This window comes from Kiloniella sp., assembly GCF_048259265.1.
Classification (GTDB): domain Bacteria; phylum Pseudomonadota; class Alphaproteobacteria; order Kiloniellales; family Kiloniellaceae; genus Kiloniella.
In genome coordinates this window covers 1-56,295 of sequence record NZ_JBLXHT010000016.1, presented here as the reverse complement: position 1 = coordinate 56,295, position 56,295 = coordinate 1, and the positions used below count along the sequence as shown (strand labels likewise).

The 56,295-nt window shown below is 45.6% G+C and carries 58 protein-coding genes; 24 read left to right on the top strand and 34 right to left on the bottom strand.

All coding sequences use genetic code 11. From position 1 onward, the window contains the following. The first annotated feature begins 159 nt into the window (after positions 1-159). Together ACN0QW_RS18680 and ACN0QW_RS18675 are read left to right on the top strand one after the other, a co-directional pair. On the top strand, positions 160-1,212 hold the full coding sequence (locus ACN0QW_RS18680) for a DMT family transporter (protein ID WP_417433685.1): 1,053 nt from the start codon (positions 160-162) through the stop codon (positions 1,210-1,212). Positions 1,213-1,251: 39 nt separating this feature from the next. Next, the gene (locus ACN0QW_RS18675; protein WP_417433683.1) at positions 1,252-2,271 is read left to right on the top strand and encodes a DMT family transporter; all 1,020 of its coding nucleotides are present in this window, start codon (positions 1,252-1,254) and stop codon (positions 2,269-2,271) included. A 33-nt stretch (positions 2,272-2,304) separates the two neighbouring features. On the opposite strand, the gene ACN0QW_RS18670 is transcribed toward ACN0QW_RS18675, so the two are convergent. Continuing rightward, a complete protein-coding gene (locus tag ACN0QW_RS18670; RefSeq protein WP_417433681.1) occupies positions 2,305-2,520 on the bottom strand; it encodes a hypothetical protein in 216 nt (71 codons plus the stop codon). 308 nt (positions 2,521-2,828) lie between these two features. On the opposite strand from ACN0QW_RS18670, the gene ACN0QW_RS18665 reads away from it, so the two are divergent. Genes ACN0QW_RS18665 through ACN0QW_RS18655 form a run of 3 tightly spaced genes read left to right on the top strand, consistent with a single transcriptional unit; the run spans position 2,829 to position 7,788 of the window. Continuing rightward, on the top strand, positions 2,829-4,487 hold the full coding sequence (locus tag ACN0QW_RS18665) for a hypothetical protein (RefSeq protein WP_417433679.1): 1,659 nt from the start codon (positions 2,829-2,831) through the stop codon (positions 4,485-4,487). Positions 4,488-4,535: 48 nt separating this feature from the next. Then, on the top strand, positions 4,536-5,657 hold the full coding sequence (locus ACN0QW_RS18660) for a phosphatase PAP2 family protein (protein ID WP_417433677.1): 1,122 nt from the start codon (positions 4,536-4,538) through the stop codon (positions 5,655-5,657). Then, complete coding sequence (locus ACN0QW_RS18655; protein ID WP_417433675.1) at positions 5,650-7,788, top strand: S8 family serine peptidase; 2,139 nt, start codon at positions 5,650-5,652, stop codon at positions 7,786-7,788. Before ACN0QW_RS18660 ends, ACN0QW_RS18655 begins: the two co-directional genes overlap by 8 nt. Before the next feature lie 149 nt (positions 7,789-7,937). On the opposite strand, the gene ACN0QW_RS18650 is transcribed toward ACN0QW_RS18655, so the two are convergent. The 4 genes from ACN0QW_RS18650 to ACN0QW_RS18635 form a co-directional block, all read right to left on the bottom strand. Further along, positions 7,938-9,467, bottom strand: a complete 1,530-nt coding sequence (locus ACN0QW_RS18650) for a methyl-accepting chemotaxis protein (protein WP_417433673.1) — start codon at positions 9,465-9,467, stop codon at positions 7,938-7,940. 352 nt (positions 9,468-9,819) lie between these two features. Further along, a complete protein-coding gene (locus ACN0QW_RS18645; protein ID WP_417433671.1) occupies positions 9,820-11,355 on the bottom strand; it encodes a methyl-accepting chemotaxis protein in 1,536 nt (511 codons plus the stop codon). Between the two features lie 565 nt (positions 11,356-11,920). Continuing rightward, positions 11,921-13,135: a multidrug effflux MFS transporter gene (locus ACN0QW_RS18640; RefSeq protein ID WP_417433669.1), complete on the bottom strand. Its 1,215-nt coding sequence runs from the start codon at positions 13,133-13,135 to the stop codon at positions 11,921-11,923. 78 nt (positions 13,136-13,213) lie between these two features. Further along, positions 13,214-13,882, bottom strand: coding sequence for a glutathione S-transferase family protein (locus ACN0QW_RS18635; protein WP_417433668.1), 669 nt, complete (start codon positions 13,880-13,882; stop codon positions 13,214-13,216). 733 nt (positions 13,883-14,615) lie between these two features. On the opposite strand from ACN0QW_RS18635, the gene ACN0QW_RS18630 reads away from it, so the two are divergent. Both ACN0QW_RS18630 and ACN0QW_RS18625 read left to right on the top strand, forming a co-directional pair. After that, complete coding sequence (locus ACN0QW_RS18630) at positions 14,616-15,173, top strand: PAS domain-containing protein (protein WP_417433666.1); 558 nt, start codon at positions 14,616-14,618, stop codon at positions 15,171-15,173. A 172-nt stretch (positions 15,174-15,345) separates the two neighbouring features. Next, on the top strand, positions 15,346-15,987 hold the full coding sequence (locus ACN0QW_RS18625) for a trimeric intracellular cation channel family protein (protein ID WP_299375267.1): 642 nt from the start codon (positions 15,346-15,348) through the stop codon (positions 15,985-15,987). 37 nt (positions 15,988-16,024) lie between these two features. Here ACN0QW_RS18625 and ACN0QW_RS18620 read toward each other — a convergent pair whose 3' ends face one another. Next, entirely contained in the window at positions 16,025-16,747 is a 723-nt protein-coding gene (locus ACN0QW_RS18620; protein ID WP_417433664.1) for a VIT1/CCC1 transporter family protein, read from the bottom strand. 207 nt (positions 16,748-16,954) lie between these two features. On the opposite strand from ACN0QW_RS18620, the gene ACN0QW_RS18615 reads away from it, so the two are divergent. Both ACN0QW_RS18615 and ACN0QW_RS18610 read left to right on the top strand, forming a co-directional pair. Beyond that, on the top strand, positions 16,955-17,551 hold the full coding sequence (locus ACN0QW_RS18615) for a TetR/AcrR family transcriptional regulator (RefSeq protein ID WP_417433662.1): 597 nt from the start codon (positions 16,955-16,957) through the stop codon (positions 17,549-17,551). 1 nt (position 17,552) lies between these two features. Next, on the top strand, positions 17,553-18,431 hold the full coding sequence (locus tag ACN0QW_RS18610) for a sterol desaturase family protein (RefSeq protein WP_417433660.1): 879 nt from the start codon (positions 17,553-17,555) through the stop codon (positions 18,429-18,431). A gap of 75 nt (positions 18,432-18,506) precedes the next feature. On the opposite strand, the gene ACN0QW_RS18605 is transcribed toward ACN0QW_RS18610, so the two are convergent. Further along, positions 18,507-18,725, bottom strand: a complete 219-nt coding sequence (locus tag ACN0QW_RS18605) for a DUF6500 family protein (RefSeq protein ID WP_417433658.1) — start codon at positions 18,723-18,725, stop codon at positions 18,507-18,509. A gap of 312 nt (positions 18,726-19,037) precedes the next feature. Here ACN0QW_RS18605 and ACN0QW_RS18600 point away from each other — a divergent pair, with 312 nt between their 5' ends. Both ACN0QW_RS18600 and ACN0QW_RS18595 read left to right on the top strand, forming a co-directional pair. Beyond that, on the top strand, positions 19,038-19,601 hold the full coding sequence (locus tag ACN0QW_RS18600; protein ID WP_417433657.1) for a PAS domain-containing protein: 564 nt from the start codon (positions 19,038-19,040) through the stop codon (positions 19,599-19,601). 332 nt (positions 19,602-19,933) lie between these two features. Beyond that, entirely contained in the window at positions 19,934-20,494 is a 561-nt protein-coding gene (locus tag ACN0QW_RS18595) for a PAS domain-containing protein (RefSeq protein ID WP_417433655.1), read from the top strand. A gap of 76 nt (positions 20,495-20,570) precedes the next feature. Here the strand turns inward: ACN0QW_RS18595 and ACN0QW_RS18590 are convergent, their stop codons facing one another. Together ACN0QW_RS18590 and ACN0QW_RS18585 are read right to left on the bottom strand one after the other, a co-directional pair. Beyond that, the gene (locus ACN0QW_RS18590; RefSeq protein ID WP_417433653.1) at positions 20,571-21,566 is read right to left on the bottom strand and encodes a homocysteine S-methyltransferase family protein; all 996 of its coding nucleotides are present in this window, start codon (positions 21,564-21,566) and stop codon (positions 20,571-20,573) included. Positions 21,567-21,797: 231 nt separating this feature from the next. After that, complete coding sequence (locus ACN0QW_RS18585; protein WP_417433651.1) at positions 21,798-22,529, bottom strand: LysE family translocator; 732 nt, start codon at positions 22,527-22,529, stop codon at positions 21,798-21,800. A 162-nt stretch (positions 22,530-22,691) separates the two neighbouring features. On the opposite strand from ACN0QW_RS18585, the gene ACN0QW_RS18580 reads away from it, so the two are divergent. Together ACN0QW_RS18580 and ACN0QW_RS18575 are read left to right on the top strand one after the other, a co-directional pair. Then, positions 22,692-23,552, top strand: a complete 861-nt coding sequence (locus tag ACN0QW_RS18580; protein WP_417433649.1) for a LysR family transcriptional regulator — start codon at positions 22,692-22,694, stop codon at positions 23,550-23,552. 294 nt (positions 23,553-23,846) lie between these two features. After that, positions 23,847-24,398, top strand: a complete 552-nt coding sequence (locus tag ACN0QW_RS18575) for a GNAT family N-acetyltransferase (protein WP_417433647.1) — start codon at positions 23,847-23,849, stop codon at positions 24,396-24,398. 236 nt (positions 24,399-24,634) lie between these two features. Here the strand turns inward: ACN0QW_RS18575 and ACN0QW_RS18570 are convergent, their stop codons facing one another. Then, complete coding sequence (locus ACN0QW_RS18570) at positions 24,635-25,171, bottom strand: peroxiredoxin-like family protein (protein ID WP_417433645.1); 537 nt, start codon at positions 25,169-25,171, stop codon at positions 24,635-24,637. 175 nt (positions 25,172-25,346) lie between these two features. Between ACN0QW_RS18570 and ACN0QW_RS18565 the strand changes: the two genes are divergently transcribed. Continuing rightward, positions 25,347-26,438, top strand: coding sequence for a helix-turn-helix domain-containing protein (locus ACN0QW_RS18565; RefSeq protein WP_417433643.1), 1,092 nt, complete (start codon positions 25,347-25,349; stop codon positions 26,436-26,438). 13 nt (positions 26,439-26,451) lie between these two features. Here the strand turns inward: ACN0QW_RS18565 and ACN0QW_RS18560 are convergent, their stop codons facing one another. The 5 genes from ACN0QW_RS18560 to ACN0QW_RS18540 form a co-directional block, all read right to left on the bottom strand. Continuing rightward, positions 26,452-26,841 (bottom strand): VOC family protein, encoded by a 390-nt coding sequence (locus tag ACN0QW_RS18560; protein ID WP_417433641.1) that lies wholly within the window; start codon positions 26,839-26,841, stop codon positions 26,452-26,454. A gap of 50 nt (positions 26,842-26,891) precedes the next feature. Continuing rightward, complete coding sequence (locus ACN0QW_RS18555) at positions 26,892-27,590, bottom strand: CatA-like O-acetyltransferase (RefSeq protein WP_417433639.1); 699 nt, start codon at positions 27,588-27,590, stop codon at positions 26,892-26,894. Between the two features lie 370 nt (positions 27,591-27,960). Continuing rightward, on the bottom strand, positions 27,961-28,149 hold the full coding sequence (locus ACN0QW_RS18550; protein WP_417433638.1) for a hypothetical protein: 189 nt from the start codon (positions 28,147-28,149) through the stop codon (positions 27,961-27,963). Between the two features lie 158 nt (positions 28,150-28,307). Further along, positions 28,308-28,838 (bottom strand): PAS domain-containing protein, encoded by a 531-nt coding sequence (locus tag ACN0QW_RS18545; protein ID WP_417433636.1) that lies wholly within the window; start codon positions 28,836-28,838, stop codon positions 28,308-28,310. A 234-nt stretch (positions 28,839-29,072) separates the two neighbouring features. Continuing rightward, positions 29,073-30,254 (bottom strand): aminotransferase class V-fold PLP-dependent enzyme, encoded by a 1,182-nt coding sequence (locus ACN0QW_RS18540; protein ID WP_417433634.1) that lies wholly within the window; start codon positions 30,252-30,254, stop codon positions 29,073-29,075. A gap of 239 nt (positions 30,255-30,493) precedes the next feature. Here ACN0QW_RS18540 and ACN0QW_RS18535 point away from each other — a divergent pair, with 239 nt between their 5' ends. Then, positions 30,494-31,444 (top strand): LysR substrate-binding domain-containing protein, encoded by a 951-nt coding sequence (locus ACN0QW_RS18535; RefSeq protein WP_417433632.1) that lies wholly within the window; start codon positions 30,494-30,496, stop codon positions 31,442-31,444. 167 nt (positions 31,445-31,611) lie between these two features. Here the strand turns inward: ACN0QW_RS18535 and ACN0QW_RS18530 are convergent, their stop codons facing one another. Further along, on the bottom strand, positions 31,612-32,163 hold the full coding sequence (locus ACN0QW_RS18530) for a histidine phosphatase family protein (protein WP_417433630.1): 552 nt from the start codon (positions 32,161-32,163) through the stop codon (positions 31,612-31,614). 338 nt (positions 32,164-32,501) lie between these two features. Between ACN0QW_RS18530 and ACN0QW_RS18525 the strand changes: the two genes are divergently transcribed. Further along, positions 32,502-33,038, top strand: coding sequence for a PAS domain-containing protein (locus ACN0QW_RS18525; protein ID WP_417433711.1), 537 nt, complete (start codon positions 32,502-32,504; stop codon positions 33,036-33,038). Between the two features lie 76 nt (positions 33,039-33,114). Here the strand turns inward: ACN0QW_RS18525 and ACN0QW_RS18520 are convergent, their stop codons facing one another. The 10 genes from ACN0QW_RS18520 to ACN0QW_RS18475 form a co-directional block, all read right to left on the bottom strand. After that, positions 33,115-33,867: an SDR family NAD(P)-dependent oxidoreductase gene (locus ACN0QW_RS18520; protein ID WP_417433628.1), complete on the bottom strand. Its 753-nt coding sequence runs from the start codon at positions 33,865-33,867 to the stop codon at positions 33,115-33,117. Continuing rightward, positions 33,864-34,361, bottom strand: coding sequence for a DUF3833 domain-containing protein (locus tag ACN0QW_RS18515; protein ID WP_417433626.1), 498 nt, complete (start codon positions 34,359-34,361; stop codon positions 33,864-33,866). The genes ACN0QW_RS18520 and ACN0QW_RS18515 overlap by 4 nt, the downstream gene beginning before the upstream one ends. Then, the gene (locus tag ACN0QW_RS18510) at positions 34,351-35,667 is read right to left on the bottom strand and encodes an MFS transporter (RefSeq protein WP_417433624.1); all 1,317 of its coding nucleotides are present in this window, start codon (positions 35,665-35,667) and stop codon (positions 34,351-34,353) included. Before ACN0QW_RS18510 ends, ACN0QW_RS18515 begins: the two co-directional genes overlap by 11 nt. Beyond that, the gene (locus ACN0QW_RS18505) at positions 35,664-36,236 is read right to left on the bottom strand and encodes a chalcone isomerase family protein (protein ID WP_417433622.1); all 573 of its coding nucleotides are present in this window, start codon (positions 36,234-36,236) and stop codon (positions 35,664-35,666) included. The genes ACN0QW_RS18510 and ACN0QW_RS18505 overlap by 4 nt, the downstream gene beginning before the upstream one ends. Beyond that, a complete protein-coding gene (locus ACN0QW_RS18500; protein ID WP_417433620.1) occupies positions 36,229-37,389 on the bottom strand; it encodes a class I SAM-dependent methyltransferase in 1,161 nt (386 codons plus the stop codon). Before ACN0QW_RS18500 ends, ACN0QW_RS18505 begins: the two co-directional genes overlap by 8 nt. Positions 37,390-37,503: 114 nt before the next feature. Next, complete coding sequence (locus ACN0QW_RS18495; RefSeq protein ID WP_417433619.1) at positions 37,504-38,346, bottom strand: DUF1365 domain-containing protein; 843 nt, start codon at positions 38,344-38,346, stop codon at positions 37,504-37,506. Beyond that, entirely contained in the window at positions 38,337-39,584 is a 1,248-nt protein-coding gene (locus ACN0QW_RS18490; protein ID WP_417433617.1) for an NAD(P)/FAD-dependent oxidoreductase, read from the bottom strand. Before ACN0QW_RS18490 ends, ACN0QW_RS18495 begins: the two co-directional genes overlap by 10 nt. A gap of 151 nt (positions 39,585-39,735) precedes the next feature. Beyond that, positions 39,736-41,061 carry a sensor histidine kinase gene (locus tag ACN0QW_RS18485; RefSeq protein WP_417433615.1) on the bottom strand — a complete coding sequence of 442 codons (1,326 nt, stop codon included), beginning with the start codon at positions 41,059-41,061 and terminating at the stop codon, positions 39,736-39,738. A gap of 28 nt (positions 41,062-41,089) precedes the next feature. Beyond that, a complete protein-coding gene (locus tag ACN0QW_RS18480; protein ID WP_417433613.1) occupies positions 41,090-41,773 on the bottom strand; it encodes a winged helix-turn-helix domain-containing protein in 684 nt (227 codons plus the stop codon). Positions 41,774-41,903: 130 nt separating this feature from the next. Further along, entirely contained in the window at positions 41,904-42,854 is a 951-nt protein-coding gene (locus tag ACN0QW_RS18475; protein WP_417433611.1) for a sterol desaturase family protein, read from the bottom strand. Between the two features lie 628 nt (positions 42,855-43,482). On the opposite strand from ACN0QW_RS18475, the gene ACN0QW_RS18470 reads away from it, so the two are divergent. Next, a complete protein-coding gene (locus tag ACN0QW_RS18470; protein ID WP_299375948.1) occupies positions 43,483-43,668 on the top strand; it encodes a hypothetical protein in 186 nt (61 codons plus the stop codon). 172 nt (positions 43,669-43,840) lie between these two features. On the opposite strand, the gene ACN0QW_RS18465 is transcribed toward ACN0QW_RS18470, so the two are convergent. The 3 genes from ACN0QW_RS18465 to ACN0QW_RS18455 form a co-directional block, all read right to left on the bottom strand. After that, on the bottom strand, positions 43,841-44,617 hold the full coding sequence (locus ACN0QW_RS18465) for a hypothetical protein (RefSeq protein WP_417433609.1): 777 nt from the start codon (positions 44,615-44,617) through the stop codon (positions 43,841-43,843). 30 nt (positions 44,618-44,647) lie between these two features. Continuing rightward, the gene (locus ACN0QW_RS18460) at positions 44,648-45,583 is read right to left on the bottom strand and encodes a class I SAM-dependent methyltransferase (protein ID WP_417433707.1); all 936 of its coding nucleotides are present in this window, start codon (positions 45,581-45,583) and stop codon (positions 44,648-44,650) included. An 89-nt stretch (positions 45,584-45,672) separates the two neighbouring features. After that, complete coding sequence (locus ACN0QW_RS18455; protein WP_299374322.1) at positions 45,673-45,936, bottom strand: hypothetical protein; 264 nt, start codon at positions 45,934-45,936, stop codon at positions 45,673-45,675. 113 nt (positions 45,937-46,049) lie between these two features. Here ACN0QW_RS18455 and ACN0QW_RS18450 point away from each other — a divergent pair, with 113 nt between their 5' ends. Beyond that, complete coding sequence (locus ACN0QW_RS18450; RefSeq protein ID WP_417433607.1) at positions 46,050-46,904, top strand: tetratricopeptide repeat protein; 855 nt, start codon at positions 46,050-46,052, stop codon at positions 46,902-46,904. A 58-nt stretch (positions 46,905-46,962) separates the two neighbouring features. On the opposite strand, the gene ACN0QW_RS18445 is transcribed toward ACN0QW_RS18450, so the two are convergent. Continuing rightward, on the bottom strand, positions 46,963-47,664 hold the full coding sequence (locus ACN0QW_RS18445; protein ID WP_299374325.1) for a TetR/AcrR family transcriptional regulator: 702 nt from the start codon (positions 47,662-47,664) through the stop codon (positions 46,963-46,965). Positions 47,665-48,055: 391 nt separating this feature from the next. Here ACN0QW_RS18445 and ACN0QW_RS18440 point away from each other — a divergent pair, with 391 nt between their 5' ends. Continuing rightward, positions 48,056-48,934, top strand: a complete 879-nt coding sequence (locus tag ACN0QW_RS18440) for a transporter substrate-binding domain-containing protein (RefSeq protein ID WP_417433605.1) — start codon at positions 48,056-48,058, stop codon at positions 48,932-48,934. A 117-nt stretch (positions 48,935-49,051) separates the two neighbouring features. Further along, on the top strand, positions 49,052-49,948 hold the full coding sequence (locus ACN0QW_RS18435; protein WP_299374330.1) for an amino acid ABC transporter permease: 897 nt from the start codon (positions 49,052-49,054) through the stop codon (positions 49,946-49,948). A 244-nt stretch (positions 49,949-50,192) separates the two neighbouring features. Here ACN0QW_RS18435 and ACN0QW_RS18430 read toward each other — a convergent pair whose 3' ends face one another. Further along, positions 50,193-50,645, bottom strand: coding sequence for a hypothetical protein (locus ACN0QW_RS18430; RefSeq protein WP_417433603.1), 453 nt, complete (start codon positions 50,643-50,645; stop codon positions 50,193-50,195). Between the two features lie 584 nt (positions 50,646-51,229). Between ACN0QW_RS18430 and ACN0QW_RS18425 the strand changes: the two genes are divergently transcribed. Further along, positions 51,230-52,006, top strand: coding sequence for a substrate-binding periplasmic protein (locus ACN0QW_RS18425; RefSeq protein WP_417433601.1), 777 nt, complete (start codon positions 51,230-51,232; stop codon positions 52,004-52,006). 131 nt (positions 52,007-52,137) lie between these two features. Continuing rightward, on the top strand, positions 52,138-52,299 hold the full coding sequence (locus tag ACN0QW_RS18420; RefSeq protein WP_299374339.1) for a DUF1737 domain-containing protein: 162 nt from the start codon (positions 52,138-52,140) through the stop codon (positions 52,297-52,299). 97 nt (positions 52,300-52,396) lie between these two features. Here ACN0QW_RS18420 and ACN0QW_RS18415 read toward each other — a convergent pair whose 3' ends face one another. From ACN0QW_RS18415 to ACN0QW_RS18405, 3 genes are all read right to left on the bottom strand, one after another. Further along, on the bottom strand, positions 52,397-53,404 hold the full coding sequence (locus ACN0QW_RS18415; protein ID WP_417433599.1) for an NAD(P)H-dependent flavin oxidoreductase: 1,008 nt from the start codon (positions 53,402-53,404) through the stop codon (positions 52,397-52,399). 251 nt (positions 53,405-53,655) lie between these two features. Further along, positions 53,656-54,276 carry a YceI family protein gene (locus ACN0QW_RS18410; protein WP_417433597.1) on the bottom strand — a complete coding sequence of 207 codons (621 nt, stop codon included), beginning with the start codon at positions 54,274-54,276 and terminating at the stop codon, positions 53,656-53,658. A 30-nt stretch (positions 54,277-54,306) separates the two neighbouring features. Next, positions 54,307-54,876 carry a cytochrome b gene (locus ACN0QW_RS18405; protein WP_417433595.1) on the bottom strand — a complete coding sequence of 190 codons (570 nt, stop codon included), beginning with the start codon at positions 54,874-54,876 and terminating at the stop codon, positions 54,307-54,309. 176 nt (positions 54,877-55,052) lie between these two features. On the opposite strand from ACN0QW_RS18405, the gene ACN0QW_RS18400 reads away from it, so the two are divergent. Next, on the top strand, positions 55,053-55,949 hold the full coding sequence (locus tag ACN0QW_RS18400; protein WP_417433593.1) for a LysR family transcriptional regulator: 897 nt from the start codon (positions 55,053-55,055) through the stop codon (positions 55,947-55,949). A 163-nt stretch (positions 55,950-56,112) separates the two neighbouring features. Then, on the top strand, positions 56,113-56,295 hold a 183-nt coding region (locus tag ACN0QW_RS18395; protein WP_417433591.1), incomplete at its 3' end, for a hypothetical protein.

Below are 56,295 nucleotides of genomic sequence, written 5' to 3'. Positions count from 1 at the left end.
TGGCCCTTTCCATGTCCCTGACATATATATGAAATCACGAGGGGCCTCTTTCAAGAATGGCCTCATTTTTATAAAATGAATATTTTCTACAATCTTGCTTGCAATTAAAATCTAAACCTTGCTCTATGGTTTGATACTTATCAAAACTGGAACAAGCCTATGGCCCCAAAGAATCACATTTCCGGGAGTAGTGGTCCGTCTGCAAACATTGAAAATGCAGGGGTTGACCCGCGAGAGAACTTTAAGGGTGCGGCCTTTATGGTGGTCAGTCAGGCGGCGTTTGTTTTCAATGATGCTTTGATGAAGCTGGCTTCGGCTGATCTGTCTTTGTTTCAGACAATTTTTCTGCGTGGACTTTTTACGACGTTGTTTCTGGGGCTTATTGCCTGGCGAACCAAGGCACTGTTTCATTCGGTTTCAATTGCGGACAGAAAAGTTCTGGCCTTTCGAATTTTTGGTGAAGTCGGGGCCACGCTCTGTTATTTGACGGCTTTGTTTAACATGCCGATTGCCAACTCAACGGCAATTCTACAGGCCCTGCCATTGGCTGTTACTTTGGGGGCGGCACTCTTTTTGGGTGAAACCGTGGGGTGGCGGCGTTATTCCGCGATTGCGGTTGGCTTTATTGGTGTTTTGATCATTGTTCGACCGGGGGCAGAGGGTTTTAACGCTTATTCCTTCTGGGCCTTGGCTGCGGTGGTTTTCATTGTCATGCGTGACCTTGCGACCAAGAAGGTCTCTAACGCGGTTCCTTCTATCTACGTTGCCTTGTTGACCTCTATCTTTTTAACCCTGACGGCTGGGGTTTTGCTCCCCACTTCGGGATGGCAGCCCGTTCAGGCAATATCCTTGGGATACCTGACCGGGGCGGGCTGTTTTGTCATGGTTGGTTATCTGAGTGTTATTATCGCCATGCGCCGGGGCGAGACCGCTTTTGTATCCCCCTTCCGCTATACAATTTTGCTTTGGGCGATCTTGCTCGGGATCGTTGTTTTTGGGGATATACCCGATTTCTGGACAATTGTCGGTAGTATTATTCTGGTCATTACGGGTGTCTATACCTTCTATCGTGAAAACAAGCTGAAAAAGCGGGCTGAAGCCCAAGGTGGGCAAGACACAAAATCGCCCCAAAATGATGATGATGCGGAGCAAACCATCTGGCCGGAAAAGATAAAGGATCTGGAAAAGGCCGAAGAGTTGATTAATCGATAGGCGTAACCGATAAATTACTGGGGTGAGGGGAAAGTTTAATTGAGCGGACCAAGCAAGAAAGCAGATCAGACAAGCTGTAAAACATCAGGTGATGAGAACGAACCTGATAAAGCTGTTGGGAAGAATATTGTTGCCGAGACAATTGCGCTTGATGCTGCAATAGCTGAAACCACGGACCAAGGTGATCGCGGCGCTAAGGGAAACCTGCGCGGGGCTTTGTTGATGTCTCTTGGGATGGCAGCCTTTATTGGTAACGTGACGCTGATGAAGCTTGTGTCTTTTGACCTGACCTTGTTTCAGGCGATTTTCCTTCGTGGGTGTTGTGCGGCGCTGGTTTTAGGAGGCTTTGCCTGGTACCGAAAAGAACTGTTTGTTTCTTTAAGCGGGCAGGATGCCAAGGTGTTGATCATCCGCGTGATCGGTGAAATTGGTGCATCCCTTTGTTACTTTATGGCCCTTTTCAATATGCCCGTTGCCAATGTAACGGCGATTTTACAGGCATTACCCCTAGTGATCACTTTGGGGGCAGCGGTCTTTTTGGGCGAAACGGTGGGGTGGCGACGCTATGGCGGCATTGCACTGGGCTTTGTTGGCGTTCTGATTATTGTTCAACCGGGAACCGATGGCTTTAGCGTCTATTCGCTGTGGGCGCTTGCGTCGATGTTATCGGTCGCGATACGGGATCTGGCGACGCGAAAGATATCGTCGGGCCTACCATCCCTGTTCGTGGCCTTTGTAACAATGGTATCGGTTACGCTTGTTTGTGCTTTGTTATTGCCGACCATGGAATGGAAAGAAGTCACGGGCGATACAATCGGACTTTTGATGGGGGCGGCTTTTTTCATCATGCTGGTTCATATCACCCTGATCCGGGCAATGCGCGTGGGCGAAGTCGCCTTTGTTGCCCCTTTTCGCTATACCGTGATGGTCTGGGCGCTGTTGGTCGGCTATTTTGTCTTTGATGAACCTCCGGATACTGAAACCGTCGTTGGTTGTAGCCTGTTGATTATCACTGGCCTTTATTCTTTCTGGCGCGAACGCAGAATTAAAGGTCTTTGATCTCAGTATTTCAAAGAGTGTTTCTTTAGAGAATTAAAAATCTTCGGTGTGGCATACTTTATCGGCAAGGATGGTCAGCCAGGAAATGACTTCGCGGCTTTCTGGTGAAAGCTTGGCGGCGTCAAGTTGATCGTCGCTTGCGTGTATCTTCAGGTCATTCCACTTCTGGCAAAAATCACTGAGGTCTCTTGGCTTGAGAGTATCCTGATCGGGTACTATTTGTGGGGTCGGTTTATGACGTCCGGTCACACTTTTATTTCCTATTCTGTTTTATTAAGTATTTGCTTTATATAGCCTATGTTTGCCTCTCGGTGAGGCTTTGATCGCAAAGGTTATAATGAGCTTTGATCAAGTTTTAATCCGCCAATCTAGAATTGAATTTTTTATATAGTGTATTATGAAGCAGTTATGAGGTCAGGTAGCGTCCAAAAAGCGTGAAAAAAACGTAAAAGGTTTTTTAACTTTCTCTACAAGTGGTAATCTCTGTGAACTTAAAAGGGTAATTTAGAGGCATCGGTCTGATGCTTCTGATATAGGGATAGGGTCTGGGTATAAAAATGCAAAATAACCCGGCAGCAAAAACACTTAAACTGCGGCTTTACGGCACCTTTAGTGCTGAATGGTCCGATGGTAGCAAGCTCAATGTACGTAGTGCAAAACTACGGGCAATGATTGCGCTATTGGCAATGGCGCCAGATATGACCCGAACACGTTCGTGGCTACAGGATAAACTGTGGTCGTTATCGGGGGTGGAATTGGGTCGCGCAAGTTTGCGCCGGGGATTGAGCGATTTGAAACGGGCGATTGGCCCCGACTTTGACAGCCTGTTTGTTGTTTCCCATGATAATATTGGTCTTAATCACGATCTGGTTGAGCTGATTGGCACATCCGCCGAAGGTGAGTTTCTGGAAGGCTTGGAAATCACCGAAGGTGGTTTTACATCATGGGTAAATGAACAACGAAGTAACCGCCCTCAACTAATCTCTGCGTTAGAGTTTTTTAATCCGTCGGATAAAACCGGCATTTTACCGGCTGTCGCTGTTCTTCCCTTTTTGCAAAGTTTCAAACGGGATGGTGAGAATGTGCTGGGGGATATGCTGGCCGAAGAAGTTTCACGCGCCCTTTCAAGATCGCAGTTGATCGACGTTATTTCCCATCTGTCTTGCCGTAACCTGAATATGCGCCTTTTGAATCTAGCGGATGTCCGACGTGCCTTGAATGTAGAATACATTATCCACGGCAGTTACCGGTTGTCAGGGGATAGCTTTCATCTGGATGCTGATTTTCTGGATGCAGATAGTGGTCGTATTATCTGGTCGCGGCAGTTTTCTGCAAAGATGTCGGACTTTCTTAATGGCGGGCAGGAAATTGTCGCTGATATCTCTCGCCAGATTGGGCAGTCCATTCTATCGACGTCTATTGAGTTGGCGACGAGCAAGCCGCTACCAGAAGTGGCGAGCCACGCATTACTGGTTTCAGGCGTTGCGTTGATGCATAGGTTAAAACTCGCAAGTTTTGCCAAGGCCAGACCGTTAATTGAAGAGATTATCCGCAAATCACCCAATCATGCGTCTCTCTACGCTTGGTTGGGTAAGTGGTATGTTCTGTCTGTCCAGCAGGGATGGAGCAGTGATCTTAAAAAAGATAGTCAGATTGCAAGTGATTGTACGGCTAAAGCCTTGGATTTAGATCCAGATAGTTCGTTTTCATTGGCCGTTGATGGATTGGTCCAAAATAATCTTCTCAAGCAGTTTGATACAGCCTTTAGTCGTTTTGATCGGGCAGTTGAGCTTAATCCAAATGATGCATTGGCCTGGCTTCTAAAAGGGACACTTCATGCTTTCATGGATGAGGGAAAAAAGGCTGTTTCTTTTACAGATCGCGCGCGATCTCTATCACCATTAGATCCGCATCGATATTTTTATGATTCATTATCTGCAACAGCAATGATCGCAGATAAACAATATCAAAAAGCTTTGGAATTAGCAGAAAGATCCTTACTGGCAAACCACCGACATAGCTCAACTTTACGTGTCAAAACGGCTGCTCTGTTTTATTTAGGGCGTGAGAGCGAAGCAACGTTGTCAGCGAAGGAATTAATGGCTGCAGAGCCAAATTTAACGATTTCGGGATGGTTGAAAACGCATCCAGCGGCATCGTTCTCTACGGGGAAAGATTGGGCGCGCGCTTTAATTGCTGCAGGTGTGCCACAGTAATCTTACACCTTTATTTTAAATAATATTTTCAAGATATAGGAGGGTAATATGTCGACCAACTCTACCCAAGCTGGAATGGCTGGAATGGCTGGAATGGCCGGAATGGCCGGAATGGCCGGAATGGGAGGAGGGGCTGCTGTTGCTGCTCTTCTTACTTCCTCGGAAGCAACTCGCGATCCTTGGAATTTACCAGCATCAGGAGTTGAGCCAAATCATATTCCTGCTGATAAAAGCGATAATCTTTCAAAATGGTCACCAGTTGTTCGAGAAGCAACGCTGTTAACAGATTTGCTTTCACGATTTTCTTTTAAAGCAGATGCAACTGAGGGGGCAGTCTCGATCTGGTTCCAGCATGATCACCCTCATGGTGGATTAGATCACGCCCCTCATCCAGCTTATTCAAAGTTAATTAAACTATCTCGCCCTAGTGAAGAAGTTTTTCGCTCGCAACTAGAATACGTTAGAAACTACGCCGATCAACGTGCTGAACGAGCTCCTGAAATCTATGCACAGATAGGGTATCCTACTGAGTTTTTTACATCTGTTGTGCAATTAAATCCAGCTTTACATAGCCATACACTTCAGCTCATTAGCCTTGTACAGAAACTTGCATCACATGTTGTGCTTAGAACCAAGCACAGCTTGGCGTGTCGGCGTCCGGATATCTATTCGGCACAAATTCAGCCGATTATTCCAACACCGGGGCATGGGACGTTACCAAGCGGTCATTCCACCGAAGCATTCACCGTGGCGACTGTCTTTGGCGCGTTGATGGATGATACGATTATGTCTTTTCAACAAAGCCCTTCGATCAAGGAACTGTTGTTATCCGTTGCCGAGCGCATTGCCGTTAACCGGACTGTCGCGGGGGTGCATTTCCCGGCGGATAGTACGGCCGGGGCGGCGTTGGGGACGACGCTTGGGCATTATTTGTTGCAGCTTGCCAGCGGAGAAAACGGTAATATTGATGCCGTCGCATTTATTGGGAACAACGCCACAGGTGATTTTGATAAGTCTGTGATTGCCCTGGGCGATGGAGATAGCGATCCGGTGGTGAAGTGGGGCACATCCGCGGTTCATGGCGAGCCGGATAACCTGTTCCGTTGGTTGTGGCTCAAAGCCAAAAGCGAGTGGGAGGAAGCACCCGCTGCGGGAGGCAGCAATGGCTGATACCTATCGGTGGCAAGACGACGGTATCAAGGCTGTTGATCCCTATGAAGACTGGTTGCTTGATACGGGGGCGGGCTATGGCTTTCCCTTTGGCCCGCCAAATGAAGCGCACTGTTATACCGGAACGGAAGCGTCGGAAAACTTTGTTGCGGGCGATGAAAATCCGGATGCGATTTACCCCACACTCTACCGTCCGGGTGGGGAACAACCCAGCTTTCGCCCCTTTGTTCTAAGGGAAAGTACTGTTGGTCGACAACGTTCTTCTGGCCGTGCTTTTGTACATTCAACTGCGCGAACCACAGAAATCAAACGCCGTATAGGCGTTCCGTTGCGAGCAGCTAGTGTTAATCAGAGCTATGCGCCTGATCAATCTCCTGATCCATCCTCGACCTCGGGGCAATCTTCTGTATGTACGGATGGTACTTCTGGGGCAAAGGTTGTGATTGGCGTTATCGATGATGGTATTGCGATCGCCAATCGTCGGTTTCAGTCAGAACTTGGCAGCACACGAATTGATTTCGCGTGGGTACAGGATGGTGATGCGGAATCTAGTTCTGGGGTTGGCTCTGGCTTGGGCCTTGCTTTTGGCCGGGAATATACCAAGGCTGATATCGACAGTGCTCTTGCCCAACACACAGATGCATTGGGCGCAACCAATGAAGCCGCGCTTTATCGGGCGCTGGGGTTGGTGGATAGCGACAAGGTAATGCCAAATTCACTGGATGGTAAAGCAGCACACGGCACACATGTACTCGATCTGGCTGCTGGGGGCGATTATGAAAGTACATCATCAGATGCCTTAGACGAAGATCGGATTATAACGGTACAGGTGCCCGCCGCTGTGACTTGGGACACGTCGGGCATGGGGCTGGACAGTTTCATTCTGGCGGGGGTGCATTACATCCTTGATCGTGCTGATCGTATTGCCCCAAACCTGCCCGTGGTGATTAATTTCAGCTATGGGATTTTTGGCGGGCCGCATGATGGGACGTCAATACTGGAAAAGGCGATTGATGAAATTGTTACTGCCAGAAACGTCCGTGTTGCGCCGACGTCTGTGGTGTTGCCTTCGGGAAATCATCATTTGGAACGATCCCATGCGGTGATTACAGATGATGATTTTAAGGTTGGCGATTGTGCTGATGATACAGCCTCAACCCCAGCCACAGCGTATTGCGATCTACCGTGGCGGGTACAGCCTAATGACCGAACATCCAGCTATCTGGAAATCTGGATGCCAAAGTCGGGCTATGACGACGGAGATATCGAGGTCGAGGTTATCCCGCCGATAACAGAGGAAATTCCCTCGCAAAAGCTAACAGGTGTTGTGAATAACGCCGTTGTTCTGACGCGGGGGGCAAAGGCCATTGCGCGGTTGTCGTATGACAGGCACACGCCGTTGTCGGAAGATGATGAACGTGGACGCTTTATGCTAACCCTTGCGCCAACAGAAGTACGCTCAAAAGAAGGTGTGGGAAACGCTGGGCTAAAAGCTGCGCCGAATGGTCTGTGGACAGTGCGGGTGATCAAGCGGTCGGGTAAGGACCTATCTGCACCACTTCACGCCCGCATTCAACGTGACGCTTCGCCTTTTGGGTATCCTGCATTGGGTCGGCAATCCTATTTCGATGATGGGGCCTATAGGGTCTACGATCGCGAAGGGAAGCTAGAGGTACAGGATAATCAATCCATCGTGAAACGTGCTGGGGCTTCTAATGGTCTTGCGACGGGTGAGGTGCCCGTTGTTGTGGGTGGTCATGTCGAGGCTACGGGGCGGGCGGCGCTTTACAGTGGTTACCAAACCACGAACGCCAGTCTGCTGGAACAATCCACCAGTCCTTTTGTTTCTGCGGAAAGTGATCGCAGTCCTGTCTTTAAGGGCGTACGGGCATCAGGTGTCAATTCTGGTGTGTCCGTTGCGTTAGATGGTACATCGGTTGCCGCGCCGACAATCACCCGTGCGATTTCAAATGCCTATAAAACGGGTGTTGCAACCGACCCGGTTGATGAGCTTCAGGCACAGGCAATTGCCATCGAAGCAACCCGACAGGCCAAGGGATACTTTACGCCACTTGATCCCGATCGACAGGGCGTCGGGCGTTTCCCCCGTGGTGAAATTTACAGCAGTTAGATGTTTGTTTTGTCCGGGATACAAACAGCAAGGGCCAAAGATATAAACAGAGAAAAGGCTTAATTAGAAGAGCGTGTAAAACGGACGACGTAAAAGGGCCGGGGAATTTCCCGGCCCTTACGATTTGAATTGGGTGTGATTTAAACGGTTTATTTTTTCAGGCTTCGGTACAGGTCGGTACCTTCGCGGGCAAAGTTATTGGCATTGTCAACGGCACTGGTGATTGACATCAAATTTTCGTTGACCTCACTGACCGCGGTTGCGGCTGATTGCATGCTTGATGCAATTTCACTGGATGCAGAGGTTTGCTGCTCTACCGCACCGGATACGGCCGTGACACTACCTTCGACGGATACCACGGCATTGCGGATACTGTTCAGGTTTTCAACCACGTTATCGCAGACGGATTGCATGCCAATAATTTCTGATGAAATTTGCTCGGTAGCTGTGCCTACCTGATTGGCCAGTGCCTTGACCTCGGATGCCACAACGGCAAATCCTTTTCCTGCTTCTCCTGCACGGGCGGATTCAATGGTTGCGTTTAGGGCCAACAGGTTAATCTGCCCGGCAATGTCCTGAATAACACTGACGACACTGTTCATAGACAGGGCCTGTTCAGTTAGTTTTTGGGTGAGCTGATCGGCGTTTGTTGCTTCATCAATCGCTTTTTTTACATCGTTGCGTGATGTGTTCATGCTGCGGGCAATTTCACTGGCTGATGCTTGAAATTCTTCGGATGCAGACGCAACTGATTGAACAGTTTGCAAGGTGTCGGTCGAAGCAGAGCTTGCCGCGGATGATTTTTGGTTTGCGTCTCCTACGGCTTCGAGTATTTTTCCCAGATTATCATCAACAAGCTTGCCGACCCTAGCTGCTTCTTGTCGATCTGCAATCTGTTGAGTGATATCGGTGGCAAACTTGACGACTTTGAACGGATTGCCATCGGGATCAAAAATTGGATTGTAGGATGCCTGTATCCAAATCTCTTTACCACCTTTGCCAATACGTTTGTATTCAGCAGTCTGGAATTCACCCCGGCGCAAAGAAGCCCAAAATTGTTCATACTCTTTAGAGTTTTTGTACTCTTCTTCGACAAATAAGCGGTGGTGTTGGCCTTGAATTTCACGCAGTTCATAGCCTACGGTTTTGAGGAAATTTTCGTTGGCATCAATGATGGTGCCATCCAGATTAAAGGCAATAACTGCCTGTGATTTATTCACGGCATTGATCTGACCTTTATAATCGGAATTTTGCAGCGTTTGTTCAGTAATGTCGGTGGCGTATTTAATAACCTTGGTGACTTTTCCTGATGCATCGATTATGGGGTTGTAAGATGCTTGGATCCAGATTGGCTTACCGCTTTTTGTGATCCGCTTGTATTCAGCAGCCTGAAACTCTCCCTTTTTAAGATTTGCCCAAAACTGTTTGTATTCGGCAGAGTTTTTATAAGCTGGATCGACAAAGGTACTGTGATGTTTGCCTTTTATCTCGTCTAGGGTATAGCCCATAGCACCAAGAAAGTTACGATTTGCCGTGATAATTGTGCCATCGACTTCAAATTGAATAACAGCCTGAGATTTATTCAGGGCATTCAAGATCAACGTCATTTCAATTTTGTTTAACTTATAACTTTTGGGTTGATCCGCCGTTAACCGGGAGTTTTTGCCAAACGAAAACATACGCGTTATTCCTTTCTAACTCTCTGAATGAAATCTTAGAGAGCAGTCTTATTTACAATGAAAAATATCAATGCGAGATAATATTTTTAACCAGGTTATTCGGCTTGTTGATAGTTAGTGTTTAAAGGTTAAATTTTACTAAATTTTTTTGACCAGAAAGCCTGTTCGCAGCCTTGGGCTTATGTCAGGTTCTGATCAAGGTACTTACCGTTGAAATTTCGGGTATGATTTATTGTTGGTCCGTCCTGCTTAAAGCCAAGTATTTTGCAGTGGCATCTTTTATACCTCGTATTTATTTCTTTGGTGAAAGTTTTAGGGTTTTAAAAGAACATAAAAGTGACCTCTATATCATTCATTGGGCGGCGGTCTGTTCGCCGACAGCCTGCGACACTGCGGTTACACGACCTTCAACCGATGCTACGGCGTTGCTGATACTGTCCAGATTAGTGTTAACTTCATTAACGGCCATTGCAGCTGTTTGAATATTTGATGCAATTTCACTCGATGCAGCAGTTTGCTCTTCTACGGCACCAGATACAGACGTTACACTGCCTTCGACGGATTCAACGGCACCTCTGATACTGGTTAAATTTTCCACCACGCTGCTGCAAATTGATTGCATGCCGCTAATTTCAGATGAAATTTTTTCTGTCGCGCTTCCAACCTGATTGGCTAGTGCTTTGACTTCGGATGCGACGACGGCAAAGCCTTTTCCGGCTTCTCCGGCGCGTGCGGATTCAATAGTGGCATTTAAGGCAAGTAGATTGATTTGCCCGGCAATATCCTGAATAACACTGACAACACTATCCATCGACAGGGCTTGTTCGGTGAGCTTTTGGGTGAGGTCATCTGCTGTACGGGCTTCTTCGATTGCCTTTCTGACGTCATCTTGTGAAGCTGTCATGCTTCTGGCTATTTCCGTTACAGAGGCTTGGAATTCTTCAGATGCCGCGGCAACTGATTCGACCATTTGCAGTGTTTCCGTTGATGCTTGGGCAGCTGAAGATGACTGGTTATTTACGGCAACGACGGTTTCCAGTATTTTCCCCAAATTTTCATCGACGATTTGGCTGACCTTGGTTGCCTTTTCCCGATTGATAACCTGCTGAGTGATGTCGGTAGCAAATTTGACGACTTTAAAGGGTTTTCCATTCGGATCAAAAATTGGGTTGTAGGACGCCTGTATCCAGATTTCCTTGCCACCTTTGCCTATTCGTTTGTATTCGGCTGTTTGAAATTCTCCGCGCCGCAGACTTTCCCAAAACTGGATATATTCATCTGATTGCTTATCTTTTGGATCAACAAACATACTATGATGTTGGCCCTGAATGTCTTCGAGATTGTAACCAACTGCGTTTAAGAAGTTATCATTTGCATCAATGATGGTTCCGTCCAATTCAAACGAGATAACGGCTTGTGATTTCCCGATCGCGCTGATTTGACCTTTGTAATCTGCATTTTGCAATGTCTGCTGGGTAATATCGGTTGCATATTTGACGACTTTAACGACTTTTCCCGATGAATTCATGATCGGGTTATAGGATGCCTGTATCCAGATTTCCTTGCCCCCTTTGCCGATGCGCTTGTATTCAGCGGACTGGAATTTTCCTTCGTTTAAGTCTGCCCAGAACTGTTTGTATTCGGGCGAATTTTTATATGATTCCTCTACAAAAATGCTGTGATGCTGGCCTTTGACTTCTTCTAGCGTGTACCCCATGGCCGTGAGGAAATTTTTATTGGCTGTAATGATTGTACCATCTGTTTGAAACTGAATAACAGCCTGAGATTGGTTTAAAGCTGATAGAATAAAGTCCATTTCTGCTTTGTTAAACTTACAGTTTTTGGGGCGATGATCGACAGGGCGAGACTTTTTACCAAGTTTGAGCATATCGTTTTGTCCTTTGCAGCCTTTGTCCTTTTTGGGGAAAGGTTACGTTTAAAGGTATCACGTACAAGGCAACACAAACTGCTGATACCTAATGAGAATTGTACCAAACACAAAAATAGTAAGAGTCTAAGATTAATATTTATTAAACCTATGCGAGTTTTGATTTCTGATGGGGGTCCTTATGCGTGTGTATGCCGAAATGTGCCAAGGTGGTGGGGCACTGGCAGGGATTAAAGTCTGTGTCAGGATATCTTAACAATTGGGACAGTTATTTTTGCAACGTTGTATAAAAAGCCCAGAAGGAGAATTTGAGGCTGATTTCTTTTGACAAAGGAAAGCAGAGAAAGCCGATATTCTTATAGAATTAAAAGGTAGGTAGAATTAAAGAATGCGGCAAAAAGTGGGGCCCATCATTAAGGGGGATATGATGGGCCCCGTTAAGTAGGGCCAGAATAATGCGAGCCCATACTTAATTAGATGATTTAGCCCTTCGTATCCTCTTTGCAGAACGAGGGAAAGCTAAATTATTACTTATTTTCGTCATATAAGTCTGAAATATGGAATATCAAGCGGGAAGTAAAATTCCGGCCTTACTACGCTTTGCCAGAATCACTAAAATCAAGGCAGTTACACTACAGAAACATAGGGCAAAGACCATGTGCATCACAGTTCCGTCATAGAGCCGTCCCGCTGATATTGAAACGGCCACGGCAACCAGGCTAGAGATAGAGGCAATGACCGATGCGCCCAATCCAGCCATTTTTCCAAGGGACTGCATCGCCATGGCATTGATGTTGCCAAAGAGAATGCCAACCCAAAGGAAAATAAAGAAGCCATTGATCATAAAGACTGCAAAGGGCGGGATTCCATCATAAGGTAAGGCAAAGAAAAACAATGTTGCTGTAAAGAAAATTAGAGCACTGAGAGCAAAAACCACCATCCTGTGCATGCCAAAGCGCATGACCAGTTGTGAGTTAATCAAAGAAGATAGAGCAACAGAAGAGGCCAAAACAGCAAAGTAGAGCGGGAAGTTATCGACCACGCCATATAAGTCTTCGAAGATCGACTGGGATGTACTGACATAGACCAGCAAGGCCCCGAAAATCATACCGCCAGAAACAGAATAACACATGACTTTACCATGCTTTAGAATGCGACCGGTGGATTGCATTAATTTTTTTGGCGAAAGTGGTATCCGGTTTTCTTTCAACAGGGTTTCAGGCTGACGAATGATCAACCAAAATCCAGTCGAAACCGAAAGAACAAGGAACGAAAAGAAGATATACCGCCATTCGGCAATGGCCAGAACCATCTGACCAAAAGCAGGGGCAATCATCGGGATCATAATGAAAATCACCATAATAAAAGACATGATCCTTGCCATGGCTTCGCCTTCGTATTGATCCCGGATCAGGGCACGGGTTGCTATTTTCGGACCTGATGCCCCAATACCCTGAATAATACGACCAAGGATCAATACCTCGAAGGAAGAGGCCGTCATTGCGACAAGTGTGCCGCCAACATAAACCCCGACACCTAGCAAAATTGCCCCTTTACGGCCGATGGCATCAGATACTGGACCGATAAAAAGTTCACCAAAAACCATCCCGAAAATAAAAAGAGAGATAATTAGTTGACTATCAAGTGGATCGGAAATGGCAAGATCTGCACTAATTTGTGGCAGGGCAGGCAGCATTGCATCAATGCTTAGCGCTGTAATAGAGGTGAGCAAGGCAAAAAGAATGACAAACTCGGGTAATTTTAAAGGACTTTTATTCATAATAATACGTTCTGATCTTTATGGTTTAAGGCCTGAAATGCCAAATGGGTTGATGGCATCTTCAGGTCCGAGCCGAGGCTAATGCCGCAGGGCTCGTTGTACAGCGGGACGGTCTTCCATACGTTTGAAATGCGCATTGACGCGTGGAAAGGCAGTGATATCAACACCGTCACCTTCCAGCCAACGCGCGATTGTATAGAGATAGGCGTCACAAATGCTGTACTGGTCGCCCAGCACCCATGGCTGGCTGAGATATGTTTCTTCAATCATCGTAAAAAGAGCAGACATGTTTTCAGGTACTTTGGCACGCATGTCATCCTGTGAACTTTGGTTATTTGCCCAGCGTGCCCCGCGAAATTTGTGGGCATGGGCAACATGAACGGTTGAACAGAGAAAGCTGTTGAACGACTGCATCTGGGCGAGGGCAAAATGATCGGCAAGCGGGGCCAGATTTGCTTCTGGATACTGTTGTGCCAGATAAAAAAGGATCGCAGGCGTTTCCGTTATGACACCGTTGTTGCCTTTAAAGTTTGCGGGTACATTTTGTTTTCCAGCAATAAGATCTGGTTCTTTTTCAACAATGAGAGCTGGCACACGTCCTTTGGGGTTAAGCCGCAGGTAATCCGCTTTATGCTGTTCACCATCCGCAAAGGATACTGTTTTGATTTCGAACTCTGCATCTGTTTCTTCCAGTGCGATGCAAGAGGCCAAAGAACAAGCACCCGGTGCGTGAAATAGTGTCAACATACGAACTCTCCATTTTGTCACTCTGTGTGTCAGAGTAATTTTCTTTAGGCTGCTCTTTTGCCTGATTGCAATGCAAGGGCAGTGACTTGGTTTAAAACTGGGCAACAGCATACAGTTGCCCGGTTTTGACCCGGATTAAGCACCTTCTAACAAGGGAAAGTCCGTGATCAAAACAGTGATCATCCGTCGCTGTGGCGTTGGTCATTCATGGTTGACCAAGGAAACAGAGTCCAAGCTTTACCCTGAAAAAGCAGAGCGCTGGAAGGTTTATGGGTTTTAGGTTCTGGCCGGGTATCCGTATCTGGTACGATCTTTTTAAGACCCCTTGGGGCCTTGTTAAGTCTCAGTGCTCGATATCTGATGTTGGATATCCGGTCGCTTTTCTGTGTGAGTTACAAAAAAATCATAAAAAATCATTCTGTGGTCACACAGTTACTTTATGTGAAATGTAGAAATATAAAACCACCCCTTTGAAATGAGGTCAAGAAAGAAAATTAACCTGTATGATTGTAATGCTTTAATGCTCTACATCCTTTTGTTGGCGCTGAGTTAGGCGAAAAATCAAAAACAAAGATTTATCTAAAATTTGAGGTAAAAAATGTTGTTAGCTTGCGTAAAATATCTATAGGCTGCATGGAACTGATGACGGGGGTAATCAGGGTGGGTTACTGGGAAGAAAACCCGGTAGCTTATTAACTCAGTACCAAAGTAACCCGGACATAGGTAAGGTTCAGTGAAAATAAGAAATGCCAGAAATCGCCAGTTTTATGATTATTGGCAGGGGTTAGAGAGATCGGAAGGCTTTGATATGCCGAACCGAAGTTCCTTTCTCCCCGAAGATATTCCCTCACTTTTACCCAATATTATTGTTTACGAGCTGATTTCCCGGGATGACATCAAAATCCGGTTGCAGGGTACTGCGATCAATGAACGTTTTGGGCATGATATGACCGAGGGGAATTACCTGGATTATGTCGAGGATGATCGCAAGCGGATTGCATCTGATGCTTTTTGGTTAATGGCAGAACAACCTTGTGGTGTCTGCGCCCTCCTTGAACATGCCTTATCAAGCGGGCGTAATATTACTGTTGAATCAATCGGCTTTCCGCTTCGAAATGATATCCCCAACCTTGACGGCAGCGACCCTAACCCGATTATCGTTTATCAAAGTAACGAAATTGATGATCTGGACCCTTTACAATTTCAATCTGATGAACGTTTGAAATTAATTCTGGTTGTCGAGCGGCAAATCATTGATATCGGCAAAGGGGCACCGACATTTGTAGATTAACTCTATATTTTGTTGATGCGCCTTAAACTTTACCGAGATACAGCCAATTTCTTTTGTGTGATTTAATATAGTCAACTGTATTCGTTAAATAATTCTGCTGTTTGTTCCAATTTTATGTTACTCAGATTGGGAAAGACTGTAATTTTATGCGCAGTAAAGCGAGGGGGCGAAAGTGGATATTGTTCAATGGCTTGATTATGCCGGGGTCGCGGTGTTTGCCGCAACGGGCGCGTTGGCAGCATCACGTAAACAGTTGGATCTTATCGCCTTTTTATTTCTCGCTGCCGTAACGGGCATTGGGGGGGGGACCTTTCGCGACGCAATTTTAGGGCAAACACCCGTTTTTTGGGTACGGGAACATACATATCTTTTGATTTGTGCAGGCACAGGCGCGTTGGTCTTTTTCACAGCACACAGATTTGAATCTCGGTACAAGGTTTTGTTGTGGCTGGATGCAATCGGTATGGCGGTCTTTTCAGTAAAGGGCGCTGAGATCGGGTTTCTGGCAACCGGGTCGTCTTCTGTTGCTATTGTGACCGGTATTTTGACCGCAACTTTTGGCGGGGTTTTACGAGATATTATTTCTGGCGAGCAGTCTGTCCTGATGCGACGGGAAATCTATGTAACCGCTGCGCTATTTGGGGCCGTTGCCTGGGTACTGTCCTACCATGCGGGGCTTGAGAATGTTGTTGGATCGATCCTTGGTTTCCTTGTTGCCTTTGTCATTCGTGGCGGCGCGCTCTATTACGGGTGGAACCTGCCAACTTATAAAAGCAAGCCGGGCCGCACGATGGAAGAAATTGAAAAGCTCTGATCCCTGTCAATTTCTCGGGAGGCTACAAGCTTTGGAGTTAGCCAACAATATCCCGCAAAATATATCCAACGCCGTAAGAAACAATAGCGGCGAGGCCGCCGATCAAAAGCGTTTCGCTGCCGGATCGCCACCATGGGGCCAGTGACCAGCGGCTTTTGATCATGCCAGTCGCGAAAAATGCCAAAGCTGTCATGCCACAGGCCAGAGCGAAGGCGTTTGGCAGGGAAAGGATAAAGGGGAGTAAGGGGATAGACCCTGCGATAAAGAAAGCCCCAAAGGTGGATAACGCAGATCTTAAGGGGTTTCGCGAGGTCGGGGAGATACCGTATTCTTCAGTGATCATTGTGTTGATCCAGAGTTCTTCATTGGATGTTATCGCGTTGGTGGCTTCCTCTAATGTCGTTCCGCTTAATCCCTTTGCGGATAGAATTTGCCGAATTTCTTCGCGTTCTCCTTTGGGGACTTGGCGAATGTGTTTGCGCTCTATTTCGCGCAGGCGTTCGGTATCATCCAATTCAGACTTGGTTGCGCTGTAGTTGCTTGCTGCCATGGAAAAACCATCCGCCAGTAAATTGGCAACACCAAGGATAAGAATAACCCGGACGGAAAGTTGCGCCCCGATCACCCCGGACACAACCGCAAAGGTGGTTACGGCACCATCAATACTGCCATAAACCCAATCCTGCAGGTAACTTGCCTTGTGGCCTTTGGCAAAGCGTTCACGGATAGCTTCCGATGAATGTTCGTGCTCTAGTGTCATAATGCTTCCAGTTCGGTGTCGGTCAGGGTCAAATTTATTTCAGCCGATTGCGGCTCTCGTTTTTTTAAAGACTCATTATAATCTACTATTTCATAGCTTTCCTTGATTCAGGGCATTATTTTTCGAATCGTTTATTGTCTTATTTGACAATAAACTGAGGTGACCTTATATATTGTCACAATTGATAATTTATGGTGATAAAATCGAATGCCAAGACCAAGTATGAAGCTGGAAAGAAGAGAAGAGATTTTAAAAGCCTATGAGACGTGCATTGCGCTTTATGGGGTTGAGGGAGCGACACAGAAACGTATCGCCGAAGAAGCGGAAATTGCCCGTCCACTTTTACGTCATCATGTGGGCAATAATGATGAGCTCTTAATTGAGGTGGTTAAACGTTATACGGATAGGTGCCGTACAAGCATGCTAGAATTTGCGGCCTACCCCTTTACCGATCAAGACGAATTGTTGGCCGTTTTATTTTTGGATAATTCAGACTTAACAACTGCGACGGACACAATGATTGCGACAAACCTTATTGTCGTTGCGCAGACACATGCACCGATAAAGGAGCTTATGAAATCGTGGTTTGATGATGTGCATCAAAGCTTTGAATTGGTTTTATCCAAGCTCTACCCCAATGCACCAAAAGACATTGTTACGACTGTAGCGACCGGATTAATCGGGATCTATTTTAACCTAGATGCTTTATTCCCTATCAAAAATAACGATAAAAATTTTCAGAAGAGTTCCTATGGGGCCGCAAAATTATTGCTTGGCTCTTTAGAAAACGAAGGGGAGCTTTGATATGGATTTTTGGACTCATTTATTTGATGAATGGACGCTGTATGAATGGCAAAATATGGTCGATGATTGGGTGTTTGTTTTTGCTATGGCCTTTTTTCTTTTTGAAATTGTCAGACTGTTAATCAAAAAGAAGATGACCTGGGCGACTGTCGGGGATTGCTTTGCGAACTTTGTGACCTTGCTTGCTCATGTCGGTTTAATTGCAATGTTTGCGGGTGTTTATCTGGGCGCTTTTTATCTGATCTATCCGGATTACAGCCTTATGCTTATGCCAAGTAACTATTGGACGATTGCCATGTGTGTCGTTCTGGCAGATTTGGCCTATTATTGTGAACACAGGGTCGCACATCGTATGGGGCTTGGCTGGGCAACGCATACGGTTCACCATAGCTCACCCTTTTTTAATATTTCGGTGGCCTATCGGCATGGGCCTTTGGATGCAATTTTTGGCTTGCCGTTTTATATCCCGCTTGTGTTGATTGGTTTTGATCCCTTTTTGGTTTTGTTATCGGCGTCATGTGTACAGCTTTATCAGACACTGTTGCATACGGATACGATTGGAAAGCTGCCTAAATTCTATGAAGCGGTGATGAATACACCTTCGCACCATCGGGTACACCACGGCTCTAATCCGCAGTATATTGATAAAAATTATGCGGGTATTTTTATTATTTGGGATAAAATGTTTGGCACCTTTGCGGAAGAAGAGGAAGAGGTTATTTACGGGGTGTTACCCCCTATTAATTCGGTAAACCCGTTGGTGGTTTTCTTTCATGGGTTTACGGGACTTGGTCGCAAGATATGGTCGGCGAAAGGTTTCGGAAACAAGTTGGCCTATTTGGTACGCCCCCCAGGGTGGCGACCAAAAAATGACCCATAAATCATAAAATTTTCCCTCTGTGTATGATATTTACACAGAGGGATATTGCTTATCATTATTTTTAAGACGTCGTTTTTATTTTCCATTCAAAATCATGTCTTTGATCTTCTTTGCTTTTTCAAAGTGATCCAACTTGTGCGTTTCGATCCACCACGTCGCAGCTTCCATCAATAGGTCTGGATTATCGTTTTTATTGGCAAAGAAAGCATAGAAAGACAAACCAACAGTCTCGCCCTTTTTTTCTATTTTCAGGTCACATATCTCAATAATTTTTTGTCGTAAAGATTGTCGCATCGGGGTGGTTTCGCCTTTTCGTTTTAATGCCGTCTCACAAGTGGTTGAAGAGAATGCAAGGAAGTTGATTCCATATTTGGGGGGGGCTTGAAACGTTTTAAAAGGATGCATGTACTATGGTCAAATTATTTAACTTCGCATTCTTAGTGTATTGAATTTAATCGGTTTCATCCATAGGATGTAATGTAAGTAAAAAAATGTTAACACTTTATTAGCCATATATTTTGTGCTTCTATAATTATCGTTTTGTTCTACTACATAAGAACGATGCTTGCGGACACGATCGAAAGGCAATCAAAATGGTACAAGGGTGTGATTAAATTTAGGCATCCTAATAATCGGGCCTTTTATGAATATTGGCGCAAACTGCCTAAAGCAGGGGTTTTGCCAGACAAAAATAGTTTTATGCCGGAAGAAATTCCAAGCTTGCTGTCAACGATGGTGGTTTACGAGCTGGTTTCCGATGACTTTATCCGCATAAGGCTTATTGGTTCTAAGGTTGAAGAACGCTTTGGCGGTCACCGTACCGGGAGCAATTATCTGGATTTTGTAGAAGAGCACCGAAAAGACGCCGCATCGGCAGCCTTTTGGTCACAGGTTAAAAATAACTGTGGGATGCATGCTGTGCTCGCGCAGGAACTGGTATCGGGGCGTATTGCTCATATTGAAGTGGTTGGTGTGCCAGTTTCTACTGATGAAGGGGAGCATCCTGTTCTTTTCTTTCAGAGTAATGAGATTGCTTACAATAGTGACGGAGGACAAGTAAAAGAGCCGCAGGTATTTGATGACAAAGGTGATGGCTTGTTGAAGTACATCTGGGTTGTCGAACGGTCTTACTTTGATCTGGGATTGGGAGTTCCATTTTTGCGTGACTGATTCGGAATGACGACGAAGAGTTTGTAATTTATTATTCTTTTACAATGACTTTGTGTTGAATTTTTTTGTAATTTAGTATGTTGAATTATCCACTTTAAGTAATTTTGTGTCGCGAGGTAATCGCGTTTATGGTTTATTTTGCTGTATCCTGAAAATGAGAAAGATAATCCTTGATTAAGGTCAAGTCTCACAGGCATGATTTATGTTCGCGGCTTTTTGCGCTGATGTCTGTTGTTATCTTTTCTTTCTTTTTAAATACTTAAGCCAGAAAACAACGCTCGGTTCTGAAGGCTGTCTTTGCTTGTGTTAAAAATAAAAAGGCTGTGCTCTTCATGGATTTTAAACATCCGAAATCTGCAGAGTTCTATCGGTATTGGCTCGATTTGCCACGCGATGGGTTTGCACCATCCCGTGATAGCTTTCGACCTGAACAAATACCGTCTTTGCTTCCAAACTTTATGATCTACGAGCTGATTTCGGACGATTATATTAAAATTCGCCTTCTGGGGTCGAACCTGAGTGAAAAGTTCGGCGGCAGCTGTGAAGGGAGTAATTATCTGGAACTTGTGGGACCCGCGCACAAGATACAGGCTTCTCAGGCATTGTGGGCAGTGGTTAATCAGCCCTGTGGTATTTTTGGTATTGTCGAACAGGTTATGAAAAGTGGCCTAAGTGTTTATATGGAAACAGTTGGACTTCCTTTGCTCAATATCGATGGTGGAAACCCATTGATTCTTTTTCAGAAAAATGAACTGGATTATGAAAAAAAGTTGCCGGACGAAAACTTGAAAAATCATGATTATCTTAAGATCTTCAAGCGACAGTTTATCGACATCGGGGCTGGGTTAGATAATGTCCAGCATTTGATTTATCCATCCTTGGCAGACGCTTGATTAAAAAAAATATCTGAGCGTTTAATCTGTTTGTGATCAAATTCTCTTGTTCCTGTTTTGTAGCTAAGTTTCGAGCTCAAAAGCTGTTGGACGAGAGAATTGAACGCGTGATTTCTGTTAAATGGCGCAGGTCAGACCCGCAACATCCGCCAAAAATATTCAACCATGGCATTCTTGAATAAATTTCTTTGTATTGTTGTCCCAGTTCCTGTGGGTTTCCGGGGTCGAGCGTTTCACAGTTGTCAAGCTCTTTGTGGCTCATGCGTGATGCATTACAATGAATGCCCCTTATTCTTTTTGCCCAGTTCTGGTCTTTGAGATTGCTGTGTGAAAAATCATCGGGAAAGTGGTCAGGGTGCGCACAGTTGATCATAAAATAAACGGCCTGTCCGTTGGTTTCTCGGTCAACTTGATCAATGGCATCGGACAGGGTTTGGCCTGTTGGTAACAAGCCGTTGGTTTCAACGGTGAAAGAAACCGCAATGGGAAGATTTGCCTTTTGTGCGGCATGCATCGCGCCGATCGCTTCTTCTGATTGTGTAAAAGTTACGGCAGAAAGCATATCTACTGCGGTTGTGGCTAACCAATTGACCTGTTGTTCGTGATAATCTTCAGCCTCTTTGACGCTAATCTGATAATCCGGGGCATAGGCATCCCCGCGGGGGCCAAGCGAGGCATTGAGGACAATTGGCTGCCGATTGTGGCGTGATCGTGTGTCGCGAAGTTCGGCGATATATTCAATGGACGCGCGATTAGCTGCTTCTATCTCGTCAATAGTTTCACCCAGATCATCTGCCCAGTGGGCATGGGCTTTCCATGTTTGAGCATCGAGAATGAAGCCTGTATTCATTTGTGCGGCAAGAGAGAGAAAGCCGGTATAGTAGTCTGTCAGGGCTGCACGACCTTTTTCATCGGGCAAAAGGGTGTGGGCGGCGAAAGCCTTGATCGGAATGCCTTGGTTAAAGATTAAATCTGTCTCTATGCCCCCATCGGTGAGGAATAGTCCGCCGTTGAGTTGAGGCAAGGCGTCTCTGAAATGTCCTGTGCTGATTGTTCCGTTTGTTCTCGACATGCTCTGTGGCCTCTCGCTCAACCGTGACCCAATATCCTATTATAAGTCGTTTTTATCTAAGAAAACACTATCGGGGGAAACGTTTCAAGGTAAAGCTGTCAACGGTTACGCAGACCTCGGCGGTAATGAATGGAGCAACGAAGGCCGTAATGAAAGGGGGGGGGAACAAGGTTTACCCGGCTTATTTTTCCCGAGGACCGAAGTTTTATATCAACGGGACGTTATATTAAGCTATATTAAATGGATAACACCGAAATAAATTAAGCTGCACCCAAATCCGAAAAAAATGATCGCGACGAGTTTGTTAATGAATGTTATCGCAGACGGGTTTCTGATCAAACTGGCTAGTCTGACGGCGGCATAGGCAAAGGCACTGAGAGAGAGAAAAGACAATCCCATAAAGGTGAGTGTCATGAGTAAAAGTTGAGGCGTTGCTGCGTCTTCGGAATTCAAGAAAAGAGGAAACAGTGCCAATAAAAAGATGATCATCTTTGGGTTTGTCAGGCCGACAAGTAGGGATTGACGAAAAAGATAAGGGGCAGATCTCTGGGTTTGACGTGAAGACTTAAAAGAAGTGGCGATGCTATCGGTGTCGGTCCCTGCATTGCCAGAATAATTTAGGTCTTCTGCATCATCCTTGATGTCGTTGGTATCTTCGGATAGATGGTCAAGAGAGATCATGCCCCTTTGCCAGTTCTGCCAGGCGAGCCAGAGTAGGTAGCTACCGCCCATAATTCGCAGCACTGAAAGTATTTTAGGTTCTGCTGAAATGATTGCCCCAAGGCCAAAAGTAACGGCAAGGCCGACACAACCAATAGCCACGACATTTCCTAGGGTTGAATAGATGGTTTTCTGCATTCCCAATGACAGGCCATTTCTGATAGCAAGAACAATTGCGGGGCCGGGGGCAAGAATATTTGCGCTCGCGGCAAAAACAAAGGCGATCCAGATTTCAAAGGTCATTACGAGGTCCTGACAGAATTTCTTTGTTGGCTTGTGCCAATCATTTGACGAAATGGGAACAGGAGGAAGTTAAGCGTATAGATAAAATCAAAAAAAATAGTTTATTTTAATGTATAAATAAAAAATAATGATGTGAAGTGTTGGTCATATGAAAGAGTTCAAATGGATCTATCCGCATTACGTACATTCAAGCTGGTGATGGATTTGGGCAGTGTGACGGCAGCGGCAGAAAGCTTGAATACCGTACAGCCCAATGTGACGGCACGTATCCGCAAGCTTGAAAGTGAGCTTGGTGTTTCGCTGTTTCTGCGGGCACATCGTCGTCTGGTACCAACACACGAGGCCGAAAAGTTGTTGGAATATGCCAATGCCATGCTGACGCTGGAACGTGCAGCCAAGGGGGCGGTTAATCCCGGTGATGTCGGTCATATTCGCATGGGCTTTGTTGATACACAGGCATCCCATTTATTGCCACGCTTTATTACGGAATACCGACGCTTTCACCCTGATGCAGAGATTTCTGTGGATACCGGGGTCTCGGGCTTTCTTAATAAGGCCGTAGATGAATGCCGTCTGGATGCGGCGGTCGTGGTTGATCGCCGTAAACGCAGTACAGATCAGGACAACCTGATAACACATATGCTTTTTACCGAACCGTTGGTTTATATTGCACCTAAAGGGTTGAGCAAACTGGAACAGGCGCTGGAACTACCGATTATGGTTTTAATCCAAGAAGGCTGTGGCTATCGCAATTTTGCGATTGATTGGTATCAAGCACAAAACCTGACGGCGCCCAAGATGATGGAAATTTCGACACTGGATGGTATTCTTGCCTGTATCAAAGCCGGGCTATGTGCTTCGGTATTACCGCGATCTATTGTTGAAAGTTTCGAGCTGGAAAACAGAGCGGCGGTTTTCCCGTTAGAAGGTGGCAATGCAGAGATCAACATTGCGGTGGTTCATCGTCCAGAATTCAAGGGAGATCACCGGATTAACCTGTTGCTTGATATCTTCCGTAAATAGGGGGCGGTAGAATAAACAGGTGTGAATTGAGTTGATCATACCTGTTTTTGCTGATTGCACTTCCATGGAAGTGCTTGTTGTCGTGGTTCTTTTAGAATCAATTGACGTTGTTTGTTGTTTTGTAAATTATAGTAAAATCAATCTCTTAAGGTTCACATTTGTCTTTTTGGATTATCGGTGCTGTAGGTGTGTTGTTGTTGATGGTCCATTTGGTCTTTAAAATAGACCATGTGAGTTTAAGGTTATTCTGTTAGTTTTTGTTATAAAGTTTTTACCCTATTCAGGTTATTTCCAATGCCGATTAAAAGCTCTGTTAAGTCCTCTGGCGACAGGCCACAGATATCGAAAGCCCTCACCAGCAAACGATTAATCCTGCGTCCCTTTTTATCGGAAGATGGCGACCTTTTGTTCCAGCTTTACGGTAATGATGATGTCATGGCGATCCGTAAAATTGGCACGCAAAGCCGACAGGGAAGTGATGAGCAGCTGGCAATCATTACAGATCATTGGCAACGTCGTGGCTTTGGTCTTTGGGCTGTTTTTGATCGCGAGAGTGAGACATTTATGGGCGAATGTGGCTTGCGGGAAGAAAATAAGATCGATGACAAGGTTGAACTGTCCTATGGCCTGTTACCACAGTTTTGGGGCGGTGGTCTGGCGACAGAGGCAGCAACGGCAGTGCTGGATTTCGGGATTAAGACGCTGGGTATGAAGCAGATCTATGCCTTTGCGCAAAAGAAAAATGCAGCGTCTTTGCATATCCTTTCCAAGTTTGGCTTTCAACGCGAATGTGATTTCGAAGAGGACGGTGACCTTATCACTCGCACTGTTTTGACGATGCCCTAAATACAAGAGGGACTTTAAGGGGGATGCTGTTTTGTTTGGAAAATAAAAAGCCCCCGACCTGCTTGTGTGTGTAGTTGGCCGAGGGCTTTTATCCTGGGGTGTCGTTCGTGTTCAGATAAGCAGTGCTACTCAAAACACGATCCCCAGGAATTCTATATGTCTTGTTTGAAGAAAACGGTCTGAAAATCAGGAACGCCGTTTATCATTCAATTCCTAGACTTCTTATTGTTCAATTCTTAAACTTCGCCGGCGTATTCGCCACGGCCGGGGTAATTGTTGGCAATAACGAAATCCAGTGCGCCGATCATTTCTTTAAAGACCGGACGGACAAATGGCATTGTCTGGACAGAAGCATAATAAAGCGTCTGTTCTGGCGTGACGAGGAAGACGCCGGGCTCAGAGAACAGGGCTGGCTCTTCGATGCCGATAGATGTTTTTCCGCGAGAGGTAGAGATATAAAGACCCCACTCTTTGGCAACAGATAGTGGCAGGTCATAAGCAAAACGCAGGTTCTTGGCGTCGATTTTCGCAGCCATTTCTTCTGTACGCTCTTTCCCGTCCGAGCTGATGGCAATGGTTTTTACGCCGCGTTCCGCAAATTCCGGGGACAAACGTTCTAGCTCTTTGAGGTAGTTAGCACAGATCGGACAGTGGAGGCCGCGATAAAATGTCACCAGTGTATAACGCTCTGCACTATCACTGCTGAGGTCGAACGTACCGTCATTGAGTGTAGGCAAAGATAGGTTAGGGGTTTTTTGACGTGGCATCAGCATTACAAGGGTACCTTTCGGGTAAATCATTTGGCTTGTTACGTAAATTTTTGGGCTGCTTGTTGCCCTCAATTATCAATATAGTGAACTAAGAGTTTCTTTTTGTGCAAATAAGTTGATCAATCGTACAAAAGTGAGGTAGCATTAGATGTCGTGTTTTGGGTGAAGAGGACCAGTTTTGGAAAAGCCATTTAAAAAAGCCGACCGTTTATCGGCCCTTATTCAGCGGTTTCACATTTGCGCGCGTGTGCAGACGCTGGGGGGTAGTGTGGCTTTTGCCCAACCATCATGCGAGGAAGATGATCAATCACGGGATAGTAACGGGACTGACTTTGCTTCTAAGAGGGGGGATGCCCAGACAGGGGAAGAAAACATCATACAATTGTCTGGCGATATAAACGGCATGGACTTGAAGCAGAAGAGAGCTGGTATTTGCGATACCGGACAAAGTGTTGGGGGCGCAAATTTCTTTGTTATTCATAGCGGGCAAATAGCATCGTCTGCACCAGATTTTAATCAGATGGCAGCGGATATTCCCTTGCTGGTGTTTTATCCTCGAGGTGTCCCGGAGGATTTTAAAATTAAGCCCCGGCCCGCTGTTGATCCCCACCCAGATGATCCCAGCCGAGATAATTCCAGCCGACATGATTCCGGTGGAGAGGATAGCGATAGGCAATCTGCTATCACGCTGCAGACAACGGGTTTTGTTTGCGCGGTTGTGGATACGGGGGGCGAGGAAAATCCTATTGCTCTTGCGTTACCTGATCTTGTCGTGGTCCGGCTGGACCAATCCCCGCCTTTGAAGGCTGTGACGGATATTTTGTTGGAAGAAGCTAGCGCCCCGCGTTGCGGGGGGCGTGCTGTTATTGATCGGCTGTGTGAAATCGTTGTGATACGACTGTTGCGTCATTTGATAGAGGCGGGGCAGACAGAGGTTGGGTTATTGGCGGGATTGGCCGACCCGAATATTTCCTTGGCGATTATTGCCATGCATGAAAGGCCGGATCGTAACTTTAACCTCGAAGATCTTGCCGAAATATCGGCGATGTCCAGAACGCACTTTGCCAATTCCTTTCGTAAACTTGTGGGCGTGACGCCCGGTCAGTATCTATCGAACTGGCGACTGACACTGGCCCGAACTGAATTGGCAAAGGGAATGCCGTTAAAGACCGTTGCCGGACGGATTGGCTTTTCCAGTTCGGCAGCTTTATCCCGCGCTTTTACCCGTCACTATGGCGTTAGTCCCAAACGGGAAATGTTGCGGGGTTAGGCGGTATCCCTCTTTATTTAGTGATCAATCGGTCCGCATACACTGCTTCAATGTTATGCCCATCAGGGTCTAGAATAAAAGCGGCGTAATAGCCGTCTTCATATTCGGGACGTAAACCGGGTTTCCCGTTACAAGTCGCGCCATTTTCAAGCGCGATACGATAAAAATCATCAACGCTTTTGGCTGTATCGGCATTAAAGGATACATGAACCGCGTGGGATAGGGGGGCATCTTCGTCAGCTTGGCGTATTTCAAACATGTCGTGGACACTGGTGCCATAGCCGATAACCACATCGGGGATATCCAAAACTTGATCATATCCAAGTGCTGACATAACGCGACCGTAAAAGTCTTTGCTGGATTTAAGGTCTTTTATTTTTATCTGTACGTGATTGAAAATCATTTTCTGGCATCTATTCTGGTCTTTGTAATGGCAAGGGGTATGATGTTGGTTTATTTAGGCTCTTTTGGAAAAGAACAACAGGCATCAGCCAGTTTTTGAAAAAAATTTGCCATGTGGATGCCATCAGTAAGAGCATGATGCGCGGTTAGGTTTACGGCGACCTCCCAACCTTCTTGAGCCTGATGTGTTATCTGGGGCACAAACTTTCCCCACGCAAGGCGGGGAATACAATCGTCGGGGCCTTTCAGGGGGTGTTGCATGTCTGTGAAATCCAACCAGGGAATACAAGACATGAAAATCCAGAAGTCTGTATCAATGGTTTTTTCATTCAGTTCTGTCTGTGCTTTTCCCTCTGCAATGGCAATTTCACAGTTATTGTTAAAAGCCGGCCATTCCGGGGCATAGGGAATTTCGCAAAAGGCAAAGCGATCATTTTCGATGGGCACCGTGACCGAAGGGTGAACGATATTATGTTCAATAACAGATTGTTGTCCGTCTTTGTCGCGTAAACGAGTTCGCAATTCTGGGACATCATTAAATGCCTGCATAATGCAAAAGAGCATGGCGTTAAAAGGCGAGGCCCCATCACTCTGTTTTGCCCTCATTATTTCCGAGACATCAATACGGGTTGTTATGCTGAAATGGGGCGAGCCAAAGTCTTTGAACATGGCGTACTGGCTTTGCCGGGACCATGTTGACAGGTCAATTTCACGTTCAGTCTGTTCTGAAAATTTTGTCTTATAATTCATAATACGAAGCCCTTGATAGAGAGGGGCGGAAGTTGGGAAGTCAAAATATGTATTTGGGTAGAAAAAAGAATACCAAGATCAGAGATAGGCGCAATAAACATCTTAGGACATGAAGATAATTTATGACCTTCTTTGGGAAAAGGATGTGATCAGAAAACCTTAAGTAGTCGGGAACGTTTAAGGTGGGCAGTTAGGGGCTGAAAAAGTCGATAGGTCAAAGGGCGTAAAGCAAGCAGATACGTAAAAGGAGAGCACCGATTGGTACTCTCCTTTGTCAATTCCAGCTTTTGCCCGTTTCGCGTTAATTACACTTCTCTCTCGACAGGTAACGACCTATTAGAAGCGAGCGCGAGGGGAAAAGGCTAATTTCTTAAGCGTGTTTCACTTTGTGGTAGCTCATGCGGCCCAGAAAATCCTTTGTGGATTTGAATGCTGTGGCGAAAGCATGAACAACGGCACCACCGATAGCTTCGGAACGCAGACGGTGCGCTTCACGAATGTGGTGTTCGATGTCAGCAGAAGTAAAATCAAAATCTTTGGCAGTTACGATTGGTTTCATCGACTTAGTCCTCTTGGTGATACTCATAAACGAGTGATTGCCCTTGATGACTAATATGCGCTTTTTTTGCCAAATGATAATATGCAAAAAACTATAATGATTATCTCTTATTTTTTGATAATGAAAATGGGCAAAAACATTGGGGGAGGAAATATCCTCTAAAACCAGCGTTTCATTGCTTCTTCTTTTTGTGCGCCAACTTCCCGATCTTCGTTTTCGGTAAAATCCTGAAAAATGAGGAAGACCATTTCCGGTTCATCATTTTGTGACTGAAGGGGAAATATTATTCTGACGTACCCAAAGCGTCGTTCATCTTTGCGGGTATAAGTTGCTGTACCAAAAATAGGCTGCCCTTGGTCCAATGCTTCTGTGAGTTTATCAGACGCGGCTACTTTACTGTCTTCTGTCAGGAAGGTGTCATAGTCTTTGCCAGAAGGACGGCCGTCGGCCAGTTTCATGAATTCTTCGGTAACAACGCCGATCAGGCGCACACGCGGATTTTTGCTCTCGCGGTTAACTTCGGCAAGCAATTCGTAGCCCAACGCAAATTTAATATCAGCGGGGTTGATATCTTGTCGAGAAGGAAGCCGCCCTAGTTTTGTGCAGAGGTCAGAATACCAGTGCCAGCTTTTAAGTAATCTGGGGTATTGTTCTAATTCTGAAAGATCCGAATTAGCAGAAATGAACATGTGGCCTCATCACAGTGTAATTTTACTAACAAAGATCAGGATATGCCATAAATTCTAAAGATAGTATAGCCAAGCTGCTTTTGGGATATTTTGCCGATGGTTCCATAATCGTTTTTGTGCCTGAAAGCATAAGCCTGAAAGAGGAAACCAGAGGAAAAATTCCCAAAAACAATCCACAGCTTGGGTGCGGTTATGCGCTCAACATTTGGACGCGAGGGTCTTTATTGCCCTTTGCTATGCCCTGGCAATCGCACGCACGATCCCGACAAATGTATCTATTTCCTGTTGGTCATTGTAATAGTGCACGGAAGATCGGATCAGAACGGGTAGTTTGTTCTTGGTTGCATCTAAAAGGGTACTTGTCGGGGAAGACGTACTGACATTAACTCCTTGCGTTAAGATCGTCTGAACCGCATCTGCGGACTCTACGCCTGTGATCGCAAAGGTCACAATACCGCACTGGGTCGGGCACAGTGTGTGGAGCTTTACCCCGTCGATGGCGCGTAAATTATCACGCAGATAGTTTGCCAGTTCATCTATTCGGGCCTGAATATTGTTCAATCCGATTTCAAGTGCGTAGTCGATACAAGCACCCATACCGAGTTTGGCCGCATAGTTGTTTTCCCAGTTTTCAAACCGTCGAGCGTCAGACCTTAAAACATATTCGTTTTCGCTAACCCATGTGGCAGAGAGCAAATCGATCATGGGCGGATGTAATTGTTCAATGACAGAAGACCGCACATAAACAAAGCCGACGCCCCGGGGGCCACGTAGAAACTTACGGGCCGTTGCCGAAAGAACGTCACACTGTATCTTTTCAACATCCAGCGGCATTTGTCCAGCGGATTGGCAGGCATCAACGACATAGAGGATGTTATGTTTTCGGGCGATCTTGCCGATTTCTTCGGCCGGGTTTACCAAGCCAGAGTTTGTCGGGACATGGGTGACAGAAATTACCCTGACGCGGTCATCAATCATGCTCTCTAGGGTGGAAAGGGAAACAACACCGTTTTCGTCACTGGGGATGACTTCGATGGAGACATTTTTTTCCTTGGCGATCTGTAGATAGGCCACGTAGTTAGAGGCATACTCGGCTTCGACAGTTAAAATACGGTCGCCATCCTGAAAAGGAATGGCATAAAACGCCATGGCCCAGCCGACGGTTGCGTTTTCAACAACAGCAACTTCGTCTCTGTGACAATTTATCAAGCGAGCGACAGAATCATAGACTGCTTCGATGGCATCATGTTTTTTGTTTGCAGCTTCATAGCCACCGATCGCTGCTTCTAGTTCAAGATGGTCAACCTGACTTTGTAGAACACTTTTAGGCATTAGCGATGATCCACAATTATTCAAGTGAATACAGCTTTTTTTGCCCGGTGTGTCAGCAAAAACTTTTTCAATATTCATGGCCATTTTGTCACTCTTTCTTGTGGTGTGTTCTGGGTTCTGTGGTTACCCTAAAAAACAAAATACGCAATATGGTTTTTTTCTCAAACGATTTTAAATCAATATGGCTTTACATAAAATCAAGTCACGTGTTTAATTTAGCCTATAGACAGTTGTAAGGTATCCCAGAAAGTTGGCACCCAGAAAATTGATCTCCCAGAACATTGATCCCCCCAGAATATTGATCATAGAGAACAGTAAATACGATGAAATTACCCCCGATGACTGCCATACGGCACTTTAACGCCGCCGCTGCTCATATGAGCTTCAAAGAAGCTGCACGGGAATTATGTGTGACAGAGGGGGCTATTAGCCGACAAATCAAACTGCTTGAAGAATACTTTGGTTGCGCGTTATTTTTGCGTTTGCATCGGGGAGTGCAGTTAAGTGACGAAGGCCGAAAGCTTTATGACGCTACCGATCAGGCTTTATTCCAAATCGCTCAGGTTTCAGCGGAAATACAAGGCGGGGTGTCAAACTTTACCCTTTCGGTCACAACGTCCTTTGCCATCCGTTGGCTAATGCCCCGGTTGTCCGGATTTGAGGCACTGCATCCTAATATACCGATTAATCTGCAAACCGTTACTTACCCCGGCACCGCACAGAGCCGACGGTTTGATGCATCGATTGTTTATCAGTTGGGTGATCCGGCAGATCCAGCAGTCTCGGCCCCTGAAAATGGGGAACTGATGATGGTCGAATGGCTGTTGCCTGTCTGTGGACCAGTATATCTGGACCATCATTTAGCAGGGAAAAAGGGGGAGAAGAGTGCTCTGTCGCTTCAAGACCTGAAGAGGCATCGCGTGATTTTTAACGAACCGACCGGACGGGATTGGCGCAGTTGGGCGATGAAATCTGGCGACATAGAACTTTCGCTGGATCGCGCCTTGAAGTTTGAACATGATGACACGGCTATTCAGGCTGCTGTTGCCGGGCATGGTATTGCCTTGGCTAATCTGGCTTATGTTTCAAACGAATTGCAATTGGGCAGTCTGGTTCCGGCTGTGAATATCAAGGCCTTGCCTATTGGGGCGCATTACCTTGTTACAGAAACGGGAAAAGCCGGACTGACGCATGTCGAAACATTTCGAGATTGGCTGATGGTAACCGTAGAGGGTTTTAAGGTAGAGATTTCAAAGTCATTGCGTTCAAGCTGATTGTTCATTTTTTTGCAAGGTTATACAGGTTTTCAGGAATCTTCGCGGGCAGGAATCTTCACAGGCACAAGGATTGCGAGGTGAATGGTCGGGCGCTGGCAAGGCGGTGTTTGGGGGGATAATCGAGACATGTCTCCAGGAGAATGCTCCAACTTTGTCCCGTTGCACTATTTGTACTGCACAATTTCACAGTTATCCATTAACCGTCCGACCAGTCCTTGAAAGAACAACCCGTGACCCACGATAGCAAGGGGACGGGTTGCAAAGGGGGCTGTATTGGTGGTTTCCAAACGGGTGACAAAGTCGTTTATCCGCTTTTTGAAAATATCTTCTGGCTCGTGAGGAACGCCGTGTTCGTTTTCTGGTCCTTTGTGCCACCAATGGTGGTCAAGGTGATCAAAGCTGAGATTGGGAAAATCACGAGACAATATGTCGGGACGGCGACCTACATCACAGCTGTTACAGACCATTTCTCTGTGTCCGGCCTCGACCGTTATGGGAACTGTGTCCTTGAAAATACACAGGGCGGTTTGTACTGCACGGGTGAGCGGCGAGCAAATAACATGTTCAATATCAAGGTCAGCAATCTTTTCGCGGGCACGATCAGCTTGTGACTGCCCCAGAGATGTCAAAGGTGCGTCATAGATCAATGGGTCAATACCATCACGCGCTACAGCGTTAAATTCTGATTGTCCGTGACGAATGAGATAAACAGGCATTGGGTGCTCTTTACTAATAGGTATCCCGCACGGGCTTTATAACTCGTAAGCGGTTATTAAGTTCAGTCTATAGAATATACCGGATAAGCTTAACCTGAAAATTAGCGGGAAATCCTTTTTATTTTCATAGCTTAATCTGGTAAGTATCTTGGGTAGGTGAAAGGAAAGTTCTGCGTACTCTATTGAATCCTATGTTTTTTACATATCAATCGTTGTCTTTTTTGATGTTTTGAATACTATTGTATGTAGCTCGGGTAAAGTTAGTGGGTATATGTGAAACAGGACGAAGTGCAAAACATCGCCGAAACAAATATACGCGACAGTGTGGAGTTTGAACAATTATTGAGCTTTATCATCCGAAAAGCCAGGCGTTACTTGATCATTGGTTGAGCCTGCCGCGTGAAGGGGTTCTACCACTACGAAGCAGCTTTTTCCCAGAGAAGGTGCCCCAGATTTTACCCAGTCTTATTATTTATGAAATGGTCGCCAAAGATTTTATTCGCTTTCGGCTTGCGGGTACTGCGGTACGTGAACGCATGGGGTTTGACCCTACAGGCGAAAATTATCTGAATTATGTCGCGGATGAGCGCAAGGAAAAAGCAAGTCAGTCTTTTTTTTCTGTGGTTGATCAGCCCTGTGGGATGCGTGTTATTTCGAACCATGGTATGTCAACTGGCCGAAAAATGTTTCTGGAAGTCTTAATGATGCCACTGGAAAATGACATGAGCCCGAACCCTATTGTTCTGTGCCAAAGTAATGAAATCAAACCGATAGAAGAAGAACAAATTTCCGATAATGCGCGGGTGGAAAATATAACTATCGTTCGGCGTGATTTCATTGATATTGGTGCCGGGATCTCTGATTTTAAGGATTAATGAAGATAGGGTTGAAGAGGACCTTGTCGGATGATCCGGTTCATGATCCAAGGAGACAGAAAAGCGATGATGTTTTTTACTGGTTTTTTAAGAACTTAAAATAAACCCAGTCAGGTAATATTCTAACCAGTTTGAGGAAGTACGTGAATTTTTTGGGAAAGTGAATTTCAAAGGCATTCCCCTGAAGGCCCGGAGCGATGGCTTTGGCTGCGTCTTCCGGTTCTATAATCATTGGCATTTTGAACGGGTTTTTATCTGTCATAGGCGTACGCACAAAACCCGGATTAATGACTTTTATGTCTATGGCAGGATTTTTGTTCTCTATCCGCAGGCTTTCAGCCATGTTGATCATGCCGGCCTTTGTCGCGCTATAGGGTTGCCCGTTTGGCAAACCTCTAAACCCTGCGACACTGGCGCAGAGGACAATTTGCCCGGCTTTCTGTTTACGCAAAATCTTCAAGACATGGTGAGCAAACACAAAGGCACCCGTCAGGTTTATGTCAATTGTCTTGCGTAACTCTTCTAGTTCAATGTCTTCAAACTTCGTCGGGTTATAATAGCCCGCCATATAGATCGCGCTATCAATTCTGGGAAAGGATTGTTCTATTCTGTCAGAAGCTTCTTCAATAGACGCAGGGATGCTGGCATCACAGGGCACAACAAGATGCTGCCCGCCCAAGGCTTCGTTAATGTCGTTCAATTCGGGGCGGCGACGAGACGAGAGGGCAAGAATAGCCCCCGCGTCTGAAAGCTCGCGAGCAAGCGCCAGCCCTATACCGCTACTGGCCCCTAAAATCCAGATATGTGCCCCTTTGAAGCTTTTAATCATCCGTCCTGCTTTTGCATGAAGAGCGTAAGTTCACCAACCGTAAATCCAAATTTCTTGAGATAGGACCGATTGATAAGAATGCCGTCATTCATACGAAACATCCAGTCATCAAAAGTGATTTTGTATGTTGTATCCCCAACGGGCAGGTCCATTTGATAGGCCCAGCGCATCGCGCTGCCCATAATCTCACCATCCGCTTTCCCCAAAATATCGGCGGCTGTGCCTTCGTAAAGGCCTGAAGGCAAACGTTTAATGGTCCAGGTTCTTTCCTGTATTTCGCCGTCGTAATAAGAGAAGGTTTCTTCCAGCGTACCTGTGTCGCCGTCCCATGAACCGTTCATGAAGACATCAAAGCGCCTGACAACTTCGCCTTTACGGTTTTGAACCAATCCCCATGCCTTGATGGGGCCCGTAAAGTATTCCTGTAAATCCATTGTTGGTTCGGAGTTTTCATAGTGTTTGAGTGAAGGACCAGAACAACCGCTAAGCATCATGCTGCCCCCCAAAAGAAGAGTTATTACCAGAAAAATACGCATGATCGCCCCTTTGTTTTAATTTTTGAAGCCATGAAAGAAGACCCAAGGCTGCACATACTTTGATGATGCAGGGGGCCAGTGCATAGGTGAAACTGAGGGCCAAAAGTGCCTCGCTATCATTTTGTGTTGCAGGTGAAAAAGATGTGACACCCAAGATCAGGAAGGCAATACCGCTTCCCAAGGCGAGGGCTGTTTTGGACAGAAAAGCAAGAATGGAAAACAGAAAGGATGTATTCTTTGTTTTCTCTTGCGCGTCGATCAGTTCTGATAGAATGGCAGGGGGAAGGGATAGTTCACCCCCAAGAGCAATACCGGAAAGAACGCAGATCACAGCAAATTGCCAGATATCATCAGGTTGTAAGAAAAAGGCCCAGACAAAGGTTGTTGCCGCAAGTAACATGGCAAGTGCCCAAGAAATGAGTTTAGAGGATCGTTTGGCAATGGTTAACCAAACGGACATGCCGCAAGCACCGGACAGAAAATAGACCAGTAAAAAAGCACCGGTGTATTGTTCTGCACCCAATAGATCCCGTGTGAAGAAAACCATAAGAACAGCTGGGATCGCAGAAGCCAGCGTGCTGATAAAGTAAATCCCGAAGAACCATTTATTGGATGGCATAAGCAATTCTTGCAACTTTATCGTATCTTTGTTGTTTCTGTTTCGCAGATTTACGAGGGCGTCATATTTTTTGTGCTTTTTGTTCCAGATCATAAAAATTGTAAAGCCGAGAACAAGAAAAAGGATCAGCACATAGGAATATTCACTAAAGGTGATTATGCCGGGTAGCACTGCGGCAATAATTAGGCCGATCAAGCCAAAAGCTTCGCGCCAAGATGTAATGCGGTTTTTTTGTCCACCATCTTGGCTCCAGGTGCTGCCCAATGCATTCAGGTTGATGATCATCATGCTATAGGCTGTTGTCGCGAGAACGAGACTGATTGCCAACCCGGCCAATCCCAAACTTTCTTGCGGGTGAAACAGCAAAAAGAAGCCAAGGGCCATCATAAGACTGGCGATGAATATAACTAGAGGACGCTTGTCATTATAGAGATCACAAAACACACCGATCAGGGGGTCTTGAACAGCGTCAAAAATACGGACAAGAATTATGACAATACCAATTCCGGATAAAGAAAGCCCCATTGTCGTGGCATAAAAATCAGGCACGTGGATATAGAGCGGCAATCCGGCAAAAGCCAAGGGGATCGCCAAAAAGCTATATTGGAACAGACTTTTTCTGGAGATGGTATTGTTATCGGTCATGATTGCCCCAGAAGTTTTGCGCGTAATTGCGGGGCACTGGTTTTTGTGTTGAGCCAGATATCAAAGAAGTAGTGTCCGAAATCAGGATCGCTTATCCGGCCGATCTCTTTGTTTTTATGAAAGAAAATGCTTTCACCATTTCCGGCATAGATCCCGGTCAGGTTGGTGCCTTCTTTGACATCCGGAAAGATGTTGAGCATTTGGTTGTGCCAGGCCGCTAGTTTGACTTCGTCGTCAAACCCAAGGCTGCGAATTTCTTCTGCGGACTTGTCGGCAATGTCTCGACCATCAATGTCCCTAAGATAGGTTAAGCTCAACGCAAAGGGGGCTTGCGCAGTCCACTGACCATTGGGGGCCAGCAGCACGGCGTCGTAGACATCCCAGAACAGAATGGAAAGCCGCCCTTTGCCAACAGCCTGGGCAGAGGGAACATGCTTGGCGACAAGATCATTCCCTGCGGCTGGCGACGACATGACAATATGGCTTGCGAGAACCAGAGATAAGGTCAAGCATAGGGCAAGTGACAAGGGACGCGACAAGAAGCGTGGTGTGATATACCTTTTACGCATGGCGCAACTCTGCATGCATGACGCTGGTACGCCCTGTTGAAAATCCTGCGATACATGCCGCGAGATAAAAGCGCCACAGGCGAATAAAACTGTCGTCAAAGCCTTGTGCTTTGATGTTGTTTCGTTGGCTATCAAAGCGATGTAACCACTCTTCGAGGGTACGGGCATAGTCTTGTCCAAAATGGAACTCTTCGTTGACGATGAGCCCTGATTTTGCTGCTTCTTGTCTGAATTTACTGGGGCTGGGGAGCATACCACCGGGGAAAATATAGCTGCGGATAACATCCCCGCCGCGACGGTATTTTTCAAAGCGGCTGTCGTCGATTGTGATGGTTTGTATCATTGCCTTACCGTCTTTGTTCAGCAGTGATTTGACTTTGTTAAAATAGGTCGGCCAGTAGCGTTCACCAACGGCTTCAAACATTTCAATGGAAACAATATGATCAAACGTGCCCTGTTGGTGTCTGTAATCTTCCAATGCAATTTGTGCACGTGATCCTAACCGGGACGTTGCATACTGGTGCTGTTCCTCGGACAGGGTAATGCCCTTAATGTCAAAGTCTCCGTGATTAGCGGCTCTTTCGGCAAAGCCACCCCAGCCACACCCAATTTCCAAAAGAGAACCTGATTTCTGGTCGAGCTTGTTTATCAGACGATCGTATTTGTTGTGCTGCGCCTGTTCCAAGTTATCTTTCTCATTCAGATACAGGCCTGAAGAATAGGTCATGGTGGGATCAAGCCAGAGTTTATAAAACTCATTCCCAAGATCATAATGGGCGTGAATGTTTCGTTTACTGCCCTGTAGGGTATTCAAGCGGAAGAGGTAGGTTAGGCGAGAGAATGTTTGGAAAATACGGCTGCCAAAAACAAAACGTCTGAATGCCTGATCGTTCTGTAGCCCCAATGCAATAAGGTTGGGTAGGTTGTTTGTTTCCCAATGCCCTTGGCGATAATCTTCGGCAAAACCAACATCACCACGAGCAGCAAGATTTGTGACCACGCGCCAGTCGTGCATTTCCATCTTGGCTTTGATACCAGGTTGTTTGCCTTCGAAAATACGAACCTGACCATCAGGCGTGGTTAAGGCAAGAGAACCATATTGAAGACTATCAAGACTTTTAAACAGTTGTGATGAAGCTTTTAGTCCAAACATTTTTTATCAGGCCTCGTTGGGTTTCGTTATTTGTTTGTAGGTCTAGAGAACAAGTTATTTTCTATGATGGTTTCAGAATACGAGGATGAAAATAACCCCCGTATTACGTGGACATTAACTTTTGGTAAGGTTACGGGAACTTTTGGCAAGGTTGCTGGTTGCACTGAATTTCTCTGACTTTTGTTGGGGCTTCGTCAGGTGTTTTATACCTTTGAAGATCAACTTCAGTGCTTGCCAATGGATAAGATAAATGGCCTTGAATGTCACAAGCGGATGCTTCCAGAACGCAGCGTTTACAGCAGCTTTGGTCAGGGGGGATAGCTTGCCAGCCAAGGACGTGACCAGTGTCTTTTCTCCATTAGAATTGAAGAGATCGATGCAGACGGCAAAGTGATTTTCTTTGAAATTAAAGCGAAATTCGTAATGACCTTCACGTTCAATAAAGGGCGAAACATGAAACAGCTTTTTTGTCTGTAGTTTGTCGTTTGATTCAATAGGGCGGCCATCTTCGTGTTTGCACAAATAGCAGTGGGTTTCGCCAAAGGTGTTATTGACCTCGCAAATTACGGCGCGGAGTTTTTCATCCCGATCAAGGCAAAGCCAGAAACTTACGGGATTGAAAACATACCCAAGAACACGGGGCATAGCGACAAGGATGATTTCGCCATCAGCCTGTGTGACACCAAAACGTTCAAGTAGTTCTTTGGCCCACGAGGTCAGGCAGCTGCCATCCTTATTCCCGTGATCTTTCTGATAAAAGCTGACCAGTCCCTTTTTGTTTATAGGAAATTCAAGATCAGAAGTCTTGGTTGACGCAGAAAGTTGGGAAAGTGGCAGGCAATAGTAATAAATGCCATAGGCGAAACTGTTCACCTTTGGGGACAGGCGTTTGTGAAAAACTTTGGCGTTTAAAAGCTTTGGTAGAAGCTTTGGCCGAAGTTTGGGCGCTATTCCCATGGAATTGATACTCCAATCCTTTGCGCTACCCTGACGGCGCTTGCCAAGCCGTCTTCGTGAAATCCATATTGTTGATAAGCCCCACAGAACCAAAGGTTGTTTTCACCCTGAATGGTATTTATCTGGTCCTGTGCGTCGACAGCTTCTTTTGTGAAAACCGGGTGCTCGAACTCGTTTATATCATAAATGAGATGACCGGCGGGTCGCCTGCCGGGATTAAGCGTTATAATAACAGGGCTATCGTGATCAATATCCTGAAGGTTGTTCATCCAGTAACTGAGGGAGACGCTTTCATTTTGGTCGTCTTGTTGTTCTGACAAGTAAACCCAGCTTGCCCACGATCCTTTTTTTCGTGGCATAAAACTGGTGTCCCCATGAACGACAACCGTATTTTTTTGATAGGTGAAATTTCCAAGGATGCGTTCTTCGTCTTGTGTCGGGGTGTCGAGCATTTTTAAGGCTTGATCCGCATGACAGGCGAAAACAATCTGATCATAGGTTTCAGTGTTGTCCTTGTCGTCCAGTACTTCGACCTTCCCATTCTTTCTTTTGACAGAAACAACACCGCAATTCAGCTTTATATGATCCTGAAAGCTTGCGCTTATGCGTTGTACATATTCCCGGCTTCCCCCCTTTACCGTATACCACTGTGGATGTTGATTTACACTTAAAAGGCCGTGATTATCGAAGAAGCGAATAAAGGTACGTGCAGGGAATTTAAGAATGGTATCGACCGAGCAGCTCCAGATGGCCGCGCCCATGGCCTGTATGTAATAGCGTTTGAACCAGTCCCCAAGATTGAGATCATTAAGGCATTGTTCCAATGATGCATCTTTGTTGTTTTCGAGATAGGGCAGGGCTTTTTTGTTAAAGCTCAGAATATCCCATATCATTTTCCAGTATCTGGGGCGTAACAGGTTTCGCTTTTGGGCGAACATTCCCTTGCTGCCGTATTCCAACCAACCGTTCTGTATGCTGGCACCAAACGACATATCGCTTTTGATCGTGGGCACGTTCAAATGCTTGAACATGCGGGTCAGGTGGTAATAATTGCGATGGTTGAAAACGATGAACCCTGTATCCACAGGTGTTCGTGTCCCTTTGGGAGAGATGTCGATGGTACGGCTATGTCCCCCCAGATAATTCCCTTTTTCATAAACAGTGATGTCATGATGGGGGTGCAACAGATAAGCTGCCCCCAAACCGGAAATGCCTGAGCCAATGATTGCTATTTTCATGTGATTACAATCGGCGATCCCGTCTTACCTCTTTCTGTCCTGCACATTACAAAATGGTAATGAAAGAAATGGGTTTGTCTTTTGTTGATATTGTCTTTCCTGAATTGCCTTTAATCCGCCCCTTGAATTGCCTGGGAATTGTCTGATAATCTTATGAGAAACGGATGGTCAGGCGAAGACCGTTTTCACCTTTTTCTGCTGATATATGTCCGTTATGTAAATCGGTAACAGCCCCGACGAGGCTAAGGCCTAGCCCGCTGCCGGGGGTATGTCTGCTGCTTTCGGCGCGATAGAAACGGTCGAATATTTTGCCCAGATCAGACGGGGGAACACCGGGGCCATTATCTTCGATGATAAAGATGACTTCTGCCCCCTGTTTACGAAGGCTGAGATTGATCCAACCCTTGGCCGGGGTAAATTTTACGGCGTTATCCATCAGATTGCCAAAAGCCTGAAACAGCAAATTCCTGTCCCCCTGAAGAGCGACAGTTTCAAGGTCCTGTTTCAGAGTAATGGACTTTTCTTCCATAAGGGGCTCATAGAGCTCGATGACATCCTGTAATAGTTCAGTCAGTTCAAGAGGCTCAAACGCCGAGTGCTGTTTGCCAGATTCAATACGTGATATCCGCAGAAGAGCGTTAAAGGTTCTCTGCATCTGATCGGTTTCATTGACCAGCTTGTCAACTGTTTCATAGGCTTGTGGGTTTTGAATAATATGATCTTGAGAGCGCAGATCTTCCAGATTGTGATGCAGTCGTGTTAACGGAGTGCGCAGGTCATGGGCAATGTTATCGGAAACCTGTCTGATCCCCCGCATCAACAGCTGGATACGATCCAGCAGGTCATTGATAATGCCAGCCATATAACTAAGGTCATCCCAACGTGATGTCAGCTCAATACGTTGGGAAAGGTCGCCGGTTTCGATAATCTGTTTTGCCGTTACGGCAATTCGGTTGGTGTTCGATACCACAAAGCGACTGATCAGATAGCTGGTAATGATAACAAGAACCATGAAGCCGATACTTAGAAAACTCAGCCATTGCATTAGCTTGTAATCACTTGTCACCGACGTGATATCAATGCCGATTAGTAAACGGGTTTTATTTGGATAGGTATATATCTTCGCGGCGTAATCTTTTTCTGTGCCGAAAGATATAGAACCAGAAGAGTTTGACACGGTAACGGGCTTTGTCGAAAAGGTCAGGGTTCCCTCAGCCAGAAGTGAAACAGTTTCCGGTAATTTATCCAGATTACCAACAATCTTTTTTTGATCTGGTGAAAGCAACAGGTAAACCCGACCCGGCCTATCTAATGCGCGAGCTATACGGGCAGGGTCTTGCCATTGAGATACATAACTTAGTTCGGTATCGATAATCGCTTCGGTACGTTGGACAAAGTGCCCACGGCTAAAATAATAGCTAAAATAACCGAGTATGATAACAGCCGTTCCGCAAAGAAGTAGAAACAGAATAGCCATTTGAAAGCTAGAGCTTCGGGCGTAAGATCTATGGGTTGTCTTCGATGATATATCCGGCACCACGTATCGTCTTTATCAGTGAAACATCAAAATCTTTATCGACCTTACCTCTAAGGCGGCTGATATGCACGTCGATCACATTTGTTTGCGGATCAAAATGGTAATCCCACACGTTTTCCAGCAGCATGGTCCGGGTCACAACCTGTCCTTTGTGCTTTAGCAGGTACTCCAGCAGTCGAAATTCGCGTGATTGTAGCTCTATGGCCTGTCCACCACGCCTTACTTTGCGTGATAGCAGATCAACCTCAAGGTCCTGTGCCGTTAATTGTGTTTCCTGTTGGTTTCCTTGTGGTCCATTGCGTTTGGCAAGAACTTCTATTCGGGCAAGCAGTTCAGCAAAAGCAAAGGGTTTGACCAGATAGTCATCACCGCCAGATCGAAGCCCTTTGACCCGGTCATCGACCTCGCCAAGGGCGCTCAGGATTAAAACAGGGGTATGATTATCACTACCACGCAGCGTTCTGATAATGGTCAGGCCATCCAGCTCTGGCAGCATGCGGTCAACGATAATGACGTCGTAATTTTCGGTTGTCGCCAGAAATAAGCCGTCTTTGCCATTATCCGCCGTATCCAGATTGTGCCCCTCTTGCTTGAGGCCATTGCTGATATAGCTCAGTACTTCCTGGTCATCTTCTACGTAAAGAATGCGCATAGAGAGGGGCTGCTACCTATTTGTAATTTAAATGATTATTTCTGAAACTGTAACATATCCTATTTCATTGGATCAGGCTTTATTTTTCTTTTCCCAATAATACGATGCCTAAGCATTAAGCCCCGGGTAATTAAGTTTTGGGTTTTGTATTTTCTTCTGTGATCAGTGTTGTCCAGCCTTCTTGATCCAGTTCTTTTATCTCTTTAAAGGGCCAGACCAACTGGGCGGGGAAGCTTGCGGGCATTTCTTCGGTGATGCCAATTCTGGCCGGGGGGCGGCGATCGGGGTTGATCCATGTACGAAAAATCATGTCCCAAATCATCAGGTTCTCACCGTAGTTTCTGTTGCCTTCGACAATCTTTTTGCTGTGGTGCCAGCGGTGCAGACCGGGGGTGTTGAAGACCATGGAAAGCAGGCCAAAGCGCATGTCCACGTTACAATGTGTCAGCATACCGATATAGGCGGTAATGGCCGATAGCCATGTGATTGCTTCGAGCGGGGCGCCTAAAGCGAGGGGGATGCTGATGCCCAGCACAATGGACAGTAAGGAATCAATGAAGTGGAAACGTCCGGTGTTAACAATCCACAATCTGGTGACGGAATGGTGGATGGCATGGAATTTCCAAAGCGGCTTCCATTCGTGGGAAATTCTGTGCGCCCAATAGAGACCGAATTCAGCCGCAATCAACGTCATGATTACCTGAATTGCCAGCGGCCAGTCGCGGGGCCAGATACCATAACCTTCGCCCTGTAAGGGTGTAATATAGGCAGTTATACCAATGACGCCGCTAAAGGTCACTAAGCCTTGGACAAGGCCTTTGCTGGTCAGGGTATGGGCAATGTTAGCAAAGGTCTGGCCGTCATTTTCCAACCACGTCTTTTCGAACGGCATTTTGCGCTCCAAAAGAAACAGCGCGATAGCCAAGCCAAGATAGGTCAGGTTGAAAACAATCACAGGGCGATCAATGGCAAAACCATAGGCCGTGGTACAGATACAAAGAGTAAGTAGCAGGGGCCAAGCTGTACTTGCTAAAATTTTTTTTCCCAAGCCTTCATTGGCTATCGCATTGTCAAACGCCATTTGTCCCCACCACCTTGTTCTAATCTTAATTTAGCCCTGTATATATCAAGAAGCCTATATATCAAGAAGCGTATATCTCAAGTAGCTTAAATCCACAATTGCAGTAATGGTACTCTAAAATAGAAAAGAATATATATAGATGCTCTTTTTTATGGCGAGGATTAAAGCAGAGGATTGTCTTTGGTTATAGTGCAACCGATGGCAACTTTATTCTGGAATTTGGTTGTTTGTTACACATTGTGACTTAAGGAATCGGAGTGAAGATGGCTTGTAAATATCGAGAAGAGAAAGAGGGAGCGTCGTAAAAGAAACAGAGTGTAAAAAATACGCCATTTTTATACTAATTACGACGTCGAACAGGACGGCGGCAGAAAACTTTTTTATAAAAAGAAGCGTGGGAAAATATGGCAATTTTGCCATAAACTTTACTTGCGACACTCGTTTATCTTAAAAGCGACAAGGACCTTATAAATAAGGGCTTTTTGGGGTGGTTCCATGCTCAAAATGCATAGCCAGAATGAATAAATTTCAATTGTCGATTTGATCAACTGAGCGTACCTAGGAATCAGTAAAAACAACTTGGCTGACGGGATTTGCGGGACCGGGCCCTTTGATTAGGATTAAGACTATGGCACATGTGTCAGTAAATGTTGCACAACCCGTTTCTTTCTTTAAAGAAGGCATTGTTGCTCTTGTTAAAACAGCTGTTTCAGACGCGATTGTTGCTTATAAAGCCAAACGTCGGGAACGCCGTGTTGCCAAGATCCTGAATGATCTGGACCCGCGTCTGGTACGTGACATCATTCCCCAATAAATAATACAGTAAGGAATGCTGCAAGTAATACAGTGAGAGCGGTGTCGCGAGAACAGGTTCTATAAACTGTATGAATACGCGGACGCTTATCCAAAAGGACAGGCGTAAAGAAAACCCCCGGCTTAAAGGCGCGGGGGTTTTTCGTTTCTTGCGGACGGGGAAGTGGCGGTGTTTACTCAAATACACCCGCTTCATCTTGCCAGCTTTTTAAGTTGTTTTGGTAAATGATAAAGTAGGCAAACCAAGCACTGACACCGCTGGCGATAAACCAGATACACTGCCATATCAGGCCGGTAGAGCCGATATAGGTTTCAAAAGTACTGTAGTGACTAATTAGATACCCGATAAAGTAATATATGTGATTTTCTTCCGGTTTGTTTTGTAGCCAATCACTGTAAGCCGAAAGGTAGAAGGGGAAGTGATTGAACAAAGTGTCATAAAACCAAACAAAGGGAAGACATAGTAAACACGCCAAAAGGCCCCCTTTAAAGGCTTTTACAGGATTGTATTCAGTCAGCGTGATAAATTTGGGTAGGATATACAGGCCAATGATAAGAAAAAGTGGTGTGAAGTAGAGGCCAGTGGTTAAGTCATGTAAGTAGATTGAACCAGGGATAAAGCGACCTATGAAGGCCTGATCACAGAAAATCGCAATAGGGACAAACAGAAATAAACTAAGCAGAACACGATCCCATTTTGAGAAAATGGTGTTTTTTATCGATCTCGGGATTACTGTTGTACCTAGCAGAATAGCGGCAGCGAGTTGAATCAAAAATTCGATAGCAAAGCGATCTATATTAATAGCCACTGATTCGTAATAGTATTTTATTTCAATGATTTGTCTTAGGTGAAAGCGAATCTCAATTTCAAATATCTCTAAATTACTTCCTATCAATACTGTAAAGACAATAAGAAACAGACGTTGTTTAAAGTTAAGGCTATTTGTCATTCTGCTAATATGTTCTCTGAATAAATTAGATCAGGAGTTTCTCGATTTTTGCCCGGAACAGATCAGGAGTTCGGTGGGGGTTTCAAAGCCGTCGGTGGTTTCGTATTGGCGCATGGCCTTGGTGATTTCCTGCCAAATTCTTTCCTGTGTTTCTGTGTCTTGTCCGGCCAACATTCTTTGGTGAGAGACCGCGACGTCGCGGCGCCATTGAATAAAGTCTTCGGTTGTTTCGAACCGAAGGGGAGCTTCGATGATTTCTTGTTCAATATTGACAAATCCGGCTTGTGCAAAGAGATCGGCAAAAAAGTCTGGTGTGCCCAAGGCAAAGGGGCCGGGTTGGTGTGCTTGTGCAGAGGCGGATGTACTTGATGTTGTCTTCTTTGTTGGTGTTTCTGGCAAGTTCAGTTGTTCACGAATGATTTGTGGCGATTGGGTAAAGAAGGGTGTTTTATCCGCTGTGGTATAAACAATGGCGGCAAAAGACCCCGAAGGCTTCAGGACGCGATAAATTTCCTGTAATCCCTTGAGCGGATCGGGCAGAAACATCATACCGAGACGGGAAATGGCGGCATCAAAACTGTTATCTTTTAAACTGAGGTTTTCGGCGTCCATGACCTCTGCGGTCAGATTTTTGACTCCCTGTGTCTGCGCAATGCGCTGCGCAAGTTTGACAAAGGCGGGGGAAAGATCGGTGGCAAGAACCGTTCCTGTTTCGCCGACACGCTCTGCGGCCATAATCGACTGGCTGCCATCACCTGCGGTAATATCCAGTACGTGGTTGCCGGTTTTTATATCAGCCTGATCCAGCATGATGTCTGTGGCGACATGGACGAAAGCATTTATCACAGGGATCCATTTGTGCCACGCAGAGGCAGCTTGATCCCATTCCTCTATTTCAGTCTGTTTATATGCTGCGTTCGTAAGGTCATTTGTTTGTGTCATGAAGTGCGCTCTCGGACATGAAATAATGTGGTCGGTGTAAAATAATGTGGTCGGTGTAAAATAAACAGTGAACCGGGTTGTGAAATCAGTCGTAAATCATTGGTGCGGATACCTTAGCTATCATCCTTTTTTCCAAAAGCATAGCCAAGTGCCCCGGCAATAATAGTCGCGGCTTCACCTTCTAAGGCATCGTTGAGTGCAAGGATCGCCACGATCGGCAGGGCAATGCTTAACACCGTATAGCGGATAAACTGCCAGCCGATTCCCCGAATTTCACCGTCTTTGCCACCTTTGCGATTAAGATGCCCGAGCCAGAGAACCATGGGGATGGAAAGTGCGAGAATAACGGTTGTTACGGTAACAAGTAGCTCGTTCATGGTATCCACCTTGTCGTCTGCTTAGGGTTTGCAATTGATGTCACAGGCTATAAATTACATCTTTTGATTGTAGAGCGACCAGATTACTTGGGTCTAGGATAAAAAGAAGAGTTATGTTTCGATCACTTCCGATTTACGCTTGGGCGCTCATGACAGTTTTATTGCTTTCGCCCAATTTGAGCCACGCCCAGAGTTTTCAAACGCAATCCAGACATTGCAACAATCCCGATGCCTCGGCGGAGTTGCGGATAGAGGCGTGTGGGTGGCTTATCCAGTCAGGTGAATTGCCGGACAAGGGGTATGGAATTGTCTATCGCTTGCGGGGAATGGCCCATATCGACGCCGGGAATTATGAATCTGCTGTGAAAGATTTGAGCGAGGCAATTTCCTATGACCCCAAGCGCGTGTCTAATTATATGGAACGGGCTTATGCCCATAGCTTTCTCGATTACAAAGGGTCGGCTATGGACGATTATAATCAGGTAATCGCCATCGATCCGTATAATGCCGAAGCTTATTACTATCGGGCAGGTCTTTTTTCAGAGAAAAAACAGATTGATCTGGCTATTCTAGATTACAGAGCGTCGGTTCGTCTTGATCCCAATGATTCCTATGCGTTGAATTCCTTGGCGTGGCTTCTGGCGATTAATCCGGACAAGACAGAACGCCAAGGGGCCGAGGCTATTACCTTTGCCAAAAGAGCACTGGATATTAATCCCGATGATTTTGAAGTCTGGGATACGCTGGCGGCGGCCTATGTGGAAGATGGGCAGGATAATAAAGCTTTTGATGCCTATTTGAAAGCCCAGGACATTGGTGGGCAAGACCGTATTGAAATGGATCAAGTCTGGCTAAAGGAAAAGGGGTATTATCATGGCGATACAAATGGCGTTAGAAACGAAGCAAGCATAAGTGCGTTGAAAGAATGTATTGCGTCAGGTTGTCAGTTGCATAGTGAACTTTGGTAGAGGCTTTTGATTTGTATTGTGTTTCGCCCTGATGTGTCAGTGATCTGAACATACGATATTAATGCTGATCAAGTCTTCCCGCTGCCCTGACCTGTAACCATTGTTCGTTTGTACCACAAAAAAGGAAGCCATCGAGTAAACCAAAACAGGCAAGGCGGGCATCATTAATACTAAAGGTTGAACGATTTATACACATTTGAAGCCATAATCCATCAACCAGCGCAGCGAGTGCCAATGCAACGAGGCTTGGGTCAACTTCATCCTGATTTCCTTCGTTCAGGGCGACATCGCTTATGACGTCAACAAGTTGTTGGTGGTACCCTGAACACAGGGATTTAGCGTTGGATTGCATCATGGGATCTAGGCGCAACTCGCTCCAGAATGCCAGCATCACGGAAAGGGTTGTTTCTTCCTGCATCGTGCCGTTAAAGCAGGTGTTCACAAAAACTTTAAGCTTGTTTCGTGGGTCGTCTTTTTCGTCTTGGTTTTCAACACTGTGATCGTCTAATGCAGATTTTAATTCGGTACTGAATTTATCGATGAGTTGGGCATAGGCTTGTAAAATAAGGTCGCTTTTTCCCGTAAAATAATGTCGCAAAAGGCCGGGCGAAACGTCTGCTTTGCTGCAGATCTGTCTGACGCTTGTTGCTGCATATCCGTGTTCAGCAATACATTTGACTGTGGCATCAATCAGTCTTTGGCGACGAAAATCAGCTTCCAGTCTGCGAAATTTAGGTGTCGAAGCGGCGGCGTTTTGCATAGATAACCTTGTTTCGTCCAAGCCCTGAGTACGTAGAGTTGAATACAGCGTTTTTCATGCTACTTCGTTCTTTAGGGTACTTCGTTTCATGAATGCAATCGGTTTTATAATGACTCGCTATTATAAAAATTCAAAATAGTAATGTTTCTATACATCAGATGCGTAAAATTTTACCTTGTTGATGAGGTGAAATTAGAGTCAAAAATTGACGATGCATTTTATCTTATGGGCGATTTTGCCTGATGAGAAATAGTTTTACAACTGTAAAATAAGCCTTGCTCATTTCTGTTCGGTGCCTTACCGTTTTGTTTCGTTGTTGTGTCATTTTAACTTTCATCATTTTGTCTGGCAGCCAACCAGAGCTGCAAATTTGCTCAGGGAGGAGCACGTCATGAAGTCTTCATTCTCTCACTTTGAAAAAAAATCTACGGGTAAGGGGCAAATCAAATCAGTTGTTGGTTTGGCTTTGGTCGGTCTTGTATCTTTATCCGGTTTAGCAAAAGCAGGTGAGGTGCTGGATAAGGTCATGGCAGAGGGCAAGATGACTGTGGCAACCAATTCGGAATATCCGCCTGCGTCCTATCTGAATGCAGACGGCGTTTTTGAAGGCTATGACGTTGATGTTGCAAAAGAACTCGCCAAACGTATGGGGGTTGATGTCGAGTTTATTAACCCGGCTTGGGAAGCAATAACATCTGGGAAATGGGGTGGACGCTGGGATGTGGCAATTGGTTCTATGACGCCGACCCCAGCCCGCGCAGAAGTTCTGGACTTCCCGGCTGTATATTATTTCACGCCTTCGGCTTTTTACGTGCACAAGGATTCATCCGCTCAAACACTTGCTGATCTAAATGACAAACGTATTGGTGCCAGTGGCGGTTCAACATATGAAGCTTACTTGACCCATACACTGGAACTTGACCAGACCTACTCGCCACCAGTGACTTTTTCTGTGACGCCAAGTGATATCAGAACTTATGAAACAGATACCAATGCCATGGACGATCTTCGTATTGGGGATGGTAAGCGTCTTGATGCAGGTATTTCGTCTGTGCCAAATATTCTCGAAGCGATCAAGGCGAACTATCCGATCCGGCAATTGGGTGATCCGGTTTTTTATGAGCCGCTGGCCGTGGCGCTCGCCAAAGGCGACCCGGAAATGACAGCAAAGACGGCTGAAATTATCGAAGAAATGCGTGTGGATGGCACCCTGGTTGAACTGTCTGTTAAATGGTTTGGTGAAGATTTGGTCAGTACGACCCATAATTAAATGTTTCGAATCCTTTTCTGAATCATATGTTCTGGGCCACCAATGATACTTTGTTGCTGGTGGCTCATTGGACTTTTTTAGGAAACTTCTTTCATAACGAAATGAAAAAGCGTTGGTATGATTAATACATTGGTATCTGTTCTGGAATATCCCGCAGTTCGCCGGTTCCTATTGTTTTTATTTTTTCTATCTGCGCTTTTGTTTTTCGATCTTTCCTTTCAAATCGCTGTGGGTATTGCCATTGGGTTGACGCTCAACGTCGTTCTCGTGGCTTTGTTGCCCTTTCGCACACAGGTCCTGATTTTCTTTTCAGAACTTTTGTGTCTTTTCTTGGCTTTCTTCTATTCTTTTGATCTGTCTTTCAGCTTTATCATCGAACGGCTGCCGCTGCTGATTTTGACTGGTCTCGGGTATACCCTTCTTATTACCTCTGTCTCTATTATCTGCGCGAGTATATTGGCTATGGTCGGGGCGCTGGCTCGATTGTCAAAAAATGGTCCAGCCTATTCCCTATCGACATTCTATGTTTCCTTTTTCCGGGGAACACCTTTGTTACTACAGGTTTATCTTATTTATCTCGGCCTGCCACAAATGGGCATCACCCTTGATGCTATTCCATCGGGTATAATTGCTTTGTCCCTTTGTTATGGGGCTTATATGACAGAAATTTTCCGGTCGGGCATTCAGTCTGTTGGAGAAGGGCAAGCCGAAGCTGCGACAGCACTTGGCCTTAAAAAATGGCAGGTAATGTACAAGGTAATCCTGCCTCAGGCCATTCGGATCATTGTTCCCCCCACTGGGAATAATTTTATTTCCATGCTCAAAGATAGCTCGCTGGTATCTGCCATGGGGGTGATGGAGCTGATGTATTTGGCGCGGACTTTGGGGCGTTCAGAGTTCAAGCACTTTGAAATGCTGATCACGGCTGCCTTGATCTATTGGTTTGTCAGCTTCTTGTTCGAATTGCTTCAAGCACGTATCGAAAAATATTATGGTCGGTATAGCAAGACGTAATTATTGTGGCTGTTCTTATTGGAATTCCCACTGGGAGAGTACGGCGGGTGGTCCAATATTTTTACTTGGAAGCATATGGGAAGATGGTCTTCAGCGTGCCGTAAATGAATGTGTCTTGTGTGCAAATGCAGTGGTGAGCGCCTGATTAATAATATCGAAGCAGTATGCTGCTCGCATCTGAAATGGGCTAGAAATAGGCCGAGTATGGCACTGTTGTCTAGTCTTGCATAAGATAAGCCGTCTGTTACTTATCAAAGGCGACATAGGCGATGGTTTCGGTGATTGTGCCGTTGCGTTCCATGGGGATGATAACGGCGTTGAAAGTTTGGTGTTCTTTATCAAGCCAGTGGATGCTGGTGTTTAGATAAGCGGGCTTTAGACTGGTCATGACGTCATTGTGGGCGGTCCAGAACACATTCTCTGTTTCTTTGAATTCGCCGCGCAGAATGTATTTTCCAGTTAAATCCATACCATAAACGCTGGATAATTTTGATCCCCAGAAGCTATAAATAAAGTCGTTTTTATCTTCGTGATAACGATTGAGGATCAATGTTGGCCAGTAACTGATAAAGGGCCGGCTTTGGATCAGATCAATGGTCATCTGCCCTTGACCTCGTGCTTTATCACAAAGTTCGAGAAAACCTTTGATGGCATGGTGGTTGATGCTTACTTCCAGATCTCGGCCGATTTCGAGCACTTTTTGTTCTGTCCAATTGCGCTGTTTAGGTTTCCCAAAGGCTTATGGTTGTCTTTGAGCTAACGTATCATTCGCGTACTTTATGTATGATGGCACGTTGTTGTTTTCTGTATTGAGTGCATAGCCTGCATTCTGCCTTATTTTTCTGTTTATACTCAATCGCAGAGAGATAAGGAAAGGTAAAAACGACTAGTCGCTATGAATTTGGGTTCGTTCTAGTCTTATTAAGTTGTCGTTGTAAGCGAAGGTTATTTATTTTCTGGTCGTTGTTTTTCAAAAGAGCGTCATTAAAGTTTAAACAAATAAAGTATTCGGTTAACAGGTTTTTAAATCTCTATGTCGTAAAAGATAAGGGCTTGATTACATGGATATTATGGCATTGTCCGATGTTTGGGGTATTGTCTGGTGTCAAGGATATGGTCATATTCCGGGGAATGATCCAATGAAAGAGCCCCGTAAATGACCAAAAATTAGAAGTCTGGATGTAAGACGTCTTTTAAGTTTGATATTCAGGGAACACAAGTTTGTGAACATAGTCTCTACAAGGGAATTGTCGAGTTCCTTTGGAGTAGAAGGGAAATAGAATGAACCGGGGGCTAAAACGTCGTTTGGGAACCATGACTGGTATCCTCGCAGGCCTAATATTGACCTTTGCGACATCAGCACAGGCAGAAGAGAGTTGCGGAGAGCTTACTGTTGGCTGGATTGATTGGCCACCTTATCAGATGGTTGGGGGAAATAACGACAGCAGTCAACCCATCGGTGTTGATATACAGGCCGCAAAAAAATACTTGGGCGCGTTAGGATGTGACCTGACATTTGTCTCTAAACCTTGGGCGCGTTTGTTGAAGTCAATGGAAGAGGGACAACTGGATGTTTTGCTTGGTATGTCCAAGACAGAAGAACGAAGTAAATACGCCACTTTCAGTAAGCCCTATCGGAATGAAACCGTATGGTTGTTTATGCGGGCAAATCAGCATGACTTTGACCATTTTACGGGACTAAAAGATATTATCGATACCAAATTCAGACTGGGTGTATCCCGCAACGCCTATTATGGCGATGAGTACCTGAAACTTATGGAAGACCCAAAGTTTAAAAGCAGGGTTTTTCAGGCCATTGGTGGTGAAAATTTTCAAATGCTGATGACAGATCGTGTTGATGGGTTTTTGGTGGATAAGGAAACAGGTAAAGCACGGATCAAAGAAGACGGCTTGGTAGGGGATATCGTTCCCCATAATCATGTTAAGGTTGATCTGGGACCAGTGCATATCATGTTTGGGAAGAATAGCATCTCGCGTGGATTAATGGATAAACTGAACGCAATTATTGAAAAGAATGTGGTTATTCCCCAAAGTTAAAATATCTTGAGGCCATAAAAAATTTAGGTGTGGCAATCTTTTAGGTGTAAATTTTCAGATCCCTTTAATCTTTCTTGTGCATTCTTGTTTTAAGTTCAAATGGACCTGCCAATAAAGGAAACATAGATCAGATGAAAAAATATGAACTGGTTCTGGAACATAGCCGCGAAGGTTTGAATGAAAAAGTAACTTCATTGTTGAATGAAGGATGGGACGTTTGTGGTAATCTGGTTATCAATAGAGACGACGAAGGTTTTCCTTACTTCTACCAGCCAATGATCAAACGAGATTGAGGATATGCGGGGCAACTTATAAATAGATTGGTTGCCCGTTTATTTTTCACGAACTGCTTTTTGCGCAAAGAAGATGCCTGGTACAGAGGCATCTATTTTAGAGGGTATTCATTCCTGACAGACGTTCCTTTGCTATCAGGCTTTCCTGTATAAAACGTGTGAGTATAGTTGCCACTGGCTCTATAGCATTGGCAAAACAAGCACTTTGGCCGTAATCGAGTAATCCCTGATCTGTTTTGCCAGATGCATAGGCTTCTTTCGATAGCTTTCCGTTAAGAAGATGTGCGTAATCTTCGTAGCTTTCCTTGCCTTCATTTTCCAGCGCGAGGATAGCCTGTGCCGTTTGGTTATCCAGAACGCGGTGATGGTTCTTTAATGTGCTTTGTACCACTATACTGTCCAGCCCGGTGCCTTCAATGACGCGCTGTTTATAATCCTTGTGAGCCTGAAGTTCGCTGGAAACCAGCATGCGGGTTCCCATCAGAATACCGTCACATCCCATCGCAAGAGCCGCCGTTAACTGGCTGCCATGGCCAATGCCGCCGCCGAGGATAACTGGAACAGACAGCTTTTGGGGGGCGTCAGCGGCTTGAACCATGGACCCAACCATCATATAGCCGGGGTGACCGCCGCATTCCGCCCCAACCAAACTGACTGCATCAACACCTGCGCGTTCAGCCGAAAGCGCAAAACGGACGGCAGGGACTTTGTGAATAACTTTGATGCCAGCTTCTTTCATCAAGGGGATGATCGGGCCGGGGTTGCCGCCCGCGGTTTCGACCACCGCAATCTTTTCGTCCTGTACCACAGTCAGCAATTTTTCCAGTCGGTCATTGGCATCTTGCCGAGGAGAGATATAAAGATTTATTCCAAAGGATTTGCCCCCTGACAGATCCCGGCATTTTTGGATTTCATTACGTAGCTGTTGTGGGTCAGGAAAGGTCAGCGCAGAAATAAAACCCATGGCTCCGGCATTGACCACAGCAGCAACATAGTTCGCATCGGCCAAGTGCATTAAACCACCACAAAGAATGGGATGCTCTATGCCGAGTAAGTCGGTAAGGCGGGTTCTTGTCTTTGGGTGTGTGTTAGATTGGGGGACCATTATGATATCCTCAGGTCTTTGATACTTTTTAATCCTGTGCATGCTTTAAATTTATTTTATTTAGGGGGCGGGGCAGTTGCTTCTTACACCGAGTTTGCAACGATTTACGACAGCATTTGAGTTTAGAAAATGAAGATAGGTTCCTTCTGGTATAGGGTAAAGACAATGTTGTTAAGACAAAGAGGAGAGGAAATTGTTGTTTCCTCTCCTCTTTTATAATCTGTAATGGGTATAGGTACTTTATAAGTACGTTACCCCTTAGGGCGTACGCCTTCGAAGAAGACAAGGATTTCGACTTCTTGTGCGCTTGGACCCATGTCCATCATGCCGTAGTCACCAACGGGAATAACCAATGATCCTTCGAAACCCTGACGTACATACCCCCACGGGTCATCGCCGCCGCCAATCCAGTTTACATCCATGGTGATTGGTTTGGTAATACCCTTGATGGTCAGATCACCGCTCAGGACTGCTGTTTTTTCGCTAACGGGTTTTAGGCCAGTGCTGACAAAGGTTGCGGTCGGGAAGTTGGAAACGTCCAGAAAATCTGCACTGCGCAGGTGTTTGTCACGCTCTGCATGATTGGAATCAAGGCTTGCGGTATCAACGTTAATGGAAATGGAAGAAGCTTCGGGTTTGTTGGCGTCAAATTCGAACTGGCCATCAAACTTATTAAAGCGAGCAAGTATCCATGAATAGCCAAGGTGGCTGATTTTAAACTGGATTGATGCGTGGGCACCCTGAGTATCCAATTGATAGGTTTCGGCCTGTGCCGGGGATATCAGGGGGGCGGCTAAACTACCAAGAGCCCCAAAAGCTAAAAGAGAACCGATAAAGACTGACTTTGCAGATTTCAATGTTGATTTGTACATCTGTATTATTCCTGTTTTAGAAGGTTGAATTCAAGGTGTTGTTGTGCGGGCACCCAAAAGCATGCGCTTTAGCGTGCGGTCTTTGTTTATGATGTGATGTTTAAGGGCGGCTGCGGCGTGCAAAACAACAAATCCGGCCAGCGTCCAAGCTATGATTTCGTGGATTAACCCGGCGGTATCTTCCAGCCCTTTGCTTGGCGGGAACAGCGCGGGTATCTCTACCAAATCAAAGACAAAGATCGATCGTCCATCGGCCGTGGAAATCAGGTACCCAGATAGAAACAGTGCAAAAGGCAGGGTATAGAGTATGAAGTGCACTAAGGATGCCGCCTTGTACTGCAGATCCTGATGCTGTGCTTCCGGATCAGAAATTGGCAGTGGAACAATGCTGATCAATCTCCAGATCAGCCGAATAACCATAAGAACGGCGACCAGAATTCCGATGGATTTGTGCAGGCTTGGAAAGGTTTTATATGCTGGGTCATAGTAGCTCAATTCGACCATATAGAGGCCCAGTCCAAACAGGGCGGTTGCCGCTAGGGCAATGACCCAGTGGAAAAAGCGGGCTATCCAGCCATAATTGTCAAAGGTGTTGAACATATGTTTGGTTTCTCAAGTTTCAGTATCTCTGTTTGTTTCAAGAACCAAGTCAGCTTCACTTTTACGAAGAACAGTGAAGCATGACGTCGTGTCTGCTTGAAATATCGGATGAAACATGATTTAAAAAAGTATAAATATTATATTGAATTGATATAAAAAATAGATTGAGATGTGTAATGACCCTAGATCAGTTGCGTGCACTCATTGGTGTTGTTGACCACGGCGGTTTTCGGGCCGCTTCCGAAGCCTTACACAAAAGTCAGTCTGCGGTCTCTATCGCCATTAAAAATTTGGAAGACGAGCTGAAGGTTGCGATCTTTGAGCGGGACGGTTATCGCCCGACGCTAACGGATCATGGCAAAATACTTGTTCAGAAAGCCCGTACTGTTCTGTCTCAGGCAAGGGATATGAGCGATCTGGCCCAGCATTATGCACAAGGTGTTGAGGCAGAGCTTCGCATCGTGGTGTCAGAGGTATTTGATATCCAGCAGATTCTTGGCGCGTTTCGTATTATCCGTGATAAGTACCCGGCAACACGATTGACATTGTTTGTCGAAAATTTCACGGCCCCGCTAGAAATTCTAGAAGACAAGGAAGCAGATATTGCAATGGTGGCGGGTGGTGAGATGTTCGATAAAATTGAAATGACGCGCTATGAAAAACTATGCTCCGTGAGTTTAATCCCCGTGGTGTCCGGGTGTTCAGCGGGGCAAAAGGATGCATCAGAATTAACTAGGGAAGATATGGATGGGGCAACCCAGGTTGTTGTAACTGATCGTAGCCGGAACAGGGACGAGCGAAAGTATGGTGTTTTGGAAACCAGTGTACCGTGGCGGGTAAATGACTTTTTGACGAAGAAGCAGATTATCATGTCCGGTTTGGGCTGGGGACGCGTTCCTTTGCATATGATTAGTGACGAGTTAGCTTCTGGTGATCTGGTGGCGTTGACGTCTTCTGACTTTGGTCCTGTGGAAATAGAAACTTATATTTCGCGCACGACCAATCATCCCTTTGGTCCCGTGGCAGAATCCTTTTGGAATCTGATTGTGCAACAAGACATCACCTCTATTTAAAAGAAAGATCATACATATTGCTATATTTTTTAGGTTAACGTTAGTTGTTATTTATCTTTTTTTCTATATGCTCAGACCCGACATTTTATAAGTCTCGCAGATGACAGGTTACCAATTTCTTGGCGAACCTGTTTTGTCGAAATTCAGAACAGGGGTTCTACATATGACTGAAGGTTTTACAACTACAGGCAACAAAACCGTTTCAGGTGAAGAGGGTCAAGACCTTCTTGTTGGTCAAGCAGCTTCTACAATTGAAATTACAGCGCCAGCCGGTGGTGAAACCAAGACTGTTTCTTTGGAACGTGGTCAGACAGCAACCCTGAACTTTGATGCGACGGCTGCAACC

Bases quoted from the DNA above. Each gene is read 5' to 3' on its own strand.
- ACN0QW_RS18680 (WP_417433685.1), top strand. From the start codon at position 160: ATGGCCCCAAAGAATCACATTTCCGGGAGTAGTGGTCCGTCTGCAAAC.
- ACN0QW_RS18665 (WP_417433679.1), top strand. From the start codon at position 2,829: ATGCAAAATAACCCGGCAGCAAAAACACTTAAACTGCGGCTTTACGGC.
- ACN0QW_RS18660 (WP_417433677.1), top strand. From the start codon at position 4,536: ATGTCGACCAACTCTACCCAAGCTGGAATGGCTGGAATGGCTGGAATG.
- ACN0QW_RS18655 (WP_417433675.1), top strand. From the start codon at position 5,650: ATGGCTGATACCTATCGGTGGCAAGACGACGGTATCAAGGCTGTTGAT.
- ACN0QW_RS18650 (WP_417433673.1), bottom strand. From the start codon at position 9,467: ATGTTTTCGTTTGGCAAAAACTCCCGGTTAACGGCGGATCAACCCAAA.
- ACN0QW_RS18645 (WP_417433671.1), bottom strand. From the start codon at position 11,355: ATGCTCAAACTTGGTAAAAAGTCTCGCCCTGTCGATCATCGCCCCAAA.
- ACN0QW_RS18640 (WP_417433669.1), bottom strand. From the start codon at position 13,135: ATGAATAAAAGTCCTTTAAAATTACCCGAGTTTGTCATTCTTTTTGCC.
- ACN0QW_RS18635 (WP_417433668.1), bottom strand. From the start codon at position 13,882: ATGTTGACACTATTTCACGCACCGGGTGCTTGTTCTTTGGCCTCTTGC.
- ACN0QW_RS18620 (WP_417433664.1), bottom strand. From the start codon at position 16,747: ATGACACTAGAGCACGAACATTCATCGGAAGCTATCCGTGAACGCTTT.
- ACN0QW_RS18615 (WP_417433662.1), top strand. From the start codon at position 16,955: ATGCCAAGACCAAGTATGAAGCTGGAAAGAAGAGAAGAGATTTTAAAA.
- ACN0QW_RS18610 (WP_417433660.1), top strand. From the start codon at position 17,553: ATGGATTTTTGGACTCATTTATTTGATGAATGGACGCTGTATGAATGG.
- ACN0QW_RS18605 (WP_417433658.1), bottom strand. From the start codon at position 18,725: ATGCGACAATCTTTACGACAAAAAATTATTGAGATATGTGACCTGAAA.
- ACN0QW_RS18595 (WP_417433655.1), top strand. From the start codon at position 19,934: ATGGATTTTAAACATCCGAAATCTGCAGAGTTCTATCGGTATTGGCTC.
- ACN0QW_RS18590 (WP_417433653.1), bottom strand. From the start codon at position 21,566: ATGTCGAGAACAAACGGAACAATCAGCACAGGACATTTCAGAGACGCC.
- ACN0QW_RS18585 (WP_417433651.1), bottom strand. From the start codon at position 22,529: ATGACCTTTGAAATCTGGATCGCCTTTGTTTTTGCCGCGAGCGCAAAT.
- ACN0QW_RS18580 (WP_417433649.1), top strand. From the start codon at position 22,692: ATGGATCTATCCGCATTACGTACATTCAAGCTGGTGATGGATTTGGGC.
- ACN0QW_RS18575 (WP_417433647.1), top strand. From the start codon at position 23,847: ATGCCGATTAAAAGCTCTGTTAAGTCCTCTGGCGACAGGCCACAGATA.
- ACN0QW_RS18570 (WP_417433645.1), bottom strand. From the start codon at position 25,171: ATGCTGATGCCACGTCAAAAAACCCCTAACCTATCTTTGCCTACACTC.
- ACN0QW_RS18560 (WP_417433641.1), bottom strand. From the start codon at position 26,841: ATGATTTTCAATCACGTACAGATAAAAATAAAAGACCTTAAATCCAGC.
- ACN0QW_RS18555 (WP_417433639.1), bottom strand. From the start codon at position 27,590: ATGAATTATAAGACAAAATTTTCAGAACAGACTGAACGTGAAATTGAC.
- ACN0QW_RS18550 (WP_417433638.1), bottom strand. From the start codon at position 28,149: ATGAAACCAATCGTAACTGCCAAAGATTTTGATTTTACTTCTGCTGAC.
- ACN0QW_RS18545 (WP_417433636.1), bottom strand. From the start codon at position 28,838: ATGTTCATTTCTGCTAATTCGGATCTTTCAGAATTAGAACAATACCCC.
- ACN0QW_RS18540 (WP_417433634.1), bottom strand. From the start codon at position 30,254: ATGGCCATGAATATTGAAAAAGTTTTTGCTGACACACCGGGCAAAAAA.
- ACN0QW_RS18535 (WP_417433632.1), top strand. From the start codon at position 30,494: ATGAAATTACCCCCGATGACTGCCATACGGCACTTTAACGCCGCCGCT.
- ACN0QW_RS18530 (WP_417433630.1), bottom strand. From the start codon at position 32,163: ATGCCTGTTTATCTCATTCGTCACGGACAATCAGAATTTAACGCTGTA.
- ACN0QW_RS18520 (WP_417433628.1), bottom strand. From the start codon at position 33,867: ATGATTAAAAGCTTCAAAGGGGCACATATCTGGATTTTAGGGGCCAGT.
- ACN0QW_RS18515 (WP_417433626.1), bottom strand. From the start codon at position 34,361: ATGATGCTTAGCGGTTGTTCTGGTCCTTCACTCAAACACTATGAAAAC.
- ACN0QW_RS18510 (WP_417433624.1), bottom strand. From the start codon at position 35,667: ATGACCGATAACAATACCATCTCCAGAAAAAGTCTGTTCCAATATAGC.
- ACN0QW_RS18505 (WP_417433622.1), bottom strand. From the start codon at position 36,236: ATGCGTAAAAGGTATATCACACCACGCTTCTTGTCGCGTCCCTTGTCA.
- ACN0QW_RS18500 (WP_417433620.1), bottom strand. From the start codon at position 37,389: ATGTTTGGACTAAAAGCTTCATCACAACTGTTTAAAAGTCTTGATAGT.
- ACN0QW_RS18495 (WP_417433619.1), bottom strand. From the start codon at position 38,346: ATGGGAATAGCGCCCAAACTTCGGCCAAAGCTTCTACCAAAGCTTTTA.
- ACN0QW_RS18490 (WP_417433617.1), bottom strand. From the start codon at position 39,584: ATGAAAATAGCAATCATTGGCTCAGGCATTTCCGGTTTGGGGGCAGCT.
- ACN0QW_RS18485 (WP_417433615.1), bottom strand. From the start codon at position 41,061: ATGGCTATTCTGTTTCTACTTCTTTGCGGAACGGCTGTTATCATACTC.
- ACN0QW_RS18480 (WP_417433613.1), bottom strand. From the start codon at position 41,773: ATGCGCATTCTTTACGTAGAAGATGACCAGGAAGTACTGAGCTATATC.
- ACN0QW_RS18475 (WP_417433611.1), bottom strand. From the start codon at position 42,854: ATGGCGTTTGACAATGCGATAGCCAATGAAGGCTTGGGAAAAAAAATT.
- ACN0QW_RS18470 (WP_299375948.1), top strand. From the start codon at position 43,483: ATGGCACATGTGTCAGTAAATGTTGCACAACCCGTTTCTTTCTTTAAA.
- ACN0QW_RS18465 (WP_417433609.1), bottom strand. From the start codon at position 44,617: ATGACAAATAGCCTTAACTTTAAACAACGTCTGTTTCTTATTGTCTTT.
- ACN0QW_RS18455 (WP_299374322.1), bottom strand. From the start codon at position 45,936: ATGAACGAGCTACTTGTTACCGTAACAACCGTTATTCTCGCACTTTCC.
- ACN0QW_RS18450 (WP_417433607.1), top strand. From the start codon at position 46,050: ATGTTTCGATCACTTCCGATTTACGCTTGGGCGCTCATGACAGTTTTA.
- ACN0QW_RS18445 (WP_299374325.1), bottom strand. From the start codon at position 47,664: ATGCAAAACGCCGCCGCTTCGACACCTAAATTTCGCAGACTGGAAGCT.
- ACN0QW_RS18440 (WP_417433605.1), top strand. From the start codon at position 48,056: ATGAAGTCTTCATTCTCTCACTTTGAAAAAAAATCTACGGGTAAGGGG.
- ACN0QW_RS18435 (WP_299374330.1), top strand. From the start codon at position 49,052: ATGATTAATACATTGGTATCTGTTCTGGAATATCCCGCAGTTCGCCGG.
- ACN0QW_RS18425 (WP_417433601.1), top strand. From the start codon at position 51,230: ATGAACCGGGGGCTAAAACGTCGTTTGGGAACCATGACTGGTATCCTC.
- ACN0QW_RS18420 (WP_299374339.1), top strand. From the start codon at position 52,138: ATGAAAAAATATGAACTGGTTCTGGAACATAGCCGCGAAGGTTTGAAT.
- ACN0QW_RS18415 (WP_417433599.1), bottom strand. From the start codon at position 53,404: ATGGTCCCCCAATCTAACACACACCCAAAGACAAGAACCCGCCTTACC.
- ACN0QW_RS18410 (WP_417433597.1), bottom strand. From the start codon at position 54,276: ATGTACAAATCAACATTGAAATCTGCAAAGTCAGTCTTTATCGGTTCT.
- ACN0QW_RS18405 (WP_417433595.1), bottom strand. From the start codon at position 54,876: ATGTTCAACACCTTTGACAATTATGGCTGGATAGCCCGCTTTTTCCAC.
- ACN0QW_RS18400 (WP_417433593.1), top strand. From the start codon at position 55,053: ATGACCCTAGATCAGTTGCGTGCACTCATTGGTGTTGTTGACCACGGC.